Origin of the sequence: Pseudomonas sp. SBB6 (assembly GCF_024213215.1) — a bacterium.
GTDB classification, from domain to species: Bacteria; Pseudomonadota; Gammaproteobacteria; order Pseudomonadales; family Pseudomonadaceae; genus Aquipseudomonas; species Aquipseudomonas donghuensis.
Window position 1 is genome coordinate 1 of record NZ_JANAVH010000015.1, and the last position, 55,344, is coordinate 55,344.

Here is a 55,344-nt window from a genome sequence, read left to right on the forward strand (position 1 = left end):
CTTGAAATGCTCTGAGTACTTGCTCATAACTCCCCCAAGGGTTGGATTGGTGTCCAACTTCTTGGGGGCAGTCCACAGATGGCATGCATTGCCATTGTGGGAGCCGGCGTTGCCGGCGATGGGCCGCGCAGCGGCCCCATCAAGCAATCAGATCAAGGCAACTGATCGTCCAGCGCCTTGTTCTTCCAGCTGTCGTTACCCGGCAGCAGGTTCAGGGCAATAGCCACCACTGCGCACAGGGCGATGCCCTTCAGGCCCCAGTCATCGGGGCCGGTGCCGCTACCGATCAGCACGCCACCGATTCCGAACACCAGGGTCACCGAAACGATCACCAGGTTGCGCGCCTCGCTGAGGTCGATCTTGTGGCGGATCATGGTGTTCATGCCTACCGCCGCGATCGAGCCGAACAGCAGGCAGAGAATGCCGCCCATTACCGGTACCGGAATACTCTGCAGCAGCGCGCCGAACTTGCCGATGAAGGCCAGGGTGATGGCAAAGATTGCCGCCCAGGTCATGATCTTCGGGTTGTAGTTCTTGGTCAGCATCACCGCGCCGGTCACTTCGGCATAGGTGGTGTTGGGTGGCCCGCCGAACAGGCCGGCAGTGGTGGTGGCGATGCCGTCCCCGAGCAGGGTGCGGTGCAGGCCGGGCTTTTTCAGGTAATCGCGGCCGGTCACGCTGCCGACGGCAATCACGCCGCCGATGTGCTCGATCGCCGGCGCCAGGGCCACCGGTACGATGAACAGGATCGCCTGCCAGTTGAACGCTGGTGCGGTGAAGTGCGGCAGCGCCAGCCATGGCGCGGCGGCGATCTTGGCGGTGTCGACCACGCCAAAGTAGAACGACAGGCCAAAGCCCACCAGCACGCCGGCGATGATCGGCACCAGGCGGAAGATGCCTTTGCCGAACACGGCAACGATCAGGGTGGTCAGCAGTGCCGGCATGGAGATCATCATGGCGGTGCTGTAGGGCAGTAGCTCGGTGCCGTCACCGGCCTTGCCCATGGCCATGTTGGCGGCAATCGGCGCCATTGCCAGGCCGATGGAGATGATCACCGGGCCAATCACTACCGGCGGCAGCAGGCGGTCGATAAAGCCGGTGCCTTTGATTTTTACCGCAAGGCCGAGGAAGGTGTAGACGAAACCTGCTGCCATTACCCCGCCCATGGTCTCGGCCAGGCCGAACTGGCCCTTGGCAAGGATGATCGGGGTAATGAACGCGAAGCTCGAAGCCAGGAACACCGGCACCTGGCGACCGGTAACCACCTGAAACAGCAGAGTTCCCAGACCCGCAGTGAACAGCGCGACGTTGGGGTCAAGGCCGGTAATCAGCGGCATCAGTACCAGCGCGCCGAAGGCGACGAAGAGCATCTGCGCGCCAGAGACAGCCTGGCGCCAGAGCGGGTCGTTGAACTCATCCTGCATGCTCAGGCGTCCTTCTGCTTGGTGCCGAAAATCTTGTCACCGGCATCGCCCAGGCCAGGGATGATGTAACCGTGTTCGTTCAGGCGCTGGTCGATCGAGGCGGTGTAGATCTGCACGTCCGGGTGGGCTTTCTCCACCACGGCGATGCCTTCGGGCGCGGCGACCAGAACCATGGCGCGGATGTCCTTGCACCCGGCTTTCTTCAGCAGGTCGATGGTGGCGACCATCGAGCCGCCGGTGGCCAGCATCGGGTCGATGATCAGTGCCAGGCGTTCGTTGATTTCCGGGGCGAGTTTTTCCAGGTAGGTGTGCGCTTCGAGGGTTTCCTCGTTGCGGGCCACGCCAACGGCGCTGACCTTGGCGCCCGGAATCAGGCTGAGCACGCCATCGAGCATGCCGATGCCGGCGCGCAGGATCGGTACTACAGTGATCTTCTTGCCAGCGATTTTCTCGACCTGGACCTTGCCGCACCAGCCATCGATTTCATAGCTTTCCAGGGGCAGGTCTTTGGTGGCTTCGTAGGTCAGGAGCGTACCGACTTCCTGGGCGAGCTCGCGAAAATTCTTGGTGCTGATGTCGGCGCGGCGCATCAGGCCGAGCTTGTGGCGGATCAGCGGGTGACGGATCTCACGGGTAGGCATAGGGAAAGGCTCCGGGGGGGGGGCGGGCAAAAAAACCGCGCTAGATTAATCTATTCAGCCATGCATGTCCTCAGGCTTACTGGACGTTAGTCCAGAAATGCTTGATCTGATGCGACGGGATGCGTACCTTTGCCCGCTTTTCTCAATTGCCGCCCCTTGGAGAGCGCCATGTCCGCCGATCTCGAGCACATCCGTCAAGTCATGCGCGAGGCTGACTGCCTGCACACCGAAGCCGAAGTCGAGGCAGCCATCGCCCGCGTGGGCGCGCAGATCACCGAAGTGCTGGCCGATAGCAACCCGGTAGTGTTCTGCGTGATGAACGGCGGCCTGATCTTCGCCGGCAAGCTGCTGACCCATCTGCAGTTCCCGCTGGAAGCGTCCTACTTGCACGCCACCCGCTACCGCAACCAGACCAGCGGCGGTGACCTGTTCTGGAAGGCCAAGCCGGAAGTTTCGTTCATTGATCGTGATGTGCTGATCATCGACGACATCCTTGATGAAGGTCATACCCTTAGCGCTATTATCGACTTCTGCAAGCACGCCGGTGCCCGCGCCGTGCATACTGCCGTATTGATCGACAAGGACCATGATCGCAAGGCCAGCGCCGACCTCAAGGCCGACTTCTGCGGCTTGAGCTGCGTCGACCGCTACGTGTTCGGTTATGGTATGGACTACAAAGGTTACTGGCGTAACGCCAACGGTATCTACGCGGTTAAAGGACTCTGACTTCCAATCGCGGGGCAAGCCGAGGCGCCGCTGCGCCGCTCCCACATAACCTGTGAGAGCGGCTTGCCCCGCGATCATCGGCCCATGCTAGAGTGCCAGGCTGCCCCCAAGGAGCCTGACATGCGTGCGATCTTCCCCCTGTTGTTCCTGCTGAGCATGCCGCTGGCCGCGGCGCCCCTGCATAGCCAGTTCCTGCCGCCCGATGATCTTGGGCTGCGCAAGGAAGCTGCTGAGTCACAGCAGCTGTTGCAGGTCACCAGCTACTCCGTAGTGGTCGGCAACCAGCGCCAGTCCAACCAGCAGCCTATCCCGGTGACCTCACCGTTGATCCTGCGCCTCAAAGGCAAGCCGCTGAGCAAGGGCGCGACCGTCAGCCAGGTGTTGATCAGCTTCGATGCCGAAAGCAAAAGCCTGAAAAAGCCGGTGTTCGATGACAAGAGCAAGACCTTGACGCTGAACTACCCGCTGGCCCAGTACCGGGTCATCCTCGATCTGCTGCGCAACGATATTGTCTATGTGCAGTTCCTCAGCTACCCCAATGGTCACATCTGGGCCGATCTGCACACCGGTAGCGTACGCGCGCGTTGAGTGCCGGCGCCGCCCGGGGGTAAACTGCCGACCCGTGAAAATGTCCGTGATGGTTCAGTTGGAGTCGGCAATGCGTAAAGACAAGAAGCAAGTGATTGGTGATGAGATCAGCGACGACTACGTCAAGTCGTTCCTCCAGTACGAGCCGGCTGATAACGTCACTTCGCCGTCGCTGCACAAGCTGATCAAGGGCTACCGCGGCCTGCGCATCGATGACTTCGAGCGCTATGTCGGCTTCTTCGTCGAGGCTGGCTTTGACCTGGACGGCAAAGACGAGCACGGCCAGACTTTTGTCGAGATCATCAAGGATCAGCGCAACGCCGCCGACTACATCGAGATCATCGACAAGGCCCGCAGCTGAAAACAGCGTCCATAAAAAAACGCCCCGAAGGGCGTTTTTTTATGCCGGCAGGTTACGCGTAGCTCTGCGCCGGGCTGTTCTCGACCAGGCCCAGGGCCTCGTCGTTGTACGCACTGATCTTGTGGTACAGGGCAGCGTCGGTGGCCAGGACCTTTTCCCGGGCCGGGAAAATTTCCTTGAGCTTGGCAGCCCAGGCGCCTTTGGCTTGCTCGGGGAAGCAGCGCTCGATCAGTTCCAGCATGATCGACACGGTCACCGAAGCACCTGGCGAAGCACCGAGCAGGGCGGCCAGGGAGCCGTCCTTGGCCGCAACCAGTTCGGTACCGAACTGCAGGATGCCGCCTTTTTTCGGGTCTTTCTTGATGATCTGCACGCGTTGGCCAGCCACTTCCAGGCGCCAGTCCTCGGCTTTGGCTTCGGGGTAGAAGCGGCGCAGGGACTCCAGGCGCTGCTCCATCGACTGCATCACTTCGCTGACCAGGTACTTGGTCAGGTCCATGTTGTCGCGGGCCACGGCCAGCATCGGGCCAATGTTGCCCATGCGTACCGACAGCGGCAGGTCGAGGAACGAGCCGTGCTTGAGGAACTTGGTGGTGAAGCCGGCATACGGGCCGAACAGCAGCGAGGTCTTGCCGTCAACTACACGGGTATCCAGGTGCGGTACCGACATGGGTGGCGAACCGACCGCGGCCTGGCTGTAGACCTTGGCCTGGTGGCGCTTGACCACTTCAGGGTTGTCGCAACGCAACCACTGGCCGCTGACCGGGAAACCGCCAAAACCCTTGCTCTCTTCGATACCCGACAGTTGCAGCAGCGGCAAGGCCGCGCCACCGGCGCCGAGGAACACGAAGCGGGCGTCGACTTCACGGCTGCTGCCGCTGTTGACGTCCTTGATGCTGACGGTCCAGCCGCTGCCGTTACGGCGCAGACCGGTGACCTTCTTGCAGTACTTGACCTGCGCCTGGGGCGCGTTGGCCAGGTGCTTGAGCAACTTGTTGGTCAGCGCGCCGAAGTTGACGTCGGTGCCTTTCATGACGCGGGTGGCGGCGATCTGCTGGTCGGCGGGGCGACCTGGCATCATCAGCGGCATCCACTCGTTCATCAGCGCCTTGTCTTCGGTGTATTCCATCTCGGCGAAGGCATGATGCTGCTTGAGCATCTCGAAGCGCTTCTTGAGGAAGCTGATGCCCTTTTCGCCCTCGACGTAGCTCAGGTGCGGCACGGGGTTGATGAACGCCCGTGGCGAGCTGAACGCGCCTTTTTTGCTCAGGTAAGCCCAGAACTGCCGGGAAACCTCGAACTGGGTGTTGATATGCACCGCTTTCTTGATATCGATGCTGCCGTCGGCGGCCTGTGGCGTGTAGTTCAGTTCACACAGCCCGGCATGGCCGGTCCCGGCGTTGTTCCACGGGTTGGAACTTTCCGCGGCACCCGAATCCATCAACTCGACGACTTCCAGCTTGATCGCCGGGTCGAGTTCCTTGAGCAGTACGGCCAGGGTGGCACTCATGATGCCTGCCCCTACCAGTACTACATCGACTGCTTCGTTCTGCGCCATTAACGCGTCTCCAAAATCTTCAGCACCAAATTGACAGCATAGGATCCCTGGCTTGCCAGGATCGCCATGTCCGATTCTTCGCAGTTTTTGCAACTTCAGCGGACACCACCAACCGGGCTTTGCGTTGCCTATGAACGCATTTTACAGCCGGTGCGGCAATTCGACTTATGGTCAAGGTATCCGTCGTGCGTTATGGACCGGTTTCAGGCACCCATTGCAAATGAGCGCTGTTGCCAGCTGTTCAGGGCTGTTCGGGACACTTTAGGTGCTTTTGCACATGCCAGACTGTTCATTGCTCGCCACACTCTCGTGAAGTTGTGAAAACCCGTTTTTTCACGCTCTTTTGGAGACGTGAACCTCAAAATGGACTGCGCGATGGCAGACCCGGCAGGTTCAGGCAGAGCAGAGGGCCGAATGACGCAGGCACACTGGCTGGTGCAAGACCTGTGTGGAAGGCTCTCTGTGGGCGGTGCGGGGGATGCGCAATGCTGGGCATTGGCGGTACTGCGAGGCCCGATCAGGAGACGTCCTTATAATCGGGGGGAGATTATAGCGATGTCGCGGGCAGAAAAGCTCTTTATTAGCGACTTTTATTGAGGCAAAACTCAGGCGGCGAGGCTGCGTTGCAGCCAGTTTCCGCTGACACGCTTTGAAACACGGGCGCTGGCGGGCAGCGGGCGGTTAAGCCAGGCCAGGCGAATTTCGTTGATTTCCACCCAGCCGCTGGTCGAAGGAGCCTGCGCACACTGCTTGAAGGCCTGGCAATGGCCCAAGGCGTCGAGGCGGGCGAAGCAGCGTTGCGGATTGCGTTTGAACAGCAAGGCCAGGAGCGAGGACATGGCGAGGTATCCCTGTGAAGAACTGAGGCAAGGATAACCGTGCAGTGATGAAACGATTGTGACAGCGAACCGGGGCTGGGCACGCCTGTCTTATTCACTAATGGCACGCCGATAGCTGGGCTGCCTTGTGCTGGTTATACTAGCGGCCTTTGCTGCCTATTCTGGAGAGATGAGCATGTTGCAACGTTTGTTGTTCGGTTTGATCGCGGTGACCAGTCTGACCCTGGCCGGTTGTGCCCACAGCCCGCAACAACTCAGCCCGCAACCGAAACTCACCGCTCAGCTGGCGCCGGTCGGTCATGGCCAGCCGGTGGTGGTCAAGGTAGTCGATGGCCGCGCCTCGCAAACCCTGGGCACTCGTGGCGGCCTGTACCCGGAAACCAGTGCCATCACGGTGGCCAGCAACGATATCCTGCCAAAACTGCAGGCCCAGGCCGAAGCGGCTGTGCGGCTGCTGGGCTTCACGCCGACGCCGAATGCCTACAACGCGCCGCAACTGACCGTGACCCTGACCGAGCTCAAGTACCAGTCGCCAAAAGAAGGCATGTACGTGACCGAAGCCACCATCGGTGCGACTTTCAAGGCTGACGTGGCCAATGCCAACCGTCGCTACAGCGGCCGTTACGGCGCCTCGCTCGATCAGCGCTTCGGCATGGCGCCGAACCAGGAAACCAACACCAAGCTGGTGGGTGATGTGCTGAGCGACGCCCTGACCCGTCTGTTCAAGGACCAGGCCGTCGGCCAGATCCTCGGCGAATAAGCCCGACAGTAAAAAGCCCGATGCCTGCAGGGTAGGCATCGGGCTTTTGCGTTTCTGGACGCTCAGGCGGCTTCGACGTAGAAATCCAGCACGCTGATGCCGGTAGGGCCGTCGACTTCGGGCAGGTCATCATGGGCATGTCCGCCCAGGGCGCAGTACACCAGCCATTGGCGGTCCTGGACGTTGAACGCCAGGCCGTCGATCAGCGCCTGCTGCTCGTCGCTCTGGGCGATCAGGTAGAGGCGGTCCTGGTTTTCGGCGTGCAGCATGACAAGCTCCGGTGGGTGGCGACGGCCGATAGAGTGGCGTGTCCAGATGACGAGCGTGTGACGCTGCGAATTAATCGTCGTTGGTCGCAAAGGGCAGGCACGGGTGCGGCGCTTGGGTAGAATGCCCGCCGTGTCGAAAGTATCGATGTACTTCTTTTTGAGGTTTTGCGATGTCGTTGCAAGTGATCTGGGGGCTGTTTGCCGCCCATCCGGCCAAGCTGATCAACCTGCTGGCCCTGCTGCTGACCTGCCCGGGCGGCCTGCTGCTGCACAGTGCCCGGCGCCGCGCGGCGCAAACCCTGGCGGGCATGGCCGCCGATGAGGCGGTGGTCGATGGCATGAGCCTGCGCATCAACCGTTTTTACTACATCCTCGGTTTCGCCTTCCTGGCACTGGCCTTGTTGCTGTCCTGGTTCAGTACCTGGGTGTGAGCCATTCGCGGGGCAAGCCCGCTCCTACATAGCCTGTAGGAGCGGGCTTGCCCCGCGATTAATTTACAGCGCCAACCCCGCCTTGACCCGGTACTGATTGCGTACCGGCGTCGCATACTGCTGCACCAGGAACGGCCGATGCTCGGCCGGGCAGGCGTCCAGGCGGCGCTGCCATTCGGCCTGGGCACGGGCCAGTTCATCGGCCGGGAACACCTTGGCCGCCACCGGTACTGCCAGCGCCGGGTCGGCATCGGTCCACTGCGCATACGCCAGATAATGCACCGGGAACAACCGGTAACCGGCCAGAATCTGCCGGTCGATCTCGGCTGCCAGTTGCTTGGTGTCCTCGACGAATTCGCTCACCGGCGGGGCAAAGTTGATGTGCACGCGGCCTTTGTAGCCGGTAATGCCCTGGGCAATGCTGACGTCATCTTCACCTGGCGCCTTGCTGTAAGTGCCGGTGGTGGCGCGAATGTACAGCTCGCGGGCCTTGGCCTGGTCGCACGGGTCGTACTCGTAACTGATCGACACCGGGCTCAGGTTCAGCGACTGGATCACTGCGCCGAACGGCTCGTCCTTGCGGCTCATATGGAACATTTTCAGGATTGCCGAATCGGTACGGTCATCACCATCCTTGGCCCGGCCTTCGGCCTGGGCGATCCAGATCGACTGGCAGTCATTGCGGATCGAATGGTTGATGTAGGCCGACAGCAACTGGTAAGCGGCAAGCTTTTCCCGGCGGCCACTGATCGAGCGATGCACGATAAAGCTCTTGTTCAGGCGCATCATGTCGCTGACGAACGGCTTTTGCAGCAGGTTGTCGCCGATGGCGATGCGCGGGGTCGGCAGGCCTGCGTGGTACACGGCATAGTTGACGAACGCCGGGTCCATGACGATATCGCGATGGTTGGCCAGGAACAGGTAGGCGGTACCGGCCTTGAGCTGCTCGACGCCGGTGTAGGTCACGCCGTCGGTTGCCCGCTCGATGGTGTGGTCGACGTAGTATTCGACCTTGTCCTGCAGCGTCGATACGCAGCTGACCCCGGCAAACTCTTTGCGCAGGCGCCGGGCGATCAGCGGCTTGAGCAGCCAGCCGAAGGCCCCGGCCGTGCGCGGGAAGCGGAAGTGGGTGAGGATATCGAGGAATGCCGGATCGCTGAGCAGCCGTGCCAGAACGGCAGGGACTTCAGCGTCGTCGTACGGTCGGATGGCATCGAATTCGCCCATCATGCTCTCTTGTTGGAAACGGCTAGGGTAATAGGTAGGGCCGGGGTCTGAAAAACGGCTCAGACACACTCAGGGCCTGTAAATAGACCGGCAATTATACGCACAAGTCACTCGGGAGGCCGCGATGCTGGAGACAGCGATCTACGATTGTCCTTATTGTGGTGAAGAAGTCGAGACGACAGTGGACCTGTCCGGTGGCGATCAGGAGTACATCGAGGACTGCCAGGTGTGCTGCAAGCCGATCAGGTTCGTGCTGCAAGTACATGGAGAGGAATGGATGCTGGACGTTTATGGTGAGAATGACTGATGCAGCGAATCTACGATCCTGAAAGCCTGCTGGAAGCGCAAATGCTCATCGGCATGCTCGCCAGTGAAGGCATCACCGTGCACCTGGTCGGCCGCGACCTGATGGGCGCCATGGGCGACCTGCCAATGCACGGCCTGTTGGGTCTGGCGGTGGCCGATGAGCAGGCCGGCTGCGCACGCGAGCTGATCGCCGCGTACAATAGCGCCCAGCCACTTGTGGGCGACGAACCGGAGAACCTCCCCGGAACCCTGATTTGCTAGGTTTTTGCCCCTCATGTGTGGACGTTATGCGCTGTTTCGCTGGTCTCCCGCCTTTGCTGCGTTGCCGGGATTTCCCAGTGACCAGCAGGCGCAATGGAACATCTCCCCCGGCGCCTCGGTGCTGATCCAGCGCCGTCTCGACGATGGCCAGATGGAGTTGGCGCGGGCGCGCTGGGGGCTGACTCCGGCCTGGCTCACCGACTTGTCACGCACCCCGGCCCATGCCCGGGCCGAGACCTTGGCCGAACAGCCGATGTTCCGTGAGGCCTTTCGCCTGCGCCGCTGCCTGTTGCCGGCCAACGGTTTCTACGAATGGCGTGGCACCCAGCGCAAGCGCCCCTACTGGCTGACGCCGGGGGAGGGCTCCTCGTTGTTTTTTGCCGCGATCTGGGAGGCGTATCCGGTGCAGGATCAGGTCTGGCTGAGTACCGCGGTGGTGACCCAGGCGGCGATGACCCAGCGGCGGCCGCTGATTCTTGATGCCGCCGGGCAAGCGGCGTGGCTTGATCCCCAGACCCCGCCGGCGCGTTTGTACGAGTTGCTGGCGGGCGGCCAGGCACCGCTGCGCGAGCGGGTGCTGGCCAATTTCGTCAACGATCCCAAGCTCAATGGGCCGGAGTGTCTGACCCCGGCCTAGAAGCATCGCGGGTCAAGCCCGCTCCCACAGCTGAGCACTGTGTAGGAGCGGGCTTGACCCGCGATAGGCTTCACACCCTGAACTGATTGATCAACCGCCGCTGCTGCTCGGCCAGCTTGGTCAGCTCGGCACTGGCGGTGCTCGACTCATCGGCGCCGCCCGCCACTTCGTTGGCCACCTGGCCGATATTGATCACGTTGCGGTTGATATCCTCGGCTACCGCGCTCTGTTCTTCGGCAGCACTGGCAATCTGCGTGTTCATGTCGTTGATCACCGATACCGCCTGCGTGATGCTCTCCAGGGCTTCGGCGGCGCGCGCCGCTTGCTGCACGCTGTCGTCGGTCTTGCCCTGGCTGTCTTCCATGACGCGCACCACATCGCGGGTACCCTGCTGCAGTTGCTGGATCATCTGCTGGATTTCTTCGGTGGCCTGCTGGGTTTTCTGCGCCAGGTTACGCACCTCGTCGGCCACCACGGCAAAACCACGGCCTTGTTCACCGGCGCGCGCCGCCTCGATCGCGGCGTTGAGCGCCAGCAGGTTGGTCTGTTCGGCAATCGCGCGGATGGCGATAAGGATGGCGTTGATGTTCTCGCTATCACGGGCCAGGGTTTGCACCACGCCGACAGCGCGGCCGATTTCCTCGGCCAGGGCGCTGATCGAATGGGAGGTGTTGCGCACGATTTCCAGGCCCTGGTGGGCGGCCTGATCGGCGTTGCTGGCGGCCTGGGCCGCATGGGTGGCGTTGCGCGCGACGTCCTGGGCGGTGGCGGTCATCTCGTGCACGGCGGTGGCCACCAGGTCGATTTCGGCCATTTGCTTGTGCACGCCCTGGTTGGTACGGATGGCGATGTCGGCGGTGTGCTCCGAGGAGTCGCTGACCTTTTGCACCGAGGCCACCACCTGGCTGATCATCGCCTGCAGCTTGCTCAGGAAGGTGTTGAAGCCCTTGGCGATCGAGCCCAGTTCGTCGGCGCGGTCGCTGCTCAGGCGGCGGGTCAGGTCGCCTTCGCCCTGGGCGATGTCATCGAGCATCGCCACCATCTGCCGCAGTGGCCGGGCGATGCCGTGGGCCAGCAGCCAGATCACCAGTAGGCCAAGCGCGGCGATGCCCAGGCCTACCAGGGTCATGCCGGTGATGTCGGTGTTGCGCTGGGCGCTGAGGTCGCCTTGCAGTTTTTCCACATCGGCCATCACTGCGCTGATCGGCAGCTCCAGCAGCAGGGTCCAGCGGGCGTCGGTATTGGCAATCTTGAATGGCAGGTACAGCTCGATGCGGCCAGCGCTCTTGTCGACTTCGTAGTGCAGGTTTTCGCCGCTCAGTTGCGCCAGGGTGCCGGCGGCATTGGCGTCGAGAACGTCGCTGGCTTTTTCGCCGAACTTGCCCGGGTCCTTGGTAAAGGCCACCAGGCGGCCGTTGCCGGACACCAGAGCCAGTTCGCCGGCACCGTCATAGAGCTGGCGGTCGGCGGTATTGAGCAGTTCCTGGATGAAGTTCACCGACAGGTCGGCGCCGGCAATGCCTTGGAACTTGCCGTCGATCATGATCGGCTCGACGAACGAGGCGAGCATCACCACCTTGTCGCCTACCTTGTAAGGCGCCGGGTCGATAACGCAGGCTTTCTTCGACTCCCGTGGGCACAGGTAGTACTCACTGGTGCGCACGCCGGTGGCGAGGACAGTCTGGTCATTGACGTCGGCCAGCTTGTCCAGGCCCAGGCTGCCGTCTTCGTTGCGGAACCACCAGGGCAGGAAGCGCCCGGTGGCGCTGTCGATACCGGTGACCGAGGTACCGACGAAGCGCGCGTCATCATGGTCCAGGGCATTGCTCTCCCAGCCCAGGTAAGTCCCCAGGATCAGCGGGTTGGTCAGCGCCGTTTGCTTGAGCAGGGCAATCATTTGCTCACGTTCGATCTTCAGCAGGGCATTGCCGTTGCTGTCCTGCATGCCAAGCATGGCGTTGCTGGTAGCCAGGCCGCGGGCGATCAGCAGGGGCGCTTCCAGGCCGCGCTGGATTTCGCTGACCTGGGTCCGCGCCAGGGCGGTCAGGCGCTGCTCGATCACCGCCTCGAACTGCTGCTGAGTGCGGGTTTGCACCAGTTCCTGGGTGCGTTCGCCGGCATACACGGCGTAGAGCACCAGAGCGGCAACAATGCTCAGGACAATGGCACCAGCCAGGGCGGCGACGGAAAACTGGATCGACCGGAACTTCATGAGGGGGCTCCAAGCGCAAGGAAAGGCGTCTGCCTTGCGTTATCGGCCCGGCGGGGCGAAAGCATGAGCACCGTCTGGAGAAATCTTCATCAGGGATATGGCGGGCTCAACCGAGTCGGCCTAGGATACGCGGCATGTTCGAAGGGAGTGTTTTCATGCGTAAGTCATTTGTAATCGGTGCATTGAGCGCCAGCGTCCTGCTTGCTGGCTGCCAGGCGGTGAACACCACCAGCGGCGGCGCCGTGGGTGTCGAGCGTAAGCAATACATGTTCAGCATGCTGTCGACCGATGAAGTCAACCAGATGTACGCCCAGTCCTACCAGCAAACCCTGGGTGAGGCTTCGAGCAAGGGTGTGCTCGACAAGAGCAGCGCCAATGCCAAGCGCGTGCAGGCCATCGCCAATCGCCTGATTGCCCAGGCACCGCAATTCCGCCCGGATTCGGCGCAGTGGAACTGGGAAGTGAACCTGATCAAGAGCGACGAGCTCAACGCCAACTGCGGGCCTGGCGGCAAGATCTTCGTGTACAACGGCCTGATCGACAAACTCAAGCTGACCGATGACGAGCTGGCCGCGGTGATGGGCCATGAAATCGCCCACGCCTTGCGCGAGCATGGCCGTGAAGCGATGTCCAAGGCCTATGGTGTGCAGATGGCCCGCCAGGGCGCGGGAGCCTTGCTGGGCCTGGGCCAGGACAGCCTGGCAATTGCCGACACCGTGGTGCAATACAGCCTGACCCTGCCCAACAGCCGGGCTAACGAGAACGAAGCCGACCTGATCGGCCTGGAGCTGGCCGCCCGTGCCGGTTACAACCCGAATGCGGCCATCAGCCTGTGGGACAAGATGGCCCAGGCCTCGGGCGGTTCGCAGCCGGAGTTCATGAGCACTCACCCGGCCTCGGCGAGCCGCCAGGCGTCGTTGCAGGCGGCGATTCCGAAGGTGATGCCGTTGTACGAGCAGGCCCGCAAGTAAGCGATAGCCGGGGCCGCGCTGCGGCCCATCGCCGGCAAGACCGGCTCCCACAGAGGGCGGTGTACGCCAGCACTGTGGGAGCTGGCTTGCCAGCGATGAAGTCACCACCGATCAGCCTATCCAGCCACTGACCTGCATTGCCGAATACACCGCTACAGCGGCCAGGACGAAGAACGCGGCCGAAGCCAGGCGGCGGATCAGGGTCAGTGGCAGTTTCTCGGCGGCGAAGTTGCCCGCCAGCACCACCGGTACGTTGGCAATCAACATACCCAAGGTGGTACCGATAATTACCATGATCAGGTGCGGATACTGTGCCGCCAGCATCACCGTGGCGACCTGGGTCTTGTCGCCGATTTCAGCGATGAAGAACGCGATCAGGGTGGTCAGGAACGGGCCGAAGCGCCGGGCGGTGCTGGCTTCGTCATCGTCCATCTTGTCCGGGATCAGCGTCCACAGCGCCGTGGCGGCAAAGCTGGCCGCGAGAATCCAGTGCAAGGTGGCGGCGCTGAAGAAGGTGCTGACCCAGGCGCCGACCGCGCCTGCAGCCGCATGGTTAGCCAGGGTCGCAGCAATGATGCCGGCGATGATCGGCCAGGGTTTGCGAAAGCGGGCGGCAAGGATGAGCGCGAGCAATTGGGTCTTGTCGCCAATTTCGGCGAGGGCCACGATCGCGGTGGGGACGAGCAATGATTCCAGCATCAGGATTCCTACGGGGGCGGGTCGACACGGCTATGACACGTACAGCCTTCCCGCCCCGGGTAAGGTGTTCGTGTCATAGGTCTTGTCAAACCCTGGGTCCGTCTGTGCGGACCGTGGGTCGCACGCGCCATGGTCTGTGGACCAAGTATGTTGACGCGTACCGGGCGAGCTGGGTGCTCGCGGGAGACTACTCCCCTAGGACGGAGCGGATTCTGCCTAGGCAAATCCGTTTCGGCAAGCGCTGATTTTAACCGCGTGTTGCCTGGTAGATGCGAAAGCCTTGCCCTTCGTCGCGGATCCGGCAGTTGCCCAGGGCCTCTTCGATCAGCGGTTGGTAGCGCAGGAAGCTATTGGCCACTAGGCGCATTTCTCCGCCTTTTTTCAGATGATCGGCTGATTTTCGCAGCAGGTTTTCTGAAGCCTGGTAATTGGTGTGCACCCCGGTATGAAACGGCGGGTTGCTGATGATCACGTCAAGCTCGCGCGGTGCGGCATCGATGCCGTCGCCGCTGATCACCTCGCCGTCCAGACCATTGGCGGCCAGGGTCAGGCGGCTGCTGGCGACGGCGAAGGCATCGACATCGAGCAAGGTGATGCGGCTTTGCGGGTAGCGGCGTTTGATGGCCGCGCCGAGCACGCCTGCGCCACAACCGAAATCAAGCACATCACCGACCGGCAACTGATCGAGATTGTCTAGCAGCAGGGCGCTGCCGCGATCCAGGCGGCCGTGGCTGAATACACCCGGCAGGCTGACGATCTGCAGCGGGCCATCGGCCAGCGCCAGTTCGAAATGCTCGGCCAGGCTTTGCAGCGATCTGGCTTGCGGTGCGTGCTCCACGGTGACCTGCCACAACTGGCAATGGCGGGCGCTGTCGAGCTTGCGTGGCTTGCCGAAGGCGTGCAGCTGCTTGGCCGCGCCCTCGATGCCGCCGCGTTTCTCGCCGACCAGGTACAGCTCGCGGCCGGCCAGGCGCGAAGCGAGGGCGTTGAGCAGGTAATTGGCCAGGTCACGGGACTTGGGCAAAAACACAACGGCGGCGTCGAAGGCCTGGGCCGGTGCTTCTACGCCGAAGTGGCTGCGCCCGGCGAAGCGCGCATCGAGCGCCGCATGATCGCCGGCATGCCAGCTCCAGCCATGGGCCGCTGGCAGCTTGCCGAGCAGGTCGTCGGCAGGCAAACCGGCTAGCAACAGCGAGCCCTGGAAAAGATCAGCCTGACGAAGCAACACTTCACTGCGCGGGTCCATGGACGGCGACTCCTGAAAAAAGTGGCGCAGTTTACCAGAGCCGGGCCTGGCTTAGACCTGGCGACGCGGGCTGCCGGCGAAAAACGCCTCGGCGTTTTCGCTCAACTGCTCGACGATACGCTGGCGTGATTCGACCGCGCCCCAGGCGCTGTGCGGGGTAATGATCAGGCGCGGGATGTCTGTCGCCAGCAGCGGGTTGCCATTGACTGGCGGCTCGACACTCAGCACATCGGTGGCTGCACCGCCCAGGTGGCCGGCACGCAAGGCATCGGCCAGGGCCTGCTCGTCGATCAGCCCGCCGCGGGCGGTGTTGATCACAAAAGCGCCCGGCTTGAGCAGGGCCAGTTGGCGGGCGCCGATCAGGTTGTGGGTGTGCTCGTTGAGCGGGCAGTGCAGGGTCAGGGCGTCGACTTGCGGCAGCAGTTCATCCAGCGCCAGGCGGTCTTCGCGCGGCGGACGGCCGGGCAATTGGCCGAGCAGCACGCGCATGCCGAAAGCTTCGGCCAGGCGCGCCACGGCGCCACCCAGCTCGCCATGGCCGAGCAGGCCGAGGGTCTTGCCTTCCAGCTCGACGATCGGGAAGTCCAGCAGGCAGAACTGCTTGGCCTGGCCCCAGCGGCCATCGGCGACGGCCTTTTGATAGTCGCTCAGGCGGGTGGCCAGGGCCAGCAGCAGGGCCAGGGTGTGCTGCGCCACTGACGGGGTCCCGTAACCCTGGCAGTTGCTGACGACGATACCTTGAGCGCGCGCCGCCTGCAGGTCGACATTGTTGGTGCCGGTGGCGGCTACCAGAATCAGCTTCAGTTCGGGGCAGGCCGCCAGGGTGGCGGCGTCGATCATGACCTTGTTGCTGATCGCCACGGTTGCGCCCTGCAGGCGTTCGGCGACCTGCTCGGGAGCGGTTGCCGGATACAGCTGCAAATCATCGAAACAGGCCTTGAGGCGATCCAGCGCCAGGTCACCCAGGTCCAGGGAACTATGGTCGAGAAACACGGCGCGACGGGTGGTGGACATTAGGATGACTCCTGTGAGGGCTCAGGCGTTTTAGACGAAGCAATCGTAATGGCTGTGCTCAACGCTGCTTTCCAGTTCGAGCAGGCCTTGATGTTGTTGCTGCAGCGCCTGGATCTGCGCCTGCAGCTGGGCTTTCTTGCCGGCAATCGCTTGGCGCACGCGCTCCATCGGCAGTCCGGCCTGCTCATTGCCGACCAGCGCCTGCATTTCCTTGAGGCTGAAACCGAGCTTTTGCGCGCACTTGATCAGGCTCAGCAGGGCGACGCTCTGCTGGTCATACAGGCGATAGCTCCCCTGGCGCCTGGGCGCCGGCAACAGGCCGATGCGCTCATAGTGGCGAATGCTCTTGATGGTCGCCCCGGACAACTGCGCGGCTTTGCCAATGTACATCGAACGTCCTTTTAATGCCGGCGAGCCAGTGCGCGCGCCTGTTGCAGCCAGGTTTCGCGTTGCCGTTCGCTCGAACTGATGACAGGACCAAACGTTAACGTCTTTTTGGCCCTGATTCCACAGAAGCCAAGGGTGGTGCGGCGCATTTGCTCAAGGGCCGGCATGCGATAGACCCAGCGGTAATACCAGGGCGGCGTGTCCATGCTCACCAGCAGGTCGGCGCTGCGACCCTTGAGCAGTTGTTCGGGGAAGGGCGAGCCGCTGCGGTATTTGAAGGCAAAGCCGGGCAGCAGGATGCGGTCGAGAAAGCCCTTGAGCAACGCCGGAATGCCGCCCCACCAGACCGGGAAGATGAACACCAGGTGCTCGGCCCAACTGATCAGTTGTTGGGCGTGCAGCAGGTCGGGCTCCAGGGGTTGTACCTGTTGATAACCGTCATGCAGGATCGGGTCGAAGGCCAGGTTGCCGAGCGCCAGCAGGCAGACGTTATGGCCTTCATCTCGGGCGCTATTGATGTAGCTGTCGCTTAACGCGGCGCAGAAACTGTTGTGCGCAGGGTGGCCGAGTATCACCAGGATTCGTTTACTCATCGAAGGCAGGTCCAGGGGCAAAAGCGCTGAGGCTAACCCCTGCCCTCAGGAGGAGAGTCAAGCCCGCTCCTACCAGAGACTGTTGCCCGAAAGGACGAAAGCGTAATGTAGCGCCCCCGATTGCCTTCTTTGCCGCAAGGAGCCCCCATGTACTGGGCTGAATTTCTGACTGTCGCGTTGATTCATCTGCTGGCGGTGGCCAGCCCCGGCCCGGACTTTGCCGTGGTGGTACGCGAGAGTGTTACCCACGGCCGGCGCGCCGGCACCTGGACGGCCTGCGGTGTCGGTACGGCGATTTTCCTGCATGTGGGCTATTCGCTGTTGGGTATCGGCTTGATCGTGTCGCAGTCGATCATGCTGTTCAACGCGCTGAAATGGCTGGCAGCAGGCTATCTGCTGTATATCGGTTTCAAGGCCCTGCGCGCCCGCCCTGGGGCGCCTGGCAGTGACGCCGTGCAGGCCTCGACGGTCGAGCGCACGCCGCGTGCCGCCTTTGTCGCAGGCTTCATGACCAACGGCCTGAACCCCAAGGCGACGCTGTTTTTCCTGTCACTGTTCACCGTGGTGATCAACCCGCAAACACCGCTGGCCGTTCAGGCCGGCTACGGCGTCTACCTGGCACTGGCCACCGGCCTGTGGTTCTGCCTGGTGGCCAGGCTGTTCAGCCAGCAGCGGGTGCGCGCCGCCTTTGCGCGCATGGGCCACTGGTTCGACCGCAGCATGGGGGCGGTGCTGATTGCCCTGGGCGTGAAGATTGCCTTCACCGAGATGCACTGACAGTGATGGTTAAACGCCGCTGGTCCCTGCGCCGGTCAAATCATTCCTTTGGCTGATTTGGCCGCTGCTGTGGCGTTCTAGAGTAGGACATGTCTTGTTTAGCTTGTGCACTCTAGAAAAGGGACTCCTATGTTGCAGACTCGCGTCATTCCTCCCGCCGAGGGCGCCTATCAGTTTCCGCTGTTGATCAAGCGTTTGCTGCTGTCGGGCAGTCGCTACGAGAAAACCCGCGAAATCGTCTACCGCGATCAACTGCGCTACAGCTACCTGACCCTCAACGAACGCATCGCGCGGCTGGCCAACGTGCTCACCGCGGCGGGAGTCAAGGCCGGTGACACCGTGGCGGTGATGGACTGGGACAGCCATCGCTACCTCGAATGCATGTTTGCCATCCCGATGATCGGCGCGGTGGTGCACACCATCAACGTGCGCCTGTCGCCGGAGCAGATCCTCTACACCATGAATCACGCCGACGACCGTTTCGTGCTGGTCAACAGCGATTTTGTCGGCCTCTACCAGGCTATCGCCGGGCAACTGACCACGGTCGAGAAAACCCTGCTGCTGACCGATGGCGAGCAAAAAACCGCCGACCTGCCCAACCTGGTCGGTGAGTATGAGCAACTCCTGGCGGCGGCCAGCCCGGTGTACGAGTTCCCCGATTTCGACGAGAACTCGGTGGCCACCACGTTCTACACCACCGGCACCACCGGTAACCCCAAGGGGGTGTACTTCACCCACCGGCAACTGGTGCTGCACACCCTGGCGGCGGCGTCGGTCACCGGCAGTATCGACAGCGTGCGCCTGCTCGGCAGCAACGATGTGTACATGCCCATTACCCCGATGTTCCATGTCCACGCCTGGGGTATTCCCTACGTGGCGACCATGCTTGGCATCAAGCAGGTTTACCCGGGGCGTTACGAGCCGGAGATGCTGTGCGAGCTGTGGCGCAAGGAGCAGGTGACGTTCTCGCACTGCGTACCGACCATCCTGCAGATGCTGCTCAACGCCAAGGGCGCCCAGCAGCAGGACTTTGGCGGTTGGAAGATCATCATCGGCGGCAGTGCGCTGAACCGCGCCCTGTATGAGGCGGCCAAGGCCCATGGCATCCAGTTGACCGCAGCCTACGGCATGTCCGAGACCTGCCCGCTGGTGGCCTGTGCCCACCTCAACGACGAATTGCTGGCCGGTAGCGAAGATGAATGCATCACCTACCGGATCAAGGCCGGGGTGCCGGTACCGTTGGTGGAGGCGGCGATCGTCGACGGTACTGGCAAGTTCCTCCCGGCCGATGGCGAAACCCAGGGCGAACTGGTATTGCGGGCGCCGTGGCTGACCATGGGCTACTTCCGCGAGGCCGAGAAGGGCGCCGAACTCTGGCACGGCGGCTGGCTGCACACCGGCGACGTCGCCACCCTCGACAGCATGGGCGTGATCGATATCCGCGACCGCATCAAGGATGTGATCAAGACTGGCGGTGAGTGGATCTCTTCACTGGAGCTCGAAGACCTGATCAGCCGTCATCCGGCGATCCGCGAAGTGGCAGTGGTCGGTGTCGCCGATCCGCAGTGGGGCGAGCGGCCGTTTGCCCTGCTGGTGATCCACGAAGGCCAGAGCATCGATGCCAAGGCGCTCAAGGCGCACCTCAAGCCGTTCGTGGAACTGGGGCACATCAACAAGTGGGCAATCCCCAGTCAGATCGCCCTTGTTACTGAAATTCCCAAGACCAGCGTCGGCAAGCTCGACAAGAAGCGAATCCGCGTGGATATCAGCCAATGGCAAGCCAGTAACAGCACCTTCCTCTCGACCCTGTAAAATCTGGCAGGTCGTGCCCATTCGGGCGCGACCCGCACGCCAGACGCATGGCTGCCTTGTCAAATAACGAAATTCAGCCATTCTTCCCCCTGTCAGCGTAGTGGCCGGTCATGCAGACCACGTCAGAGGGGTTGGGATGCAAATCACACTTTAGAGGGATCAAGCAGTTCAACCTGCTGGCTATAGTCGGCTCAGGGGATTTTCAGGAACGGGGGTCGCACATGCATGTGCCCAGCCACTCGCTCGAGCAAAAGGTGCGCTCACACCGCTCGACCGATGCGTTTCTGCAAAGGACTCACTGCCATAAAAATAAAGTACATGGAGTAGCGTCGATGACATCAGCAAATCTGTTCTGGCGCCGGGCGAAACTGCCCCTGGCCGTCAGCCTCGCTTCTACGCTCGCCGGTCCTGCATTCGGCGTCAGTTTCAACATCGGTGAAATCGAAGGCTCGTTCGACTCGTCGCTGTCGGTGGGGGCGAGCTGGTCGACAGCCAACCCGAACAAGAACCTGATCGGCGTCAACAACGGCGGCAAGGGCCTGTCGCAAACCTCCGATGACGGCCACCTGAACTTCAAGCGCGGTGAAACCTTCTCGAAGATCTTCAAGGGCATCCATGACCTGGAGCTCAAGTACGGCGATACCGGGGTATTCGTCCGTGGCAAGTACTGGTACGACTTCGAACTCAAGGACGAGCATCGCGAGTTCAAGGACATCAGCGATTCCAACCGCAAAGAGGGCGCGCAATCGTCCGGTGGGCAGATCCTCGACGCCTTCGTCTATCACAACTATTCCATCGCCGATCAGCCGGGCTCGGTGCGCTTGGGTAAGCAGGTGGTCAGTTGGGGTGAAAGTACCTTCATCGGTGGCGGCATCAACTCGATCAACCCGATCGACGTCGCCGCGTTCCGTCGCCCGGGCGCCGAGGTGAAGGAAGGCCTGATCCCGGTCAACATGTTCTATGTGTCCCAGAGCCTGACCGACAACCTCTCGGCCGAAGCGTTCTACCAGATCGAATGGGACCAGACCGTCGTCGACAACTGCGGCACCTTCTTCTCCCAGCCGGACATCATTGCCGACGGCTGTACCGACAACCTGCGCGTGCTCAACAGCAGCCGCACGGTGCCGGGCGCTGCCCAGCAGTTCCTCGCCACCCGCGGGGTGGACATCAACGAAGAAGGCGTGATGGTACGCCGTGGCCCGGACCGCGATGCGCGCGACAGCGGCCAGTTCGGTGTGGCCTTCCGTTACATGTACGACCCGCTGGGCACCGAATTCGGCGCCTACTTCATGAACTACCACAGCCGTGCGCCGATCTTCAGCGCCACCGGCGCCCCGGCTTCGGTCTTCGGCGGGCTGGCCGGCCTGCCTGCATCCCTGCGGCCACTGGCGCCGCTGATCGTTGCGGGTAACTCGCAGTACTTCGTCGAGTACCCTGAAGACATCCGCCTGTATGGCCTGAGCTTCTCCACCACCCTGCCTACCGGTACCGCGTGGAGCGGTGAGATCAGCTACCGGCCGAACGCGCCGGTGCAATTGAACACCACCGACATCCTGTTTGCAGGTGTGCGTCCAATTGGCGGGACCCTGGCTAACGCCTCTTTGCTCAATGGTACCCCTGGCCAGGACCTGCACGGTTACCGGCGCAAGGAAATCACCCAGTTCCAGACCACCCTGACGCACTTCTTCGACCAGGTCATGGGCGCCAGCCGTCTGACGGTGGTGGGTGAACTGGGCGTGACCCATGTCGGTGGCCTGGAAAGCGCTCACGAAGTGCGTTATGGCCGTGACCCGGTCTACGGTCCTGGTCCATTGCCGGCAACCGGCGGTTTCGATACCTGCTCGCAGATCCTCAACAGTGGCACCATCACTGGCGCAGGCCCCGGCACCTCGAGCGACAACCGCAGCCGCAAGTGCGAAAACGACGGTTACACCACCAGCACCTCCTGGGGCTACCGCGCCCGGGCGATCTGGGACTACAACGACGTGTTCGCCGGGGTCAACCTCAAGCCGAACATCGCCTGGTCCCATGACGTCTCCGGTTACTCGCCAGGCCCTGGCGGCAACTTCGAGGAAGGGCGCAAGGCGATCAGCCTGGGCCTGGACGCCGAGTACCAGAACACCTACACCACCAGCCTGTCGTACACCAACTTCTTCGACGGCAAGTACACCACCGTGGATGACCGCGATTTCATCGCCCTCAGCTTCGGCGTGAACTTCTAAGAATTCGGATTCAGGACGACCATGAAGATGAAAACAACCAAGACTCTGCTGCAAGCCGGTGTACTGGGCCTGTCCCTGTTGGCGACCAGTGTCATGGCGGCGGTTTCCGCCGACGAGGCGGCCAAGCTGGGCACGAGCCTGACGCCGATGGGCGCGGAAAAAGCCGGTAATGCCGACGGTTCGATCACCGCCTGGAAGCCGCTGTCCACTGATGTCGGCAGCGTCGATGGCAGGGGCTTCCTTGCCGACCCGTACGGCACCGAGCAACCGAAGTTCACCATCACCGCGCAGAACGTCGACCAGTACAAGGACAAACTGTCCCCAGGCCAGGTCGCCATGCTCAAGCGCTACCCGGACACCTTCAAGATTCCGGTGTACCCGACCCACCGCGGCTCTACCGTGCCGGATGCGGTGTTTGCCGCGATCAAGAAAAACGCCACCAGCACCAACCTGGTCGGTGGCGGCAACGGCCTGGAGAACTTCGACAACGCCGTGCCGTTCCCGATTCCGAAAAGCGGCGTGGAAGTGATCTGGAACCACATCACCCGCTACCGTGGCGGCAGCGTGACCCGCTTGGTAACCCAGGCCACGCCGCAGCAAAACGGCTCGTACAGCCTGGTGTACTTCCAGGACCAGTTCGTCTTCCGTGACCGGATGAAAGACTACGATCCGGCCAACCCGGGCAACGTACTGTTCTACTTCAAGCAGAAGGTGACGGCGCCAGCGCGTCTGGCCGGTACCGTACTGCTGGTGCATGAAACCCTGGACCAGGTCAAAGAGCCTCGCAAAGCGTGGGTCTACAACGCCGGCCAGCGTCGGGTACGGGCTGCGCCACAGGTTTCCTATGACGGCCCGGGTACTGCTGCCGACGGCCTGCGCACCTCCGATAACCTGGACATGTACAACGGTGCGCCGGATCGCTACGACTGGAAGCTGGAAGGCAAGAAAGAGCTGTACATTGCCTCCAACAGCTACAAGCTTGACGATCCAAAGCTCAAGTACGCCGACATCATCAAGGCCGGGCACATCAACCAGGACCTCGCCCGTTACGAGCTGCGCCGGGTATGGCATGTGGTTGCGACCCTGAAACCGGGCCAGCGCCATATCTACGCCAAGCGTGACTTCTACATCGACGAAGACACCTGGCAAGCCGCGGTGATCGACCAGTACGACGGCCGCAACCAGCTGTGGCGCGTGTCCGAGGCCCACTCCCAGGACTACTACAACGTCCAGGTGCCGTGGTACACCCTGGAAGCCATCTACGACCTGCAATCGGGTCGTTACCTGGCCCTGGGCATGAAGAACGAGGAAAAGAGAGCCTACGACTTTGGCTTCACTGCCTCCAAGGCTGACTTCCAGCCTGCCGCGCTTCGCCAGGAAGGTGTGCGCTAAGCTTTAAAACCTCCGTGTGATCTCCCAGAACGCCCCGGCTTGCCGGGGCGTTTCTGTTTGCGCAGCGTGACCCGCTCAGGTTTGTCGTTTTTTGTTGTAGTCTTTTTTCGGCATAAAGGGGCAATCATCTTCAAATGTGCGGTTTAACCCGCTAGTCTGCCTTGATCCGTACTGCCGAAGATTCCCTAACTAGAACGAGCCGGCCATGACTGATCTGTCCCGTACGCAAGGGTTCGCCAGCCAGGCCATGAGCGTCCTGGAGGGCCGCTTCTTTCGTCCGCCATTGCCCGAGGGCTATGTACCGCGAGCACGCTTGTGCCAGCGTTTGCACGCGGGGCTCGGTGGGCGCTTGTTGCTGGTCAACGCACCGGCAGGCTTCGGTAAAAGTTCATTGGCGGTGGAGTTCTGCCAGGGGCTGCCCAACCATTGGAGCAGCCTGTGGCTGGGGCTGAGCCGGCGCGACAACGACCCCGGGCGCTTTCTTGAGCGCTTGCTCGAAGGCTTGCAGCAGTACTGCCCGGCGCTTGGCGGCCAGGCCCTGGGCCTGCTGAAAATGCGCCAGCGGCATCAGCCGTTTGCCTTCGAGGAATGGCTCGACGGCCTGCTCGATGAGCTGGCCCGGCACCTGCAGCCGCACAACCCCTTGCTGCTGGTGCTGGATGATTACCACTTGGCCCAGGGCCCGGTGCTCGATCGCTGCCTGCAGTTTTTCCTCAATCACCTGCCGCCTGGCCTGGTGCTGCTGGTGACCAGCCGGCAGCGGCCAGACTGGCACCTGGCGCGCCTGCGCCTGTCGCGCCAGTTGCTCGAACTCAATGAGCAGGACTTGCGCCTGACCACCGATGAATCCCTCGCCGTGCTCGGCCAGCAACCCAGCGTGCTGCGCGGACAGGCGCTGGACAACCTGATCCAGCGCAGCGATGGCTGGGTCGCCGGTTTGCGTTTCTGGTTGCTGGCCGCCAACGAGGCGGGGGCCGACAGTGCCTTGCCTCAGGCCCTGCACGGCGGCGAGGGGCTGATTCGCGACTACCTGCTTGAAGAAGTGATCGAGATGCTGCCCGCCGAAGTGCAGGGGTTTCTCTACGACACCGCCTGCCAGGAGCGCTTTTGCGCCGAGCTCTGTGATGCCCTGCGCGAAAGCCATGACAGTGCCGAGATCCTCCGTTACCTGCAGGCACACCAGGTGTTCCTGGTGCCGCTGGACGAGCACGGGCGCTGGTTCCGTTATCATCACTTGTTCTCCGACCTGCTGCGCACCCGCCAGGCCAGCCTGCCGCTGTCGAGCCTGCACCTGCGCGCTTGTCGCTGGTTCCATGGCCAGGGCCTGCTCGACGAAGCCGTCGAGCAAGCCTTGCGTGCCGGGCACCTGGATGTGGCCGCCAACCTGGTGCAGAACCTGTCCGAAGAGCAGCTGCTGGCCGAGCAGAACGTTGGCATGCTCCTGCGCTGGAAGATGGACCTGCCCGACAGCCTGCTGATCAGCACGCCGCGGCTGATCGTGCTGTACAGCTGGGCCCTGGGCCTGGCCGGGCAACTGGATGCCGCCGAAGAGCTGGCCAGCCACCTGAGCCGTTTTTTGCCGGCGCCTTCAGCCACCGCACAGAAATCCATGCTGGCCCAGTGGCTGGCGTTGAGCGGGGTGATTGCCCGTGGTCGCGGCGACCGCCAGCGCACCCTCGAATACTGCTCCGAAGCGCTGCACAGCTTGCCGTTCAAGCGCTATGGGCAGCGTCTGGTATGCCTGTCGACCTTGTCCAACCTGGCCATCGCCGATGCCGATTTCTGGCGTGCCCGCGGCTGGAACCGCGAAGCGCTGGAGCTGGCCCAGCGGGTCGGCAATCCCTTGTTCGAAGCCCTGGCCCATTACGACCGCGCGCGGGTACTGCATGCCCGTGGTGAGGTGCTGCGCGCCCTGGATGAAGTGCGCCAGGGTCTGCAGCGCCTGCAGGGTTTGTCGGCGCAACGGCTGTACGCGGCACGAGCGCGGTTGACCCTGTACGAGGGCTACCTGCTGGCGGCACGGCTACAACCGGAAACCGGCCGTAGCCGCCTGCGCGCCGGGCTGATCGAGGCGCGCGCCTGTCGCGACATCAGCGTACTGATCGGCCATTGCGTGATCGCTTCGCTGGATGGCCGCGAAGGGCGTTTCGCCGAAGCCTTTGCCGAGCTTGCCGAAGCCGAGCGGCTGATGCATATCTGGGACGTGCCGCCGATTTTCTATCTGGCGATGATCACCCTGGTCAAGTGCGAGCTGTGGCTGGCCCAGGGCCGCACCGACCTGGCCGAGTCCTGGCTGTTGCGCCTGGGCCAGACCTACGGTGGCGAACAAGCGGCGGCTGCTCCCGAGTTCCACCCGTTGTTGCCGCTGCATATCGAACTGCAGCAGGCCTTGCTCGAACGCACCCAAGGTCGTCTGGAACAGGCCGGGCGCCGCTTGCAGGCACTGGTGGAGCGCGGCCAGGCCAGCGGCGGGCAGATGCTCTGCGTCACTGCGCTGTGCCAGTGGATGGTTCTGCTGCTGGCCAGCAATAACGAGGCGCAGGCGCGAGACCTGCTGGGCCTGGCCCTGGAGTCCGCGCGCGGCGGTGTTCTGCAACCTTTCCAGCGCCTGCTGCAGGATCACCCGAAATGGCTGCGTGAGCAGTTGCTGCAACACCCTCAGGGGGCCGCCCAAAGCAGCTTGCTGGGGTTGCTGCCGACGCCTGAATCGGTCGAATCGATGGCTGGCAACGAATCGTTGAGTAGCCGCGAGATGGCAGTGCTAGAGCTGATTGCCCAAGGCTGCTCGAACCAGGAAATCAGCGAGCGCCTGTTCATTTCCCTGCACACGGTGAAAACCCACGCCAGCCACATCAACAGCAAGCTTGGCGTCGAGCGCCGTACCCAGGCGGTGGCCCGGGCCAAGGCCCTGGGGATGCTGCAATAGTGACACCGGGTGATTGCAGCGCAACCGTCCTTGACGTAAAAGGATGGGAGCCGCTTGCCCCGACGACCATTGCTGGCGTGGGACTTGCTTGAATCGGGATACCGATCCGGAGCAGCCGATGAGCCCGCAACAAACAACAACGATCGCACTCCCTCCCAGTACACGCCGAGCCCGGGAAATACTCGCGGTGGACGGCCAGGTGCCGGAAGGCGTGTTGCGTGCCGAAATCGACGCCTCCTGGCGCCGCAGCCTTGATCATGGCGTCGGTGTGCACAGTCACCACGACCTCGGCCTGGCCCCGGTGGCCAACCTCGATCTGTTACTCGCCAACAACCGCCTGCTGCTCGATGCCGCCACTGCGGAACTCGATTACTTGAGCGGGCATCAGGGCCAGGACGCCCTGATCATCCTGGCCAACGCCGATGCGACCATCCTGGCCGTTGAAGGCCCGGCCGACGTTGTGCGCCACAGCACCGAGGCGGGGATTGCCCCGGGTACCCGCTGGAGTGAAGCCGAACGCGGCACCAATGCCCTGGGGACGGCGCTGGTGGAGGCGCGCACGGTGCAGATCGATTGTGGTGAACATTTTCTCGAACGGCTCAGCGATTACTCCTGTACCTCAGTGCCGATCCACTGCCCGCAAGGTGATTTGTTCGGCGTGCTCGACCTGACCCGCCAAGGGCCCTTGGGCCGCTTGCAGGACCGCACTGCCTTGCTCGCCCTGGCGGTCAGCCAGATTGAGGGCAAGCTGTTCAACAACAGTTACCCACAGCAGATCGTGCTGGCGTTTCACAGCCGCCGGCAATACCTCGGCTCCCCTTGGCAAGGCCTGCTGGCACTGGGCCTGGACGGGCGTATCCTGGCCGCCAGCAACCAGGCCTGCCAACTGCTCGGCAGCCGCCGCGAGGCGCTGCTCGGCCAGCGTTGCGACAGCCTGCTCGGCATGCGTCTGGAGCAATGGCTGGCACGCGTGCAACCAGGCAACGTCGAAAGCATCGAGACAGCCAAGGGTGGTTTTTTCTACAAGACCCTGCAAGTGCCGCAGCGGTCATTGAGCGTTGCCGTGCCAGCTGCGCGGGCGCCTCGGCAAAGCACTCAACAGCCGGACCTGGAGCGCCTTGGCGCCGGCAACAGCCGCCACGCCAGGGCCCTGCGCATGGCGCGTCAGGGCTTGGCCAACGGCCTGCCGGTGGTGCTGCTGGGCGAGACCGGCAGCGGCAAGGAAGTGGTAGCGCGCGCCCTGCATCAGGACAGCGCGCGCGCCGACAAACCCTTTGTGGCGGTGAACTGCGCGGCGATCCCTGAAGGCCTGATCGAGTCGGAACTGTTCGGCTACCGTGAAGGGGCGTTCACCGGCTCGCGTCGCGGCGGCATGATCGGGCGCCTGCAGCAGGCCCATGGCGGTACGCTGTTTCTTGACGAAGTTGGCGATATGCCGCTGGCCTTGCAGGCCCGCCTGCTGCGGGTGTTGCAGGAACGCAAGGTTGCGCCGTTGGGTGCAGGCCAGGAGCAAGACCTGGATATCGCGCTGATCTGCGCCACCCACCGCGACCTCAAGGCCCAAGTGCAAAGCCAGCAGTTTCGTGAAGACCTTTATTACCGTATCCACGGCATCAGCGTGCAGTTGCCCGCGCTGCGAGAGCGCGAAGACCTGCCGGCGCTGGTGCGCAGCCTGCTTGATCGCCTCGGAGGCCAGAGCGTCAAGCTTTCGAGCGAACTGAGTGCATTGTTCGCCGACTATCACTGGCCGGGCAACATCCGTCAGCTGGAGATGACCTTGCGCTTGCTGTTGGCCATGCGTGAAGCCGGTGAACAGGAACTGGGCCTGGATCATCTGCCCGACAACCTGCTCGACGAATTGCGCGACAGCGCCCAGCCGCCCAGCACACGCATGCGCGACAGTCAGAGCGTGCTGATTCGCCAGGCCCTGGAGCGCCATGGTGGCAATGTCACTGCGGCAGCCGAGGCCTTGGGCATCAGCCGTGCAACCCTGTACCGCAAGCTCAAGCAGACGCGGCCTTGATCCAGCGCCTGCTGGCCTCGACCGCCCGTTGGGCGAGCGCGGCCAGCAACAGCGCATTGCCACTCTGAGGGTTACAGCTTGATCAGCACCGACTTGAGCTCGGTGTAGTGCTCGATGGCCGCTGCGCCCATTTCCCGGCCGACCCCCGACATCTTGTAGCCGCCGAACGGCAACGCCGGGTCGAGGGCGCTGTGGCAGTTGACCCATACCGAGCCCGAGCGGATCTGCGGGATCATCCGGTGCACCGCGCCCAGGTTGTTGGACCAGATGCTCGCACCCAGGCCGTAGGGGCTGTCGTTGGCCATGCGCACCGCGTCAGCTTCGTCATCGAACGGAATGGCCACCAGCACCGGGCCGAAGATTTCTTCCTGCACCAGCGGGTGACGCTGGTCGACATCGACAATCACCGTTGGCTTGACGAAGTAACCGGGGCCGAATTGCTCGCCACCGCAGGCGATGGTCGCACCGCTGCTGCGGCCTTGCTCGATGTAGTCGTAGACGCGCTTTTGCTGGCGCGCGGAAATCAGCGGTCCCATCTCCACGCTGGGGTCCAGGCCATTGCCGAGTTTCATGGCATTGGCGATGCCAGCAATATCGGCCACCACATTGTCGAAATGCTTGCGCTGCACGTACAGGCGGGAACCGGCACAGCACACCTGACCCTGGTTGAAGAAGATCGCGCTGGCGGCGCCGGCGGCGGCGCTGGCCAGATCGGCGTCGGCCATGACGATGGTCGGTGATTTGCCGCCCAGTTCCAGGGTGACCCGGGTCATGGAGTCCATGGCGATCTTACCGATGGTCTTGCCCACGGCGGTGGAGCCGGTGAAGGTCAGTTTGTCGACCAGCGGGTTGCGGGTCAGGGCATCGCCGGCGACCAGGCCGGTGCCGGTCACGACGTTGAGGACACCCGCCGGGTAACCCGCTTCCAGTACCAGTTCGGCCAGTTTCAGAGCACTCAGCGGGGTCTCATCGGCAGGCTTGAGGACCATGGTGCAGCCGGTGGCCAGGGCCGGGCCGAGCTTCCAGCAGGCCAGCAGCAGCGGGAAGTTCCAGGCGACGATGGCGCCGACCACGCCGACCGCTTCACGGCGCACGAACCCGTGGAACTGATCGGCGGGCATCAACGGCATCGACACCTCGACGGTGCTGCCTTCGATCTTGGTGGCCCAGCCGGCCATATAGCGCAGAAAGTCGATCGACAGCTGCACGTCCATGGCCCGGGCTACCACGGCACTCTTGCCGTTGTTCAGGCATTCGAGCTGGGCGAGGATTTCGCCGTCGCGTTCAAGCAGGTCGGCCAGGCGCCACAGCAGGTTCTGCCGCTCGCGTGGGCGGGTGCGGCTCCAGGCGGAGTCATCGAACGCCTGGCGGGCGGCGTGTACCGCGCGGTCGACATCGGCCGGGGTGGCGGCGGGCACCTCGCAGAGGTTCTCGCCGTTGGCCGGGTTGCGCAGGGTCAGGCGGGCGCCATCGCTGGAGTCGACCCAGTCGGCGCCAATCAGCATGCGTGGGGCGCGGCGAATGAAGGCTTCGACGTCGGGGTGCAGGGGGGCAGTGGTGGACATGGCAAACCTCATTGTTGTGAGTGAGTGCCGGGTGTTCGCAACGCTTGTGCCAAAGTGGCGAAGTCCCTGTTTTCAGGCGCTGTCGGGCAAGGTTGGCAGTGTGTCGCCGGGATGCTCCGTCTCATTTTGAGACAGTGGTGAGACGGGGCGGTATGTATCGTCACCTCAAGCACCGTTGCCCGCAACAGGGCTGCGGCGCTTTACTCTGCGTCTGGCATAAATGATGATGGCTTAATGCTATTAACTGCGTCATTACTGGTACGATCGTGCGCCAAATATGCGCAGCACAAGCCTCAAGCTATCGCCCTGTGTGGCCGATACTCTGCGAGTGCGGCCCGATTCATTGCCGCAGCGAATCTACCCGCGAAGCCGAGCCTGTCCGTGAAGGTGCCTCTGCGTCTATTTTTTTATTTGCCATGACAGGTTTCGTGGATGCAGGTCTACAGCCAAAAAAGCTTTCTGATTGTCGATGACTTCTCCGATTTTCGCAGCTCGGCCCGCTCGATGTTGCGCGAACTGGGCGTGCGCGATGTCGACACCGCCGACAGTGGCGAGCAGGCACTGCGCATGTGCGCGCAGAAACGTTACGACTTTATCCTTCAAGACTTCCACTTGGGCGATGGCAAGAAGAACGGCCAGCAGGTGCTCGAGGACCTGATCCTCGACAAACTGATCAGTCATGAGTGCGTGTTCCTCATGGTCACCGCCGAAAGCAGCCAGGCGATTGTCCTCAGCGCCCTGGAGCACGAGCCCGACGCCTACCTGACCAAGCCGTTCAACCGCATCGGCCTGGCTCAGCGCCTGGAAAAACTGGTGCAGCGCAAGACCTTGCTCAAGCCGATCCTCCAGGCCCTGGACCGCGGCCGTCCGGCCGAGGTGCTGGCGGCCTGCGCCGAGCTGTGCAAGAAGGACCCGCGCTTCGCGCCGCTGTGCCTGCGTTATCGCGCCGATGCCTTGCGCGACCTCAACCGCGTCGATGAGCTGGAGAAGTTCCTCACCACCATCATCGCCAGCCGCGCCACGCCCTGGGCCTATGCCGCCCTGGGCAACCTGTTGTACAAGCGCAACCAGTTGGCCCAGGCCCAGGGCGTATACGAACAAGCGCTCAAGGCTTTCCCAATGATGCCCGGGCTGTACGATGGCCTGGCCGAGGTGCTGGTGGCCCTGGGTGAAAGCAAGCGCGCCCAGGGTGTGCTGGAGGAGGCCGTGCGCCTCTCGCCGCTGGCCGTACGCCGGCAGATGATGCTGGGCAAGCTGGCCCTGAGCAACGACGACTACGACACCTCGTCCAAGGCCTACCGGCACGCCGTCAACCAGGGCCAGAGCTCGCGTTACAAAGACCCGGAGAGCAACCTCGGGCTGGTTCAGGCGCTGATGAACAAGAACGCCGGCAACGGCCTGGATGCACGTACCCGGGTCGAGATCAATACCGTGCTCAGCGAAGTGGCCAAAGAGAACGTCGAAGACCAGGGGCTGCAGGTGCGCGCACGGTTGATGAAAGCCGCCAGCCTGCAGCAGGCCGGCGACGCCGAAACCGCCGCCAAGCTGACCGAACAGGCCATGGCCCGGCTGGAGAAAATGGACCAGTTTTTCTCGGTGGAAGCCGCGTTGGTGGTGGCCACGCAGTTGCAACAGCTCGGTCAGGAGGCTGCCGGCACCTCGATTCTCAAGGGTTGCGTGGAGACCTACGGTGACGACCCCAAGGTCATGCAGAGCGTGGCACAGCTGACCGATGATCCGAACGTGTTGGGCGCGGTGACCGAAGCGGTCGACCTCAACCGCCAGGGCGTACGCAGTTACCAGGCCGGCCAGCTCAGCGAAGCGCTGGCGCAGTTCCGCCGGGCCCTGACGCTGCAGCCGAAGAACATCAGCATCGCCCTCAACAGCGCGCAGGCGCTGCTGCGTATCGGTGGCGAGACACCACCGCCGGCGATCATGGAAGAGTGCCGCGCCTGCCTGAGCAGCGTGACCGGCATCCCGAAAAGCGACAACCGTTACGATCGCTACCGCAAACTGCACATCCGGGCCTTTGGCGCATGAACCAGGACAACCAGGGGCTGGATTTCTCCACGGTGATCGCCTCCACCGTACACGACATGAAGAACTCCCTGGCAGCCCTGACCCAGGCCCACAGCCAGTGGCTGACGCGCCTGCCCGAAGCGTTGCGCAGCGGCAGCGAACAGGGGGTGATGGAGCACGAATTCAGCCACCTCAACGGCATGCTGGTGCAGTTGCTGGGCTTGTACAAGCTGGGCGTCAACCAACTGCCCATGTGCCCCGATTATCACGAGCTCGACGATTTCATCGAAGCCCAGCTGGCCGCCCAGCAGAACCTGCTGCAGCACCGCGACATCCTCGCCAGCTGGCGCATTGAAACCGCAAGCCCGCTGGGTTTCTTCGACCGCGAACTGGTCGGCTCGGTAGTGGCCAACATCCTCAACAACGCCATTCGTTATGCCGGGCATACCTTGTTGATCAGCGTCAGCGACGAAGGCGAACAACTGCTGCTGAGCATCAACGATGACGGCCCGGGCTTCCCGGCGCGCATGCTCGAGCGTCAGCAGGAGTATGTGCAGGGTATCGACGGCAAGAGCGGCAGCACCGGCCTGGGGTTGTACTTCGCGGCGCGGATTGCCGCTCTGCACGAGCGCAACGGCGTCAAGGGGCGAATCGAGATTGCCAACGGCGGGGTGTTGGGCGGGGGGCTTTTCAGGCTCTATTTGCCGTGAAATGGTTATCCCGCGGGCTGTTGGCCGGGCTGTTGCTGCCATTGAGTGGATGCCAGATTGCCCTGTACCCGATTACCCTGATCAGCTGCGCTTTGCGTGCGCAGCCGACGCTCTCCCCTGAAGCCTTGCCGCTGGCGAGGGTGGGGCAGCCCTATCATGCGCAGATCACGCTCATCGCTAGCAGTTCGCCGGTGAGTGGCTTCTATGCCGCACCCTTACCGCCAGGGCTGACACTGCAGCACCAGGGCCGCAGGCCTGACGCGACATTGGTCGGCACACCGCAACGTGCGGGGGTCTATCGCTTCGTGGTGTCGGTGGGGACGTTTGGTACGCAGTGTGCTGGCTTGAGTGCGGATCGCGAGTATCGCCTTGAGGTGAAGTGACGAGCGCCGTCGCCGGAGGTGGAAGGCTGTGCGACACTCCACCCTTTGCTCCACAGGATTGCACCCATGAACCCGGCTAAACCCGCCCTGATCCGCGAAACCTTCCCCGTCGGCCCGTTGCAGTGCAACTGCACCATCATCGGTGACCCGATCAGCAAAAAGGCCATCGTCGTCGATCCGGGTGGCAATCACGAGCAGATCCTCGCCCGCCTGGATGCCCATGGCCTGAAGGTGGTGAGCATCATCCATACCCACGCGCATCTGGATCATTTCCTCGCCTCCGGGCAGTTGAAGGAGAAGACCGGCGCCACCCTGCACCTGCATAAGGACGACCAGTTCCTCTGGGACAACCTGGAAATGCAGTGCCAGATGTTCGGCGTGCCCTACACTCCGGTGCCGGCGCCGGACCGCTGGCTGGCCGATGATGAAGAGCTGGCCTGCGGCTGTGGCGTGGCCTTGCACACCCCGGGGCACACGCCGGGCTCGATGAGTTTCTGGTTCGCCGAGGCCAAGCTGCTGATTGCAGGCGATACGCTTTTTCGTCGTGGGATTGGTCGCACCGATTTGTGGGGTGGTGATCAGGCGACTATCGTTCGTTCCATCAAGCAGCGCTTGTACAGCCTGGATGAAGAGGCGACGGTGGTGACCGGACACGGGCCGGATACCCGCCTGGGTGATGAGATGCGCCAGAACCCGTTCGTGCGCGCGTGAAGTTTCAGGGAATTTTTCTGCTTTGCTGCAATCCAAGGCTGGCATAGATCCGAATCAGATCCGCTGCACTTTCGAATTACAGTAGGAGCTTGTCCATGTTCACCATGCGTCGTTTGATTATCGTCGCTACCGCTGCCGCGCTGATGTCCGGTTGTGCCAGCCCCAACCCGTATGACAGCCAGGGTCAGGCGCAGCAGGGCTCCACAGGGATGAGCAAAACTGCCAAGTACGGCGGCCTGGGCGCGCTGGCCGGTGCCATTGCCGGTGCTGCCATCGACCATAACAACCGCGGCAAAGGTGCGCTGATCGGCGCTGCCGCCGTGGGTGCTGCTGCCGCAGGTTATGGTTATTACGCCGACAAGCAGGAAGCCGCGCTGCGTGAAAGCATGGCCAACACCGGTGTCGAGGTTCAACGCCAGGGCGACCAGATCAAACTGATCATGCCGGGCAACATCACCTTTGCCACCGACTCGGCCAACATCGCCCCAAGCTTCTACTCGCCGCTGAACAACCTGGCCAACTCCTTCAAGCAGTTCAACCAGAACACCATTGAAGTGGTCGGCTATACCGACAGCACCGGCAGCCGCCAGCACAACATGGACCTGTCCCAGCGTCGTGCACAATCGGTGGTCACCTACCTGACCTCCCAGGGTGTCGATGGCAGCCGCGTCAGTGCTCGTGGCCTGGGCCCGGACCAGCCGATCGCCAGCAACGCCGACGCCAACGGCCGCGCGCAGAACCGTCGGGTAGAGGTCAACCTCAAGCCGATTCCCGGGCAGCAGTATCAGTAAGTTGCAAGATGTAAGAAGGGGAGCCTGGCTCCCCTTTTTTGTGCCTGCAGTGGCCTCATCGCTGGCAAGCCAGCTCCCGCAGAGGCCTGGTTAGCATCCTGCAACAGCCTTGGGCTGGTAGTTTGAGCGTCCTAGGACCTATCCTACGAATTCTGTCGCCCTGCAGATGATTGCTCCGGGGGAAGTACGCCACTAGGCTCACCGGGTCGCTGATGTATCAGCGATCGGGTTTGGCGACCCGAGTACATCATCCTGCTTCCATGACGTCAGTCGTTATGGCAGTTGTGCGCGGGAGGGCTTCGGCCCTGCCGGGTTGTCCTGATGTCTCGGTTCGCCAACCTGCGTACAGCTGCCACCATTTCTGTTTGGCGACAGAGGTGGTGCAGCTCCCTTAACATCAGGAGCTTCATCATGAAAAGATCGTTCCAGACCCACCTGAATTCCACCTTCTCGAAACCACAGAAACCCCATTCGGCCTCTGCGATGCCGGTCATCCACAGTTATTCGCCGTGCGCGCCGGGGTCAATGTCGAAGATGCGCTGGTGCATGCGTCGCTGTATTTGAAATGCGCGAGCCTGACTGGACCGCTGGCGGTCGAGCATACCCGTGAGCCGGGGCGAGGGTTTCTTCAGGCGACCCTGCATTCCCATGAAATGGCCAAGGCATTGGTTGATGCGTTGCTTGATGGGCTGGAGAGCCGTGTGATCAGGATGCCAGGCGGCGCCTGAGTTGCGAGCGCGTTGCGCTCGATCGCTGGCAAGGCCAGCTCCCACAGGTCCGGAGTGTGCCCAGATTAACTGTGGGAGCCGGCTTTGCCGGCGATACGGTAGGTCAGGCGACTCAGCTTGGGCTTCTGGTAGTGATTGTCAGCACATCGGTATAAACGATGACCACAGACTGACCGACTTTGAGGTTCTTCATGCGCTCCTGAAGTTCAGGATCTTCGACCTTCACGACTTTTTGCGGGCCTTCAGGTGGCATCAGCGTGACTTCGTGGGTTTTCAGGTCGATCTTGGTGATCTTCGAGGTGACCTTGATCTGCCGGAATGCCTCGCCACCGGGGTTAGGGTTGTCCTTGGTGGCACGGATCACCCCGGCTTCCTTGCTCACGCCCGGTGCACCGCCAACGGTGGTATCGAGCACGGTAGCAACCGAGCGGTTGACCGTGATGTTGACCAGGTCACCGACCTTGAGATTATGCAGGTCCTTGGCCTTGTCGCTCAGCTGGATCGGCACCTCAGAGTTCTCAGGCCCTGCCACCGTAACGATGCGCTTATCGAGGTCAATGGCAAGGACTTTGGTATCCACCACATCCTCAGTGGCGACAGCGTCGATCAGCTTCTCTTCTGCCTGCACCGTGAAACTGGCTGCAGACAGAAGCGAAACAACAGCAAAAGCATGGGCAAAGCGGCGCAGTGGTTTCATAGGCTTACGTTCCGTGTGATGGCTAATGAAAAACATCGTAGGAAGTGAGCATAGATGCTGTCTGGCAAATCACCTGTCGGCGTTTTGTCGCAGCCGTTCCAGCAAGGCGTCCTTGTCGCTCCACAGCTGGTTGATCCATTGCTGGAAGGCCAGGCGGTAGGTTTCATCCTGGTCGTAGTTCTTGCCCAGAAACTCGGCCGGAATCGCCAGTTTCTCGAAGTGCACGACGATGTGCCTGACCCGCCCGCAGAGCAAGTCCCAGAAGCCTGGCGCACCGTTCGGATAATGAATGGTGACGTTGACGATCGACTGCAGTTGCTCGCCCATGGCATCCAGTACAAAGGCAATGCCGCCGGCCTTGGGCTTGAGCAGGTGCTTGAACCGTGACTGCTGCTGGCGATGCTTGGCCTCGGTGAAGCGCGTGCCTTCGGCGAAGTTGAAGATTGCCGTCGGCTTGCCGCGAAACTTGGCGCAGGTGCGGCGGGTGGTTTCCAGGTCCTTGCCGGCCTTTTCCGGGTGCTTGGCCAGGTACGCCTTGGAGTAGCGCTTCATGAACGGGAAGCCCAGCGCCCACCAGGCCAGGCCGATCACCGGCACCCAGATCAGTACCTGCTTGAGGAAGAACTTCAGCGGGCGGATACGGCGGTTGAGCACGTACTGCAGTACCAGGATATCGACCCAGCTCTGGTGGTTGCTGGTGACCAGGTAGCTGTGTTGGTAATCCAGCCCGGCCAGGCCTTCGACCTGCCAGCGGGCCTTGCCCAGCAGGTTGATCCAGGCGTTGTTGTTGCTGATCCAGGCTTCGTGGATGTGGCGCATCAGTTCATCGGTGAGCCGCTGCGCCGCGGCAAACGGCAGCAGCAGCTTGAACAGGCTGACGATAAACAACGGGGTGCAGCAGACGATGGTATTGAGCCCCAGCAGCAACGAGGCGATAACCCCGCGCAGTGGCGCGGGTAGCAATCCGAGCATGTTCAGCTATCCAGTGAGCGGTTGGCCTGAATGGCGGTCAGGGCGATGGTGTAGACGATGTCGTCGACCTGGGCGCCGCGTGGCAGGTCGTTGACCGGCTTGCGCAGGCCTTGCAGCATCGGCCCGAGGCTTACGCAATCGGCGCTGCGCTGCACAGCCTTGTGGGTGGTGTTGCCGGTGTTCAGGTCGGGGAACACGAACACCGTGGCGCGGCCGGCCACTTGACTGTTGGGCGCCAGTTGCCGGGCGATGTCCAGGTTGGCCGCAGCGTCGTACTGCAAGGGGCCGTCGATCAGCAGGCCGCGCTGGGTTTCCTGGGCCAGCAGGGTGGCTTCGCGAACCTTCTCGACCTCTTCGCCACTGGCCGAATCACCGCTGGAGTAGCTGATCATCGCCACCCGCGGGGCAATACCGAAGGCTTCGGCGGAGTCGGCGCTCTGCAGGGCGATTTCCGCCAGCTCATGGGCCGTTGGGTGCGGGTTCATCACGCAGTCGCCGTACACCAGCACCTGCTCGGGGAACAGCATGAAGAACACTGACGACACCAGGCTGCAGCCCGGCGCGGTCTTGATCAGTTGCAGGGCCGGGCGGATGGTGTTGGCGGTGGAGTGCACCAGGCCCGACACCAGGCCGTCGACCTCGTCCAGGGCCAGCATCATGGTGCCGATCACCACCGGGTCTTCGAGTTGCTGTTCGGCCATCGGCGCATTGAGGCTCTTGCTCTTGCGCAGGCTGACCATCGGCTCGACATAGCGCTCGCGGATCAGGTCCGGGTCAAGAATCTCCAGGCCCTCGGGCAGGCTGATGCCCTGGGCGCGGGCCACGGCCTGAACGTCGTCGGGCTTGGCCAGCAGCACACAGCGGGCAATACCGCGGGCCTGGCAGATGGCGGCGGCCTGAACGGTCATCGGCTCGGCGCCTTCGGGCAGGACAATACGCTTGTTGGCCTGCTGGGCGCGCTGGATCAACTGGTAGCGGAACACGGCTGGCGACAGGCGCAGCTCGCGCGGGGTGCCGCAGCGCTGGTGCAGCCAGTCGGCGTCCAGGTAGCTGGCGACGAAATCGGTGATGAGTTCCGCGCGCTCGCGGTCATCCACCGGGATTTCCTTGTTCAGGCCGTTGAGCTGGTTGGCGGTGTCGTACGAGCCGGTGCTTACCGACAGGACCGGCAAGCCGGCCAGCAGCGCGCCCTGGCACAGTTCGAGGATGCGCGGGTCGGGCTTGCTGTCGCTGGTCAGCAGCAGGCCCGCCAGTGGTACACCGTTGATCGCCGCCAGGCTCACGGCGAGGATGATGTCGTCGCGATCCCCCGGGGTCACCACCAACGTGCCGGGCTTGAGCAGCGGCACGGTATTGGCCACGGTGCGGGCGCAGATGATGATCTTGTTCATCCGCCGGGTTTCGTAGTCGCCGGCATTGAGTACCTGGGCACCGAGCAGTTCGGCCACATCGCGGGTGCGCGGGTCGTTGAGGCCGGCCTGGAAGGGGATGCAGCCGAGCAGGCGGAAGTCGCCGCCGCGCAGCAGCGGCGAATGCTCGACCAGGCGCGCGGCGAAGGCGCTCATGTCCTCGTCGGTGCGCACCTTGTTGAGGATTACCCCGAGCACTTTCGGGTCGCGTGGCCCACCAAACAGCTGGGCCTGCAGTTCGACGCGCCCGGACAGCTCGGTGAGCACCTCGTTTTCCGGTGCCGACACCAGGATCACTTCGGCATCCAGGCTCTTGGCCAGGTGCAGGTTGACCCGCGCGGCGTAGCTGGCGTGGCGGGTCGGGACCATGCCTTCGACCACCACCACGTCCTTGCCGATGCAGGCCTGCTGGTAGAGGGTAATGATTTCCTCGAGCAGTTCATCCAGCTGGCCGTCGCCCAGCATACGCTCGACATGGGCCAGGCTCAGCGGCTGCGGTGGCTTGAGGCCATGGGTGCGGGCAACCAGTTCGGTGGAGCGTTCCGGGCCGGTATCGCCCGGGTGCGGCTGGGCAATCGGCTTGAAGAAGCCAACCTTCAACCCGGCACGCTCCAGGGTGCGCACCAGGCCCAGGCTGATGGAGGTCAGGCCGACGCCAAAGTCGGTCGGCGCGATAAAAAATGTCTGCATGCGAGCTTCTCGAAATGAGCTGTGCAAAAGAATCAATTGCCAAGGGTATCGCTATCGACCCCCCGAGCGCACCCGTCGCAAATATCCGGCAACCCGTTTGTCCGGGTTGCGTTCGCTTTCAGGCGAGGCCTTGGTTACACTTGTTCGTTCTACATTCTTATGCAAAAGGTCTCGCCCCATGCTGATCGCCGCCAAAAAGGCTGTCTCCATCGACTATACCCTGACCAACGACGCTGGTGAGGTCATCGACAGCTCCGCCGGCGGCGCTCCGCTGGTCTACCTGCATGGCGCAGGCAACATCATTCCGGGCCTGGAAAAAGCCCTGGAAGGTAAAACCACCGGTGACGAGCTGGACGTTGCCGTCGAGCCGGAAGACGCCTACGGCGAATACCTGGCCGAGCTGGTCAGCACCCTGAACCGCAGCATGTTCGAAGGTGTCGACGAGCTGGAAGTGGGCATGCAGTTCCACGCTTCGGCGCCGGATGGCCAGATGCAGATCGTTACCATTCGCGACCTGGACGGCGACGACGTCACCGTCGACGGCAACCACCCACTGGCTGGCCAGCGCCTGAACTTCAAGGTCAAGGTCGTCAACGTGCGTGACGCCAGCGAAGAAGAAGTAGCCCATGGCCACGTCCATGGCGAAGGTGGCCATCACCACTGATTTTCTGCGCTAAGCTCAGAGAGTCGCGAAGGCGCCCGGGCAAGTCCGTCGCTCCAGCAGGGGAAGACGGCTTGGCAGGGGCGCCTTTTTAATGGGCTGGTTTTACTGATTGCAGCCCGCAGCGGCAACCGGGATCTGGAAAGGGGAGTACGTCATGAGTGCATTTCACGACCTGAAGTTGCAGGCACTGGATGGCCAGGAGTTGCCTCTGGCGCCGTTCAAGGGCCAGGTGGTGCTGGTGGTCAATGTCGCCTCCAAGTGTGGCCTGACCCCGCAGTATGCGGCGCTGGAAAACCTCTATCAGCAGTACAAGGGCAAAGGCTTCAGCGTATTGGGCCTGCCGTGCAACCAGTTTGCCGGGCAGGAGCCGGGCAGTGAAGAAGAAATCCAGAAGTTCTGCAGCCTGAACTACGGCGTGAGCTTTCCGTTGGGCAGCAAGCTTGAAGTCAACGGTCACGACCGTCATCAGCTGTATCGCTTGCTGGCGGGCGAAGGCGCCGAGTTTCCGGGCGATATCACCTGGAACTTCGAGAAGTTTCTGGTCGGTAAGGACGGCCGCGTGCTGGCGCGCTTCTCGCCACGTACCGCACCGGATGATCCGACAGTGGTGCAGGCGATCGAGAAGGCTCTGGCCTAACCCCATCGCGGGGCAAGCCCGCTTCTACACCCTTGTAGGAGCGGGCTTGCCCCGCGATGCTGTTCAATCACCCAGATCAATAGTACTGGGCCACCCGAACGGCTCACCCTATCCTCAGGCGCATTCCCTATCCTCTGGAGCGCCCCATGTCCGCCAACGCACTCTTTACTCCCTTCCAACTGGGCACCCTCGAGCTGCCAAGCCGGGTGGTCATGGCACCGATGACCCGTACCTTCTGCCCTGGCGGCGTACCGCACGCGCAAGTGGTGGAATACTACCGCCGCCGCGCCGCCGCAGGCGTCGGCCTGATCATCACTGAAGGCACCACGGTCGGCCACAAAGCCGCCAATGGCTACCCGAATGTGCCGCGCTTTTACGGGGAAGACGCCCTGGCCGGCTGGAAAAACGTCGTCGACGCCGTGCACGCCGAAGGCGGGCGCATCGTGCCACAGCTCTGGCACGTGGGTAGCGTGCGCCGCCTGGGCACCGAGCCGGATGCCAGCGTACCGGGCTATGGCCCGAGCGAGAAGCTCAAGGACGGCCAGGTCGTGGTGCACGGCATGACCCAGGCAGATATCCGTGAGGTGATCGAGGCTTTCGCCCAGGCCGCTCGTGATGCCCAGGCCATTGGCATGGATGGCGTCGAGATCCACGGCGCCCACGGCTATCTGATCGACCAGTTCTTCTGGGAGGCGAGCAACCAGCGCACGGACGAATACGGCGGCGACCTGGCCGGCCGTTCGCGTTTTGCCATCGAGCTGATCCAGGCGGTGCGTGCGGCGGTGGGTCCGGACTTCCCGATCATTTTCCGTTTTTCGCAATGGAAGCAGCAGGACTACAGCGCCCGCCTGGTACAGAGCGCCGACGCCCTCGGCGCGTTCCTGCAGCCATTGGTGGACGCCGGCGTGGATATCTTCCACTGCTCGACCCGGCGCTTCTGGGAGCCGGAGTTCGAAGGCTCGGACCTCAACCTGGCCGGCTGGACTCGCCAGTTCACCGGCAAGCCGACCATCACCGTCGGCAGCGTCGGCCTGGATGGCGAGTTCCTGCAGTTCATGGTCGCCACCGACAAAGTGGCACAGCCGGCTAGCCTTGAGAACCTGCTCAAGCGCCTGAACAACGACGAGTTCGACCTGGTGGCGGTCGGCCGCGCGCTGCTGGTGGACCCAGACTGGGCAGCCAAAGTGCGTGATGGCCGCGAGCAGGACATCCTGCCGTTCAGCCGTGAGGCGTTGACGACTCTGGTTTGATTGCAAGTGCTGCCGGGCTCGGGCGCGCAACGTTGCCCTGGCCCTGGCGGCAGGCTGCCTGCAAGTGCGCTTCGAACTGCTCGACAATCGCCGGCCAGCCCTGGCGGCTGGCGTGCTGGCGGGCATTGAGGCGCACCCGGCGCAGGGTTTCCGGCTCTTCCAGCAACCAGGCGGCGGCATCGATAAAGGCCGCTTCGTCACCCGGCATGGCCAGTGCGCCGCTGTGCCCGTGGCGGATGTGCTGGGCTGCTGCCGCTTCATCGTAGGCGACCACGCCCAGGCCTGAAGCCAGGGCTTCAAGCACCACATTGCCGAAGGTTTCGGTCAGGCTGGGAAACAGGAACACATCCCCCGAGGCATAGTGCTCGGCCAGCGTTTCGCCACGCTGGGCGCCGCAGAACACTGCGCCCGGCAGGCGTTGTTCAAGCATGCTGCGCTGTGGCCCGTCACCCACTACGATCAGCTTGATGCGCCGCTGTGGATACTGCTGCTGCAGGGCCTCCAGGCACGGCTGGAGCAAACCGAGGTTCTTCTCGGCGGCCAGGCGCCCGACATGCAGCAAGGCGATATCGTCATCGCCCAGGCCCCATTGTTCACGCAACGCCTGATTGCGCCGTGCCGGGTTGAACAGCTGGCTGTCGACCCCGCGGGCCATCAGGCTGAGGTTATCGAAGCCGCGCCGTTCCAGCTCCAGGCGCTGGCTGAGGCTGGGCACCAGGGTGGTGTGGGTGCGCCGGTGGAACCAGCGCAGGTAGTGGGTCAGCAGGCGCGCCAGCAGGCCCAGGCCGTACTCGCTGGAGTATTGCTGGAAGTTGGTGTGAAAACCGCTGACCACAGCAATCCCCAGGCGCCGTGCCGCACGCAGGGCGCTCAGGCCCAGCGGGCCTTCGGTGGCGATGTACAGCACGTCGGGGCGTTGCCGGCGCCAGCGGCGGATCAACTTGTGCATCGACACCTGGCCCCACTGCAAACCCGGATACCCCGGCAACGGCCAGCCCCGGCACAGCAGCAGGTTTTCATCGCTGGCAGAGGGCTGTTCGGCCAGTTGCCGCGGGCGCACCAGCTCGACCCGGTGACCGCGCGAGCGCAAGCCATCGCTGAGGCGGCCAAGGGTATTGGCCACGCCGTTGATTTCCGGTGGAAAGGTTTCACTGATCAGGGTGACATGCAGGGACGGTGTGCTCATGAAGCCAGTGTCGACCGCCCGGATTGCCGCTCTGTGACCAATAAATGACAGATCGATGACGCCTGATTACCGGCGGTTTTCAGCGCTTAAATATTTCCCAGCAAGTGACTCAAGATTGCCTGGCAAGCAGCCGATGCAGAGGCATTCGAATGACTGGTTTCGCTCCGGGAGAGCGTCATGTTCAACAGCAAACTCAAGAAAGAAATCCTCCAGCTGCGTGAAGACCTGCAGTCCATGGAACAGGTCAAAAGCAGCCTCGACAGCGAGATGCTGGTGTTACAACTCGACCCTCTAGGGCGCATCGAATCGGTCAACAGCAACTTCGAAAAAGAGATGCTCTATAGCGGCCATCAACTGATTGGTCGCAACATCGAGGAAATCGTTCCCCCGCACGTCAAACAGCTCGACTTCTACCAGCGCATGAAGCACGCCATCACCCGTGGCGAGCACCTCAATGGCGCCTTCCGCCTGCTGCGCGGCAATGGTCAGGAAGCCTGGTTGCGCTCGATCCTGCAGCCAGTGAAAAACAGCGAAGGGCGGCTCAAGCACTTCTCCCTGCATTCGAGCGACCTGACCCGCACCATCGAAACCTCCCGCGAGCACGAAAGCCTGATCAAGGCGCTGATGCGCTCCACGGCGGTGATCGAGTTCAACCTCAACGGCGAAGTGCTGGCCGCCAACGACCGCTTCCTGCAGACCATGGGCTACAAACTCGATCAGGTCGTGGGCAAGCACCACCGCTTGTTCTGCGAGCCTGAGGAGTACAACTCGGTGGCCTATCAGGCCTTCTGGGACAAACTGCGCCGTGGTGAATTCGTCGCCGAGCGCTTCAAACGGATTGATGCCCATGGTCGCGTGGTATGGCTGGAGGCGTCCTACAACCCGATCATCGATGCCCACGACGTGCTCTACAAAGTGGTCAAGTTCGCCACGGTGATCACCGATCAGGTCAACCAGGAAACAGCCGTAGCCCTGGCAGCCGACATCGCCTACAACACCTCGCTGGAAACCGACGCCTGTGCACGCAAGGCCACCGAGGTGGTGACCCAGACCGTGGACGTCATGCGCGGCCTGGAAACCTACATGCAGGAAGCCGCCGAAGGCATCGAGGCGCTGGACAAGCAGTCGCAGGTGATCGGTTCGATCATCAAGACCATCAGCGACATCGCCGGGCAGACCAACTTGCTGGCCCTCAACGCCGCCATCGAAGCCGCGCGTGCCGGCGAGCAGGGGCGCGGCTTTGCCGTGGTTGCCGATGAGGTCCGGCAACTGGCCTCGCGCACCAGCACCGCCACCGAAGAGATCGCTCGCGTGGTGCAGCAGAATGAGCAATTGGCCAAGGCGGCGGTGGATATCATCGACAGCAGCAAGCGCCAGGCCGAGCAGGGCCTGTCCCTGGCCGGGCAGACCGGTACGGTGATCGTCGAGATTCAGGACGGTGCGCAGAAGGTGGTCAATGCGGTAGGGCAGTTCTCCAACCAGCTGTCGAACTGATCAAGGCACCGCGTAGCCGGGCGGCTACGCGGCCAGGGTTCAGGTGCGTTCGCGCACCCAGAACAGCGTGGCGCCAGCCACTGCGGCCGGCATCATCAGGATGTTGAGGAAGGGCACCAGCAACACCAGGTACACCGAACCGCCAAAGCCCAGGCTCTGCCAGCGTTTTTCGCGCAGCCAGGCGAGCATGTCCTGCCAGCTCATCTTGTGGTTGTCCGCCGGGTAGTCGATGTACTGGATAGCCATCATCCAGATACCGAACAGCAGCCACAGCGGGGCGGCGATGATGTTCACCACCGGGATCAGCGAGAGGATGAACAGACCGATCGCCCGTGGCAGGAAGTAGCCGAGCTTGCGCGCCTCGCGGCCGAGGGTGCGTGGCACCATGGCCATGAGCTCCGCCCAGCTGAAGGCCGGGAAGTCATCGGTGCCGCGCACCACCACTTCGACCTTTTCCGCCAGGAAACCATTGAACGGCGCGGCAATGACGTTGGCCAGCATGGTAAAGGTGAAGAACACCATCAGCCCGACCAAAACCACGAACAGCGGCCACAGCACGTAGTTGAGAAAGCTCAGCCAGCTCGGCAGGCTGGGCATCAGCGAGTCGACCCAGAGGCTGAACTGATGGCCGGCAAAGTAGATCAGGCCGACGAACAGCAGCAGATTGACCGCCAGCGGCAGCAACACGAACAGGCGCAGGCTCGGGCTCAGGACCAGTTTCAGCCCTTCGCGCAGGTACTGTGGGCCAGAGAGGACAGGGGCTTGCATAAAGGGGAAGGCTCCGGGAAAAGGCAAACGCGCTGACCTTACCGAGTTTGCGCGTCTGGCGAAAGCGCGGTGCAGAGCGAGAAACGGGCTGTAACAAAACCTCGGCAGCATCCCGGGCAGGGCTTCATAGATAAACCGCGAGCGCTTTTGTTGATAAATAGAGCAGGCCTATAAGGTGGATTGTCTAAGGATATTTCCTTAATCTCTGCCACCTCGCTAAAGTGCGCACATCTTTTCAACGCCTTCGAATTCTGATTTTCAAGGAGTTTCCATGAGCATTCTAGTCAACAAGCAAGCCCCTGATTTCGATGCGGCGGCAGTGTTGGGCGACGGTTCGATCGTCGACAGCTTCAAGCTTTCTTCCCTGCGCGGCAAATACGTCGTGCTGTTCTTCTGGCCGCTGGACTTCACCTTTGTCTGCCCGTCGGAAATCATTGCCCACAACAATCGCATGGACAAGTTCCGCGAGTTGGGTGTGGAAGTGGTCGGTGTTTCCATTGACTCGCAGTTCACCCACCACGCCTGGCGCAGCACCCCGGTCGAGAAGGGCGGTATCGGCGCGGTCGAGTTCACCATGGTGGCCGACGTCAAGCACGAGATTACCCGTGCCTACGGTATCGAGCACGATGACGGCGTGGCCCTGCGTGCCTCGTTCCTGATCGACCAGCAAGGCGTTGTCCAGCACCAGGTGGTCAACAACCTGCCGCTGGGCCGCGAAGTCGACGAGATGATCCGCCTGGTCGAAGCCCTGCAGTTCACTGAACAGTACGGTGAAGTCTGCCCGGCCGGCTGGCGCCCTGGCCAGAAAGGCATGAAGGCTGACGCCAAGGGCGTTGCCGACTACCTGGCCGAGAACGCCGCCAGCCTGTAAGGCTGCGATTCAACGTTTTTCAGGACCTGCGGCCAAAAGCCTTCCCCAAGTGCTTCGCAGGTTCTTTTTTATTCCAGCCGGTGATCCCGGCGATACGATGCGGGCAATTGAACGCCCGCTCGACAGGAGTGTGACATGTCTGAAGTACGTCATTCGCGAGTGATTATTCTCGGTTCCGGCCCTGCCGGTTACAGCGCTGCCGTGTACGCCGCGCGCGCCAACCTCAAGCCGCTGCTGATCACCGGCATGCAGGCCGGCGGCCAGCTGACCACCACCACCGAAGTCGACAACTGGCCGGGCGACGCCCACGGCCTGACCGGCCCGGCGCTGATGCAACGCATGCAGGAACACGCCGAGCGCTTCGAGACCGAAGTGGTGTTCGACCACATCAATGCCGTTGACCTGGCCAGCAAGCCGTTCACCCTCAAGGGCGACAGCGCCACCTACACCTGCGATGCACTGATCATCGCCACCGGTGCCAGCGCTCGCTACCTGGGCCTGCCATCGGAAGAAGCGTTCATGGGCAAGGGCGTTTCCGCCTGTGCGACCTGCGACGGTTTCTTCTACCGCAACAAGCCGGTGGCCGTGGTCGGTGGGGGTAACACCGCTGTTGAGGAAGCCCTGTACCTGGCCAACATCGCCAGCAAGGTCACCCTGGTTCACCGCCGCGAGACCTTCCGCGCCGAGAAGATCCTGGTCGACAAGCTCAACGCCCGCGTGGCCGAAGGCAAGATCGAGCTGAAGCTCAATGCCACCCTGGACGAAGTGCTTGGCGACAACATGGGCGTCACCGGTGCGCGCCTGAAGAACAACGACGGCAGCTTCGACGAAATCAAGGTCGATGGCGTGTTCATCGCTATCGGTCACACCCCGAACACCTCGCTGTTCGAAGGCCAGCTGACCCTCAAAGACGGCTATCTGGTGGTCAATGGCGGCCGTGACGGCAACGCCACCGCGACCAACGTTGAAGGTGTGTTCGCTGCCGGTGACGTAGCCGACCACGTTTACCGCCAGGCCATCACCTCGGCCGGTGCCGGGTGCATGGCAGCGCTGGATGTCGAGCGCTACCTGGACGGCCTGCAGAACGCGGCGCTCTGAGGATTTTGCGAGCGTTTCACGCTCGATCGCTGGCCAGGCCAGCTCCCACAGGGTCGATGTATGCAGCCCTGCTGTGATCCAACAAAAAACCGGCCTGATGGCCGGTTTTTTTGTGCCTGCAGTCAGCCTCAGAGGCTCAGTCGCATGGACAGGTCCACTGCTTTGACATCCTTGGTCATCGCCCCGATCGAGATGTAGTCCACACCCGTTTCAGCGATTACCCGCAGGGTGCTTTCAGTCACGCCGCCACTGGCTTCAAGCTTGGCCTTGCCCGCATTCAGGCGCACCGCTTCGCGCATGTCGTCCAGGCTCAGCTCATCGAGCATGATGATGTCGGCGCCCGCATCCAGGGCCTCTTTGAGCTCGTCCAGGCTTTCCACCTCGATCTCCACCGGTTTGCCTGGGGCAATGCGGTGCGCGGCGGTGATTGCCTCGGCGATACCGCCACTGGCGGCGATGTGGTTTTCCTTGATCAGGAACGCGTCGTACAGGCCGATGCGGTGGTTGTGGCAACCGCCGCAGGTGACCGCGTATTTCTGCGCCAGACGCAAGCCGGGCAGGGTCTTGCGGGTGTCGAGCAACTTGACCTGGGTGTCGGCGACCTTGTCGGCGAGAAATTGCGCGTGCGTGGCAACGCCCGACAGCATCTGCAGGAAGTTCAGCGCCGAGCGCTCGCCACTGAGCAGCGAACGCGCCGGGCCTTCAAGGTTGAACAGCACCTGGTTGGCGCTGGCGCGGTCGCCATCCTTGACCTGCCAGTGCACCGCCACCCGCGGGTCGAGCTGACGGAACACCGCATCGACCCAGGCAGTGCCGGCAATCACGCAGTCGTCGCGGGTAATGATGGTGGCCTTGGCCAGGCGCTCGGCCGGGATCAACTGGGCGGTGATGTCGCCGCTGCCGATGTCTTCGAGTAACGCACGGCGCACGTTGGCTTCGATTTCGGCGGTCAGGTCGGCGAGGCGTAAATTCGGCATGGCGGGCTCCACAAGCTAAGTGCCCGGGATTATAGGGCAGGGCAGCCTGCGCTTGCAGCAATCACTGCAGGGGTGGCCAATGCTTGACCTTTGGTCAGGCCGAATGAGCTTTTTATCTGGGCCTGGGTCTATCAGCAGCGGCGTGCCGTGCACTGGCGAGTGAAGGGCTTTTACTCGATAATGCGCCTTGTATTTGGCGTCATAGCTTTGACGAACGTTTAAACGCTCAAAATCGAACCGGCAAGGAGACCAGGATGCACAACGACGGGAAGGTGGTGCCGATCAAGGCCATCACCGAACAGGCGCACAATGCGCCCCTCGCTCGTCTGCCCGTGGTGCTTCTTCAGGTACGTGACAAGGCCGCGCTGCAACTGCGCCAAAGCCTGCAGGCGTTATTCGACAACGCTGACGATACGCTGTTCGAGATGGCCGACAAGGCCGCCAACAATGTCGAACAGAACATTTTTTTCGAAGCCATGCGCGACCTGCGCCTCAAGCGCAAGAACATCGAGCGCGGCTATCTCGACCACTTCTACGAAGCCTTCGTGCAGATCGGCCAGTCCGGTGCACTGCCGGCCCTGCGTAGCGATGCCTACGACCCTCTGACCCTGGTGGCCAACGATGAGCTGGAGCGCAACGTGGCCCTGGATGCCATGGTCGCGCGGGTACTGGCGCGCGACGGCATCGCCCTGAACCAGTTGACCTTGCGCTTCGGCGCCCTGGTAGGCCAGACGCTGGACGATGCGCGCAACCCGCTGGGCCCGGCGATGCTCTGTGATTATTTTTTGCGCGCCGGGCGCAGCCTGGGAGTAGGGATCAAGGTCAAGCTGATCATTCTCAAGCTGTTCGAGCGTTATGTGCTGCAGGATGCCGACCCGTTGTACGGCGAAGCCAACCAGTTGTTGATCGCCACCGGCGTGCTGCCCGAGCTCAAAGCCGTGCCGCGGCGCCGGGCTCAGGACCGGCCACTGGCCGAACGCGAGCCGTCGGCCAGCCAGGGCGATAGCAAACCGCACAGCAACCCGCTGGATGCCAACGGCCAGGCGGTGTTCGCCTCGCTGCAGGCCTTGCTCTCGCCGGTACGCGGGCGTGTTGCCCCGCGCCTTGAGGCCTGCGAGCAGGTGCAGGCGATCAGCACCCGTGACCTGTTGCGCCTGCTCTCGCACCTGCAGCACTACGTGCCGCCTACGTCTGAGAGCGACGATTTCGACCTGCACCAACAGCTGCAACAACTGCTGACCCGGGTCAGCGTCAAAAGCGGCACCTACCGCAAGATCGAGGTGGTCGACGAGGATGTCATCAACCTCATTGCCATGCTCTTCGAGTTCATCCTTGGCGATCGCAACCTACCGCACTCGCTGCGTGCCCTGATCGGTCGCCTGCAGATCCCGATGCTCAAGGTGGCGGTGCTCGACAAGAGCTTCTTCAGCCGCAGCAACCACCCGGCCCGGCGCTTGCTCAACGAGATTGCCACGGCGGCCATGGGCTGGGGAGCCAGCGATGATTGCCAGCGTGACAGCCTGTACCTGCGGGTGGAAAAAATCGTTCAGCGCCTGCTCAGCGACTTTGTCGACGACCCGGCGATCTTCTCGGCGCTGCTCGCCGAGTTTCTTGCCTTCAGCAGTGACGAGCGGCGCCGCAATGAGTTGCTTGAGCAGCGCACCCGCGATGCCGAGGAAGGCCGCGCACGTACTGCGCTGGCGCGTCAGCGGGTGCAGCAGGAACTCAATCGGCGCCTGCTTGGCCGTTCGTTGCCGCGGGTGGTGGTGCGCTTTCTCGAACAGGCCTGGAGCCAGGTGCTGTTGCTCGCCTGCCTCAAACACGGCGACACCTCCCGCCAATGGCTTGAAGCGCTGGAAACCATGGATGAACTGATCTGGAGCGTGCAGCCGCACAGTGAAGAGCAGGCACGCCTGCGCCTGCTGGAACTGGTGCCGGGGCTACTCAAGGCGTTGCGCGATGGCCTGGCCGGCGCCGCGTTCGATCCCTTTGCCACCAGCGAGTTCTTCGCCCAGCTCGAATCCCTGCATGTGCAGCTGTTCGATACCCCGGTGGTGGGCGGGCGCGTTATCCCTGTCAATGCCGGCGAACGGGTGCTGGTGCTCGATGAAATCGTCTTGCGTGCCCCCGAAGGCGGCGAGCCGGAAACTTCCCAGGTGCGCCTGGCCGATGACGACCCGGTGTTGTTGCAGGTCGAGCGTCTGCGTATTGGCGCCTGGGTCGAGTTGATCGGCGACGATGAAGTGCAGCGTTGCAAGCTGATTGCCCAGATCGACAGCACCGACCGTTTCATTTTCGTCAACCGTACCGGGCTCAAAGTCCGCGAATGGTCGCGCATGGCCCTGGCCGTGGCCTTGCGCCGCGGCCATGTACGCTTGCTGGACGACACCCTGTTGTTCGACCGGGCACTGGACTCGGTGCTCAGCCAGTTGCGCCAGGCGCAGGCACGTTAGATTCCTACGCGTTTTAACGATGCAACTATAGCCACCACGGGGCATACTGAGCCGGTGCCCCCGTGTCTCAGGATTTTCTATGCAACTGGACCGCGCTACTGGCTGGTTCGCCGGCGTCTGCCATTGTCCTTCGCCCAATTGCAATGCCCGCGCCGAAGGCGAAGTCATCTCCCTGCTGGTTATCCACAACATCAGCCTGCCGCCGGCGCAATTTGGTACCGGTAAGGTCCAGGAGTTCTTCCAGAACCGGCTGGATGCCAGCGAGCACCCCTATTTCGAAGGCATCAAGCACCTGCGCGTGTCGGCGCATTTTCTCATCGAACGTGACGGCAAGGTCACGCAGTTTGTCTCCTGTCTGGACCGTGCCTGGCATGCCGGGGTGTCCTGTTTCGAGGGGCGCGAGGCGTGCAACGACTTTTCCATCGGCATCGAGCTTGAAGGTACTGACGAGTTGCCCTTCACCGATGCCCAGTACCAGGCACTGCACGCATTGACCCGGCAGATCCAGGACGCCTGGCCGGCCATTGGCACTGAACGGATTCAGGGCCACAGCGACATTGCTCCGGGACGCAAGACCGACCCCGGTGGCGCTTTTGACTGGCTGCGCTACCGCGCAGGCCTCAAGGACAAGGAGGACGAAGCATGAGTTTTCTGGTGTTGTTGCTGGTGTTGTGGTTCGAGAAGTTTTCGGCCCTGCGCCAGCGTCTGCAACGCGACGGTTTTTATGTCATCGAGCTTACGCGCCTGGAGCGTGACGGCAGGCGCCATCCCTGGTGGGTGCTGACCATCCTGGTGTTGTTGCCGGTGGCCTTGCTGGCCTTGCTGCTGCACGTGCTGGAACCGGTGGCCTATGGCTTGCTGGCCTTGCCGGTGCACCTGCTGGTGCTGATCTACAGCCTCGGCCGGGGCGACATCAAGGCCGCCCAAGGGCCGTTTCGCGATGCCTGGCGGCGCGGTGACGAGCAAGCAGCGGTGCATGTGGCCGAGCGCGACCTGGGTTTGACCGCCGACAATGCCCAGGCCCTGTTGGAGCGGGTGCAGGGCAACCTGTTGTGGCAGGCCTACCAGAGCTTTTTTGCGGTGATTTTCTGGTACTTCCTCCTCGGCCCGGCCGCAGCCCTGGCGTATCGGCTGTTGGCACTGACCGCCGAGCATGGGCGTACCCCTGTGCTGCGCGACCATGCCTTGCAATTGCGCCACGCCTTTGACTGGGCACCGGTGCGCGTGCTGGGCGTAAGCTTCGCCCTGGTCGGCAACTTCGTTGCAGTCAGCCGGGTGATGTTGCACGAACTGCTGAACTGGCACATCAGCGCGGCCGGCTTGATCGACTCGCTCGGCCGCGTCGCCGCTGAACTGCCCGGCAACGCGTCGGCAGGCCCCGATGGCCTGCTCTGCCTCGACAACCTGTGGGAGCTGCTGCTGCGCTCGGCAGTGCTCTGGTACGCCTGTTTCGCCCTGTGGACCGTGCTCGGCTAAAGCCCTTCGCGGAGCGGCCGTTGGTCGCTCCGCCGCCGGTTAACCTTAAGTTACAAACCCCCGATCCGATATGCGCTATACAGGTGTTGCTGAATACGTTCGGTGGCCTTGTGCCACTGTGGGGGCAAGCCCGCTCCTACAGAGGATGGTGCAAAGGCAGGAACCGTAAAAACAATAAGAATTCGGAGGGCACCACCCTTGAAGAGCCTGTTGTATCCGGCCATCGCGCTGATGAACCGCCTGAGCTTCGGGATGAAGTTCAGCCTGATCAGTATTCTGTTTTTCCTGCCCATGCTGGTCACCAACTACTACCTGGTCCGCGATTCCTATGCGCAGTTCCATGCCACCCGTACCGAGTTGCAGAGCCTGGAACTGCTCGGCAGCAGCCTGGCCTTGCGCGGTGACGTGGAAACCCTCGGCAACCTGGTGCAGATCAACGCCGTGCTCGGTCAGTCGGGCAAGGCCGAGGATGTCGAGGCGCAGATCGCCAGCGTCGAGCAACAGGTGCAGAGCCGCTTGTCCGGTTTGATTGCAATGAGCGGTGACGAGGCTCAGGCCAAGGCCTTCGATGACAAGCGCACCGAGATGCTCGAGACCCTCAAAGCCGCCCAAAGCGAGACCTCGCTGTTGAGCAAGGTGGCGCTGTTCGACAAGCTGCTGGGCCAAGCCCAGGTACTGAGCAAAGTGATTGCCAGCCAGGCCGGGCTCAGCCAGGACAGCGACTCGGCGATCCGCCAGCTGAGCGAACTGATGACCACGGTGACCCCGCAAGTTACCCAGACGCTCGGCGAAGGGCGGGCCATCGGCTCGTATTCGCTAGGCCAGGGCTTTGTCAATTCGGCCTCCAGCGCGCGCTTCGATGACCTGTTGTTGAAGCTGGAAAAACTCGGCGCCGACTATGCCATCCGCCTGGATGAGGCGCTGGCCACCGAGCCCGGCGCGCAAGCCAGGCTTGGTAGCCTGGGCAACAGCAGCCAAGCGTCGCTCAAGCAGGCCAGCGAGCTGATCGAAGAACAGGTCGTGGTGGCCGACACCCTCGATGCACCGTGGCCGGGGTTCTACAAGCAGATGAGCGGCTTGATGGAGCAGACCTACACGCTCAATACCGCCATTGGCGAGTTTCTCGGCCAGCAGCTCGAACAGCGTCTGGCCGAGCACCGGTTGCACATGATTTTGCTGGTGTCGGCGCTGGCGGCCGTATTCCTGCTGATCGTCTACCTCTATAGCGGTTTTTACGCCTCGACCCGCAATACCCTGAAAAGCCTGGGTGCGGTGATGGACAAGGTAGCCGCCGGCGACATGACAGTGAACTTTCAGGCCAGCAGCCGCGATGAACTGGGTGAGTTGGGCCAGGTGTTCAACGGTACGGTGCGGCGCATCCATGACCTGATCGAGCAGGTCGGCCATACCGTCGCCGAGGTCGAGCGCCAGGCCGAACAGGTGCATACGGTATCGGCGCGCAGCAACCAGGCGGTCAGTGGCCAGCGCGGGCAGATCGAGCAGGTGGCCACGGCCATGAACCAGATGTCGGCGACTGCCCAGGAGGTGGCGCGCAGCGCTGCGGCGGCAGTCAGCAGCGCCCATAGCGTCAACCAGGAAACCGTCAGCGGGCGTGGCCTGGTGGAAACCCAGCAAGGCAATATCGCCCGCCTGGCCGGCGAGATCGATCAGTCGGTGGCGGTGATCAACCAGTTGGCCAGCGACAGCCAGGCCATCAGTCGGGTGCTGGAAGTGATCAAGAGCATCGCCGAGCAGACCAACCTGCTGGCCCTCAATGCCGCCATTGAGGCGGCCCGGGCGGGCGAGCAGGGCCGCGGTTTTGCCGTGGTTGCCGATGAGGTGCGCACCCTGGCCAAGCGCACCCAGCAGTCCACCGAAGAGATCGAGCAGATGATCTCGCGTCTGCAGGGTGGGGTAGGGGCCGCAGTCAAGGCCATGGACAGCAGCCATCAGATGGCTTCGGGCACGGTTGGCGAATCGCAGCAGGTACAGCAGGCGCTGGAGAACATCCTTGGCGCCATTGGCAGCATCGTCGACCAGAACCAGCAGATCGCCGCGGCGGTGGAGCAGCAGACGGCGGTGGCCCACGACATCGACCAGAACATCGTCGAGATCAACCGGGCGGCGGAAAACACCACCCAGGGCGCGCACCAGACCGAGGACGCCAGCCGCCAGCTGTCGACCCAGGTGCTGGAGCTCAAGCGCCTGATCGGTGCGTTCCGGGTCTGAGATCAGCGGTTGCTGAAGTTTTCCGCGCTGTGACAAAGTAGCGCCCTGAAGGATTCCAGGGGGCCGGATGTGTCGGCAACGCTGCGGGTGTAGTCTCACCCTCACAGCAAACGGAACCTCGAGTCCACGCGATTCGGCTCCCTCAGCAAATTCACTGACGAGGTACAGACATTGGCCATCATCCATCCCAAAGTCCGCGGTTTTATCTGCACCACTACGCACCCGACCGGTTGCGAGCTGAACGTACGTGATCAGATCGAAGCCACCCGCAAGCAGGGCGTGCGCGAGGATGGTCCGAAAAAGGTCCTGGTGATCGGTGCTTCCAGCGGTTACGGCCTGGCGGCGCGCATCACCGCCGCCTTCGGTTTCAAGGCCGATACCCTGGGCGTGTTCTTTGAAAAGCCGGGCACCGAGACCAAGGCCGGTACTGCGGGCTGGTACAACGCTGCCGCTTTCGACAAGTTCGCCAAGGCCGAAGGCCTGTACAGCAAGTCGATCAACGGCGACGCCTTCTCTGACGAAGCGCGGGCCAAGGTCATCGAGCTGATCAAGAACGAAATGGGCGGCCAGGTTGACCTGGTGGTCTACTCCCTGGCGTCGCCGGTGCGCAAGCTGCCACAGACTGGCGAGCTGGTACGCTCGGCCCTCAAGCCAATTGGCCAGCCGTACAAGTCGACCGCCATCGACACCAACAAGGACACCATCATCGAGGCGTCCATCGAGCCTGCCAGCGAGCAGGAAATTGCCGACACCGTCACCGTCATGGGTGGTCAGGACTGGCAGTTGTGGATCGACGCCCTGGACGCTGCCGGTGTTCTGGCGCCGCAAGCGCGCACCGTGGCCTTCAGCTACATCGGCACTGAAATCACCTGGCCGATCTACTGGCACGGCGCCTTGGGCAAGGCCAAGATGGACCTGGACGAAACCGCCAAGCGCCTGGAGAAGAAGGTCGGTGGTGGCGCCAACGTTGCGGTACTGAAATCCGTGGTCACCCAGGCCAGCTCGGCCATCCCGGTGATGCCGCTGTACCTGTCGATGGTCTTCAAGATCATGAAAGAGAAGAACGTTCACGAAGGTACCCAGGATCAGCTCGACCGCCTGTTCCGTGACCGTCTGTACCGTGCCGATGGCGCGCCAGCGGCACTGGACGAAGAAGGCCGCCTGCGTCTGGACGACTGGGAGCTGCGCGACGACGTACAGGATGCCTGCAAGGCCCTGTGGCCGCAGGTGACCACCGAGAACCTGTTCGAAATTACCGACTACG

The 55,344-nt window shown here is 62.6% G+C and carries 51 protein-coding genes, 1 pseudogene and 1 riboswitch (1 of these 53 only partly in view); of the genes and pseudogenes, 32 read left to right on the forward strand and 20 right to left on the reverse strand.

The window, feature by feature from the left end:
• Positions 1 to 152: 152 nt before the first annotated feature.
• Together NLX68_RS23050 and upp are read right to left on the reverse strand one after the other, a co-directional pair.
• Entirely contained in the window at positions 153 to 1,424 is a 1,272-nt protein-coding gene (locus tag NLX68_RS23050; RefSeq protein WP_254285960.1) for a uracil-xanthine permease family protein, read from the reverse strand.
• 2 nt (positions 1,425 to 1,426) lie between these two features.
• A complete protein-coding gene (upp, locus tag NLX68_RS23055) occupies positions 1,427 to 2,065 on the reverse strand; it encodes a uracil phosphoribosyltransferase (RefSeq protein WP_010225757.1) in 639 nt (212 codons plus the stop codon).
• Positions 2,066 to 2,233: 168 nt separating this feature from the next.
• On the opposite strand from upp, the gene NLX68_RS23060 reads away from it, so the two are divergent.
• From NLX68_RS23060 to NLX68_RS23070, 3 genes are all read left to right on the forward strand, one after another.
• Positions 2,234 to 2,791 (forward strand): hypoxanthine-guanine phosphoribosyltransferase, encoded by a 558-nt coding sequence (locus NLX68_RS23060; protein ID WP_254285961.1) that lies wholly within the window; start codon positions 2,234 to 2,236, stop codon positions 2,789 to 2,791.
• Positions 2,792 to 2,911: 120 nt separating this feature from the next.
• Entirely contained in the window at positions 2,912 to 3,379 is a 468-nt protein-coding gene (locus tag NLX68_RS23065) for a hypothetical protein (protein WP_254285962.1), read from the forward strand.
• 70 nt (positions 3,380 to 3,449) lie between these two features.
• A complete protein-coding gene (locus NLX68_RS23070) occupies positions 3,450 to 3,740 on the forward strand; it encodes a PA4642 family protein (RefSeq protein WP_010225761.1) in 291 nt (96 codons plus the stop codon).
• Positions 3,741 to 3,792: 52 nt separating this feature from the next.
• Here the strand turns inward: NLX68_RS23070 and mqo are convergent, their stop codons facing one another.
• Together mqo and NLX68_RS23080 are read right to left on the reverse strand one after the other, a co-directional pair.
• Positions 3,793 to 5,298, reverse strand: a complete 1,506-nt coding sequence (gene mqo / locus NLX68_RS23075; protein ID WP_254285963.1) for a malate dehydrogenase (quinone) — start codon at positions 5,296 to 5,298, stop codon at positions 3,793 to 3,795.
• Between the two features lie 605 nt (positions 5,299 to 5,903).
• Positions 5,904 to 6,137 (reverse strand): hypothetical protein, encoded by a 234-nt coding sequence (locus NLX68_RS23080; RefSeq protein WP_115088736.1) that lies wholly within the window; start codon positions 6,135 to 6,137, stop codon positions 5,904 to 5,906.
• Positions 6,138 to 6,312: 175 nt separating this feature from the next.
• Between NLX68_RS23080 and NLX68_RS23085 the strand changes: the two genes are divergently transcribed.
• The gene (locus tag NLX68_RS23085; protein ID WP_254285964.1) at positions 6,313 to 6,897 is read left to right on the forward strand and encodes a YajG family lipoprotein; all 585 of its coding nucleotides are present in this window, start codon (positions 6,313 to 6,315) and stop codon (positions 6,895 to 6,897) included.
• 62 nt (positions 6,898 to 6,959) lie between these two features.
• Here the strand turns inward: NLX68_RS23085 and NLX68_RS23090 are convergent, their stop codons facing one another.
• A complete protein-coding gene (locus NLX68_RS23090; RefSeq protein ID WP_010225766.1) occupies positions 6,960 to 7,166 on the reverse strand; it encodes a hypothetical protein in 207 nt (68 codons plus the stop codon).
• Positions 7,167 to 7,336: 170 nt separating this feature from the next.
• On the opposite strand from NLX68_RS23090, the gene NLX68_RS23095 reads away from it, so the two are divergent.
• A complete protein-coding gene (locus NLX68_RS23095) occupies positions 7,337 to 7,597 on the forward strand; it encodes a hypothetical protein (RefSeq protein ID WP_036993845.1) in 261 nt (86 codons plus the stop codon).
• A gap of 63 nt (positions 7,598 to 7,660) precedes the next feature.
• Here NLX68_RS23095 and NLX68_RS23100 read toward each other — a convergent pair whose 3' ends face one another.
• The gene (locus tag NLX68_RS23100; protein ID WP_254285965.1) at positions 7,661 to 8,827 is read right to left on the reverse strand and encodes a 1-acyl-sn-glycerol-3-phosphate acyltransferase; all 1,167 of its coding nucleotides are present in this window, start codon (positions 8,825 to 8,827) and stop codon (positions 7,661 to 7,663) included.
• A gap of 121 nt (positions 8,828 to 8,948) precedes the next feature.
• Here NLX68_RS23100 and NLX68_RS23105 point away from each other — a divergent pair, with 121 nt between their 5' ends.
• Genes NLX68_RS23105 through NLX68_RS23115 form a run of 3 tightly spaced genes read left to right on the forward strand, consistent with a single transcriptional unit; the run spans position 8,949 to position 10,028 of the window.
• The gene (locus NLX68_RS23105) at positions 8,949 to 9,131 is read left to right on the forward strand and encodes a CPXCG motif-containing cysteine-rich protein (protein ID WP_010225771.1); all 183 of its coding nucleotides are present in this window, start codon (positions 8,949 to 8,951) and stop codon (positions 9,129 to 9,131) included.
• Entirely contained in the window at positions 9,131 to 9,391 is a 261-nt protein-coding gene (locus NLX68_RS23110) for a DUF2007 domain-containing protein (RefSeq protein WP_254285966.1), read from the forward strand. Before NLX68_RS23105 ends, NLX68_RS23110 begins: the two co-directional genes overlap by 1 nt.
• Before the next feature lie 13 nt (positions 9,392 to 9,404).
• Positions 9,405 to 10,028 (forward strand): SOS response-associated peptidase, encoded by a 624-nt coding sequence (locus NLX68_RS23115; protein ID WP_010225773.1) that lies wholly within the window; start codon positions 9,405 to 9,407, stop codon positions 10,026 to 10,028.
• A 70-nt stretch (positions 10,029 to 10,098) separates the two neighbouring features.
• Here the strand turns inward: NLX68_RS23115 and NLX68_RS23120 are convergent, their stop codons facing one another.
• Complete coding sequence (locus tag NLX68_RS23120) at positions 10,099 to 12,240, reverse strand: methyl-accepting chemotaxis protein (protein ID WP_254285967.1); 2,142 nt, start codon at positions 12,238 to 12,240, stop codon at positions 10,099 to 10,101.
• 155 nt (positions 12,241 to 12,395) lie between these two features.
• On the opposite strand from NLX68_RS23120, the gene NLX68_RS23125 reads away from it, so the two are divergent.
• The gene (locus NLX68_RS23125) at positions 12,396 to 13,211 is read left to right on the forward strand and encodes a M48 family metallopeptidase (protein WP_254285969.1); all 816 of its coding nucleotides are present in this window, start codon (positions 12,396 to 12,398) and stop codon (positions 13,209 to 13,211) included.
• A gap of 111 nt (positions 13,212 to 13,322) precedes the next feature.
• On the opposite strand, the gene NLX68_RS23130 is transcribed toward NLX68_RS23125, so the two are convergent.
• The 5 genes from NLX68_RS23130 to NLX68_RS23150 form a co-directional block, all read right to left on the reverse strand.
• Entirely contained in the window at positions 13,323 to 13,910 is a 588-nt protein-coding gene (locus NLX68_RS23130) for a TMEM165/GDT1 family protein (protein ID WP_010225776.1), read from the reverse strand.
• An 88-nt stretch (positions 13,911 to 13,998) separates the two neighbouring features.
• Positions 13,999 to 14,118, reverse strand: a riboswitch (yybP-ykoY riboswitch).
• A 39-nt stretch (positions 14,119 to 14,157) separates the two neighbouring features.
• Positions 14,158 to 15,156: a class I SAM-dependent methyltransferase gene (locus NLX68_RS23135; RefSeq protein WP_254285971.1), complete on the reverse strand. Its 999-nt coding sequence runs from the start codon at positions 15,154 to 15,156 to the stop codon at positions 14,158 to 14,160.
• A 51-nt stretch (positions 15,157 to 15,207) separates the two neighbouring features.
• On the reverse strand, positions 15,208 to 16,170 hold the full coding sequence (locus tag NLX68_RS23140) for a 2-hydroxyacid dehydrogenase (RefSeq protein WP_254285973.1): 963 nt from the start codon (positions 16,168 to 16,170) through the stop codon (positions 15,208 to 15,210).
• 30 nt (positions 16,171 to 16,200) lie between these two features.
• Positions 16,201 to 16,560 carry a MerR family transcriptional regulator gene (locus tag NLX68_RS23145; RefSeq protein ID WP_254285974.1) on the reverse strand — a complete coding sequence of 120 codons (360 nt, stop codon included), beginning with the start codon at positions 16,558 to 16,560 and terminating at the stop codon, positions 16,201 to 16,203.
• An 11-nt stretch (positions 16,561 to 16,571) separates the two neighbouring features.
• The gene (locus NLX68_RS23150) at positions 16,572 to 17,150 is read right to left on the reverse strand and encodes an NAD(P)H-dependent oxidoreductase (RefSeq protein WP_254285975.1); all 579 of its coding nucleotides are present in this window, start codon (positions 17,148 to 17,150) and stop codon (positions 16,572 to 16,574) included.
• A 147-nt stretch (positions 17,151 to 17,297) separates the two neighbouring features.
• On the opposite strand from NLX68_RS23150, the gene NLX68_RS23155 reads away from it, so the two are divergent.
• The 6 genes from NLX68_RS23155 (at position 17,298) to NLX68_RS23180 (ending at position 28,302) form a co-directional block, all read left to right on the forward strand.
• Positions 17,298 to 17,927 (forward strand): LysE family translocator, encoded by a 630-nt coding sequence (locus tag NLX68_RS23155; protein WP_254285977.1) that lies wholly within the window; start codon positions 17,298 to 17,300, stop codon positions 17,925 to 17,927.
• A 129-nt stretch (positions 17,928 to 18,056) separates the two neighbouring features.
• Positions 18,057 to 19,739: a fatty acid--CoA ligase gene (locus NLX68_RS23160; RefSeq protein WP_254285979.1), complete on the forward strand. Its 1,683-nt coding sequence runs from the start codon at positions 18,057 to 18,059 to the stop codon at positions 19,737 to 19,739.
• Between the two features lie 332 nt (positions 19,740 to 20,071).
• Positions 20,072 to 21,961, forward strand: a complete 1,890-nt coding sequence (locus NLX68_RS23165) for a DUF1302 domain-containing protein (RefSeq protein WP_254285980.1) — start codon at positions 20,072 to 20,074, stop codon at positions 21,959 to 21,961.
• 27 nt (positions 21,962 to 21,988) lie between these two features.
• Positions 21,989 to 23,353 (forward strand): DUF1329 domain-containing protein, encoded by a 1,365-nt coding sequence (locus tag NLX68_RS23170; protein ID WP_254286071.1) that lies wholly within the window; start codon positions 21,989 to 21,991, stop codon positions 23,351 to 23,353.
• Positions 23,354 to 23,558: 205 nt separating this feature from the next.
• Complete coding sequence (locus NLX68_RS23175) at positions 23,559 to 26,279, forward strand: LuxR C-terminal-related transcriptional regulator (RefSeq protein ID WP_254285981.1); 2,721 nt, start codon at positions 23,559 to 23,561, stop codon at positions 26,277 to 26,279.
• A 118-nt stretch (positions 26,280 to 26,397) separates the two neighbouring features.
• Positions 26,398 to 28,302, forward strand: coding sequence for a sigma-54-dependent Fis family transcriptional regulator (locus NLX68_RS23180; protein ID WP_254285982.1), 1,905 nt, complete (start codon positions 26,398 to 26,400; stop codon positions 28,300 to 28,302).
• 71 nt (positions 28,303 to 28,373) lie between these two features.
• Here the strand turns inward: NLX68_RS23180 and NLX68_RS23185 are convergent, their stop codons facing one another.
• Positions 28,374 to 29,867 (reverse strand): aldehyde dehydrogenase, encoded by a 1,494-nt coding sequence (locus tag NLX68_RS23185; protein ID WP_254285984.1) that lies wholly within the window; start codon positions 29,865 to 29,867, stop codon positions 28,374 to 28,376.
• Positions 29,868 to 30,299: 432 nt separating this feature from the next.
• Here NLX68_RS23185 and NLX68_RS23190 point away from each other — a divergent pair, with 432 nt between their 5' ends.
• From NLX68_RS23190 to NLX68_RS23215, 6 genes are all read left to right on the forward strand, one after another.
• Positions 30,300 to 31,907: a tetratricopeptide repeat-containing response regulator gene (locus NLX68_RS23190; RefSeq protein ID WP_254285985.1), complete on the forward strand. Its 1,608-nt coding sequence runs from the start codon at positions 30,300 to 30,302 to the stop codon at positions 31,905 to 31,907.
• A complete protein-coding gene (locus NLX68_RS23195; RefSeq protein WP_254285987.1) occupies positions 31,904 to 32,596 on the forward strand; it encodes a sensor histidine kinase KdpD in 693 nt (230 codons plus the stop codon). Before NLX68_RS23190 ends, NLX68_RS23195 begins: the two co-directional genes overlap by 4 nt.
• Positions 32,593 to 32,979, forward strand: a complete 387-nt coding sequence (locus tag NLX68_RS23200) for a hypothetical protein (protein ID WP_254285988.1) — start codon at positions 32,593 to 32,595, stop codon at positions 32,977 to 32,979. Before NLX68_RS23195 ends, NLX68_RS23200 begins: the two co-directional genes overlap by 4 nt.
• 66 nt (positions 32,980 to 33,045) lie before the next feature.
• Positions 33,046 to 33,690: an MBL fold metallo-hydrolase gene (locus tag NLX68_RS23205; RefSeq protein ID WP_010225797.1), complete on the forward strand. Its 645-nt coding sequence runs from the start codon at positions 33,046 to 33,048 to the stop codon at positions 33,688 to 33,690.
• A 95-nt stretch (positions 33,691 to 33,785) separates the two neighbouring features.
• Complete coding sequence (locus NLX68_RS23210; protein WP_038997115.1) at positions 33,786 to 34,481, forward strand: OmpA family protein; 696 nt, start codon at positions 33,786 to 33,788, stop codon at positions 34,479 to 34,481.
• 419 nt (positions 34,482 to 34,900) lie between these two features.
• On the forward strand, positions 34,901 to 35,209 hold the full coding sequence (locus tag NLX68_RS23215) for a DUF3077 domain-containing protein (protein ID WP_254286072.1): 309 nt from the start codon (positions 34,901 to 34,903) through the stop codon (positions 35,207 to 35,209).
• A gap of 112 nt (positions 35,210 to 35,321) precedes the next feature.
• Here the strand turns inward: NLX68_RS23215 and NLX68_RS23220 are convergent, their stop codons facing one another.
• From NLX68_RS23220 to NLX68_RS23235, 4 genes and pseudogenes are all read right to left on the reverse strand, one after another.
• Positions 35,322 to 35,906 carry a hypothetical protein gene (locus tag NLX68_RS23220; RefSeq protein WP_254285990.1) on the reverse strand — a complete coding sequence of 195 codons (585 nt, stop codon included), beginning with the start codon at positions 35,904 to 35,906 and terminating at the stop codon, positions 35,322 to 35,324.
• Between the two features lie 69 nt (positions 35,907 to 35,975).
• Positions 35,976 to 36,878 (reverse strand): acyltransferase, encoded by a 903-nt coding sequence (locus NLX68_RS23225; protein ID WP_254285991.1) that lies wholly within the window; start codon positions 36,876 to 36,878, stop codon positions 35,976 to 35,978.
• A gap of 2 nt (positions 36,879 to 36,880) precedes the next feature.
• Positions 36,881 to 38,977, reverse strand: coding sequence for a phosphate acetyltransferase (gene pta / locus NLX68_RS23230; RefSeq protein WP_254285993.1), 2,097 nt, complete (start codon positions 38,975 to 38,977; stop codon positions 36,881 to 36,883).
• A gap of 93 nt (positions 38,978 to 39,070) precedes the next feature.
• Positions 39,071 to 39,187 (reverse strand): annotated as a pseudogene (locus NLX68_RS23235) (DUF3565 domain-containing protein); the annotation flags it as partial.
• Between NLX68_RS23235 and NLX68_RS23240 the strand changes: the two are divergent.
• From NLX68_RS23240 to NLX68_RS23250, 3 genes are all read left to right on the forward strand, one after another.
• Positions 39,156 to 39,641 carry a peptidylprolyl isomerase gene (locus tag NLX68_RS23240; RefSeq protein ID WP_010225804.1) on the forward strand — a complete coding sequence of 162 codons (486 nt, stop codon included), beginning with the start codon at positions 39,156 to 39,158 and terminating at the stop codon, positions 39,639 to 39,641. The pseudogene NLX68_RS23235 and the gene NLX68_RS23240 overlap by 32 nt on opposite strands.
• 154 nt (positions 39,642 to 39,795) lie before the next feature.
• Positions 39,796 to 40,278 carry a glutathione peroxidase gene (locus NLX68_RS23245; RefSeq protein WP_254285994.1) on the forward strand — a complete coding sequence of 161 codons (483 nt, stop codon included), beginning with the start codon at positions 39,796 to 39,798 and terminating at the stop codon, positions 40,276 to 40,278.
• 146 nt (positions 40,279 to 40,424) lie between these two features.
• Positions 40,425 to 41,528, forward strand: a complete 1,104-nt coding sequence (locus NLX68_RS23250; RefSeq protein ID WP_254285995.1) for an NADH:flavin oxidoreductase — start codon at positions 40,425 to 40,427, stop codon at positions 41,526 to 41,528.
• Here the strand turns inward: NLX68_RS23250 and NLX68_RS23255 are convergent.
• A complete protein-coding gene (locus NLX68_RS23255; protein WP_254285996.1) occupies positions 41,497 to 42,714 on the reverse strand; it encodes a glycosyltransferase family 1 protein in 1,218 nt (405 codons plus the stop codon). The two genes, NLX68_RS23250 and NLX68_RS23255, sit on opposite strands and share 32 nt — an antisense overlap.
• A gap of 177 nt (positions 42,715 to 42,891) precedes the next feature.
• On the opposite strand from NLX68_RS23255, the gene NLX68_RS23260 reads away from it, so the two are divergent.
• Positions 42,892 to 44,208 (forward strand): PAS domain-containing methyl-accepting chemotaxis protein, encoded by a 1,317-nt coding sequence (locus tag NLX68_RS23260; protein WP_254285998.1) that lies wholly within the window; start codon positions 42,892 to 42,894, stop codon positions 44,206 to 44,208.
• Between the two features lie 39 nt (positions 44,209 to 44,247).
• On the opposite strand, the gene cysZ is transcribed toward NLX68_RS23260, so the two are convergent.
• Entirely contained in the window at positions 44,248 to 44,976 is a 729-nt protein-coding gene (gene cysZ / locus NLX68_RS23265) for a sulfate transporter CysZ (protein ID WP_010223550.1), read from the reverse strand.
• 271 nt (positions 44,977 to 45,247) lie between these two features.
• Here cysZ and NLX68_RS23270 point away from each other — a divergent pair, with 271 nt between their 5' ends.
• Both NLX68_RS23270 and trxB read left to right on the forward strand, forming a co-directional pair.
• Positions 45,248 to 45,847 carry a peroxiredoxin gene (locus NLX68_RS23270; protein WP_254286000.1) on the forward strand — a complete coding sequence of 200 codons (600 nt, stop codon included), beginning with the start codon at positions 45,248 to 45,250 and terminating at the stop codon, positions 45,845 to 45,847.
• Between the two features lie 135 nt (positions 45,848 to 45,982).
• Positions 45,983 to 46,945, forward strand: coding sequence for a thioredoxin-disulfide reductase (gene trxB / locus NLX68_RS23275; RefSeq protein ID WP_134064282.1), 963 nt, complete (start codon positions 45,983 to 45,985; stop codon positions 46,943 to 46,945).
• A gap of 128 nt (positions 46,946 to 47,073) precedes the next feature.
• Here trxB and nadC read toward each other — a convergent pair whose 3' ends face one another.
• Positions 47,074 to 47,922 carry a carboxylating nicotinate-nucleotide diphosphorylase gene (gene nadC, locus NLX68_RS23280; protein ID WP_254286002.1) on the reverse strand — a complete coding sequence of 283 codons (849 nt, stop codon included), beginning with the start codon at positions 47,920 to 47,922 and terminating at the stop codon, positions 47,074 to 47,076.
• Between the two features lie 254 nt (positions 47,923 to 48,176).
• On the opposite strand from nadC, the gene NLX68_RS23285 reads away from it, so the two are divergent.
• The 5 genes from NLX68_RS23285 to fabV all read left to right on the forward strand — a co-directional run.
• Positions 48,177 to 50,375, forward strand: coding sequence for a DUF1631 domain-containing protein (locus NLX68_RS23285; RefSeq protein ID WP_254286003.1), 2,199 nt, complete (start codon positions 48,177 to 48,179; stop codon positions 50,373 to 50,375).
• Between the two features lie 79 nt (positions 50,376 to 50,454).
• Positions 50,455 to 51,021, forward strand: coding sequence for a 1,6-anhydro-N-acetylmuramyl-L-alanine amidase AmpD (gene ampD / locus NLX68_RS23290; RefSeq protein ID WP_254286005.1), 567 nt, complete (start codon positions 50,455 to 50,457; stop codon positions 51,019 to 51,021).
• Positions 51,018 to 51,851, forward strand: a complete 834-nt coding sequence (gene ampE, locus NLX68_RS23295; protein WP_254286006.1) for a regulatory signaling modulator protein AmpE — start codon at positions 51,018 to 51,020, stop codon at positions 51,849 to 51,851. The genes ampD and ampE overlap by 4 nt, the downstream gene beginning before the upstream one ends.
• A 198-nt stretch (positions 51,852 to 52,049) precedes the next feature.
• Positions 52,050 to 54,080, forward strand: a complete 2,031-nt coding sequence (locus NLX68_RS23300; RefSeq protein WP_254286008.1) for a methyl-accepting chemotaxis protein — start codon at positions 52,050 to 52,052, stop codon at positions 54,078 to 54,080.
• Between the two features lie 171 nt (positions 54,081 to 54,251).
• Positions 54,252 to 55,344, forward strand: partial view of an enoyl-ACP reductase FabV gene (fabV, locus tag NLX68_RS23305; protein ID WP_254286009.1) — the 5' portion only. The gene runs 107 nt beyond the window's last position; 1,093 of the gene's 1,200 nt are visible here — the first part of the coding sequence; the start codon lies at positions 54,252 to 54,254; its stop codon lies beyond the right edge, outside the window.

Bases quoted from the DNA above. Each gene is read 5' to 3' on its own strand.
- upp (WP_010225757.1), bottom strand. From the start codon at position 2,065: ATGCCTACCCGTGAGATCCGTCACCCGCTGATCCGCCACAAGCTCGGC.
- NLX68_RS23100 (WP_254285965.1), bottom strand. From the start codon at position 8,827: ATGATGGGCGAATTCGATGCCATCCGACCGTACGACGACGCTGAAGTC.
- NLX68_RS23085 (WP_254285964.1), top strand. From the start codon at position 6,313: ATGTTGCAACGTTTGTTGTTCGGTTTGATCGCGGTGACCAGTCTGACC.
- NLX68_RS23120 (WP_254285967.1), bottom strand. From the start codon at position 12,240: ATGAAGTTCCGGTCGATCCAGTTTTCCGTCGCCGCCCTGGCTGGTGCC.
- NLX68_RS23240 (WP_010225804.1), top strand. From the start codon at position 39,156: ATGCTGATCGCCGCCAAAAAGGCTGTCTCCATCGACTATACCCTGACC.
- NLX68_RS23115 (WP_010225773.1), top strand. From the start codon at position 9,405: ATGTGTGGACGTTATGCGCTGTTTCGCTGGTCTCCCGCCTTTGCTGCG.
- NLX68_RS23285 (WP_254286003.1), top strand. From the start codon at position 48,177: ATGCACAACGACGGGAAGGTGGTGCCGATCAAGGCCATCACCGAACAG.
- NLX68_RS23190 (WP_254285985.1), top strand. From the start codon at position 30,300: ATGCAGGTCTACAGCCAAAAAAGCTTTCTGATTGTCGATGACTTCTCC.
- mqo (WP_254285963.1), bottom strand. From the start codon at position 5,298: ATGGCGCAGAACGAAGCAGTCGATGTAGTACTGGTAGGGGCAGGCATC.
- NLX68_RS23270 (WP_254286000.1), top strand. From the start codon at position 45,248: ATGAGCATTCTAGTCAACAAGCAAGCCCCTGATTTCGATGCGGCGGCA.
- NLX68_RS23260 (WP_254285998.1), top strand. From the start codon at position 42,892: ATGTTCAACAGCAAACTCAAGAAAGAAATCCTCCAGCTGCGTGAAGAC.
- NLX68_RS23205 (WP_010225797.1), top strand. From the start codon at position 33,046: ATGAACCCGGCTAAACCCGCCCTGATCCGCGAAACCTTCCCCGTCGGC.
- NLX68_RS23090 (WP_010225766.1), bottom strand. From the start codon at position 7,166: ATGCTGCACGCCGAAAACCAGGACCGCCTCTACCTGATCGCCCAGAGC.
- NLX68_RS23250 (WP_254285995.1), top strand. From the start codon at position 40,425: ATGTCCGCCAACGCACTCTTTACTCCCTTCCAACTGGGCACCCTCGAG.
- NLX68_RS23105 (WP_010225771.1), top strand. From the start codon at position 8,949: ATGCTGGAGACAGCGATCTACGATTGTCCTTATTGTGGTGAAGAAGTC.
- NLX68_RS23150 (WP_254285975.1), bottom strand. From the start codon at position 17,150: ATGAGTAAACGAATCCTGGTGATACTCGGCCACCCTGCGCACAACAGT.
- pta (WP_254285993.1), bottom strand. From the start codon at position 38,977: ATGCAGACATTTTTTATCGCGCCGACCGACTTTGGCGTCGGCCTGACC.
- NLX68_RS23130 (WP_010225776.1), bottom strand. From the start codon at position 13,910: ATGCTGGAATCATTGCTCGTCCCCACCGCGATCGTGGCCCTCGCCGAA.
- NLX68_RS23245 (WP_254285994.1), top strand. From the start codon at position 39,796: ATGAGTGCATTTCACGACCTGAAGTTGCAGGCACTGGATGGCCAGGAG.
- NLX68_RS23165 (WP_254285980.1), top strand. From the start codon at position 20,072: ATGACATCAGCAAATCTGTTCTGGCGCCGGGCGAAACTGCCCCTGGCC.
- NLX68_RS23180 (WP_254285982.1), top strand. From the start codon at position 26,398: ATGAGCCCGCAACAAACAACAACGATCGCACTCCCTCCCAGTACACGC.
- NLX68_RS23095 (WP_036993845.1), top strand. From the start codon at position 7,337: ATGTCGTTGCAAGTGATCTGGGGGCTGTTTGCCGCCCATCCGGCCAAG.
- NLX68_RS23195 (WP_254285987.1), top strand. From the start codon at position 31,904: ATGAACCAGGACAACCAGGGGCTGGATTTCTCCACGGTGATCGCCTCC.
- NLX68_RS23065 (WP_254285962.1), top strand. From the start codon at position 2,912: ATGCGTGCGATCTTCCCCCTGTTGTTCCTGCTGAGCATGCCGCTGGCC.
- cysZ (WP_010223550.1), bottom strand. From the start codon at position 44,976: ATGCAAGCCCCTGTCCTCTCTGGCCCACAGTACCTGCGCGAAGGGCTG.
- NLX68_RS23145 (WP_254285974.1), bottom strand. From the start codon at position 16,560: ATGTACATTGGCAAAGCCGCGCAGTTGTCCGGGGCGACCATCAAGAGC.
- NLX68_RS23185 (WP_254285984.1), bottom strand. From the start codon at position 29,867: ATGTCCACCACTGCCCCCCTGCACCCCGACGTCGAAGCCTTCATTCGC.
- NLX68_RS23175 (WP_254285981.1), top strand. From the start codon at position 23,559: ATGACTGATCTGTCCCGTACGCAAGGGTTCGCCAGCCAGGCCATGAGC.
- nadC (WP_254286002.1), bottom strand. From the start codon at position 47,922: ATGCCGAATTTACGCCTCGCCGACCTGACCGCCGAAATCGAAGCCAAC.
- ampD (WP_254286005.1), top strand. From the start codon at position 50,455: ATGCAACTGGACCGCGCTACTGGCTGGTTCGCCGGCGTCTGCCATTGT.
- NLX68_RS23060 (WP_254285961.1), top strand. From the start codon at position 2,234: ATGTCCGCCGATCTCGAGCACATCCGTCAAGTCATGCGCGAGGCTGAC.
- NLX68_RS23140 (WP_254285973.1), bottom strand. From the start codon at position 16,170: ATGTCCACCACCCGTCGCGCCGTGTTTCTCGACCATAGTTCCCTGGAC.
- NLX68_RS23110 (WP_254285966.1), top strand. From the start codon at position 9,131: ATGCAGCGAATCTACGATCCTGAAAGCCTGCTGGAAGCGCAAATGCTC.
- NLX68_RS23155 (WP_254285977.1), top strand. From the start codon at position 17,298: ATGTACTGGGCTGAATTTCTGACTGTCGCGTTGATTCATCTGCTGGCG.
- NLX68_RS23135 (WP_254285971.1), bottom strand. From the start codon at position 15,156: ATGGACCCGCGCAGTGAAGTGTTGCTTCGTCAGGCTGATCTTTTCCAG.
- NLX68_RS23125 (WP_254285969.1), top strand. From the start codon at position 12,396: ATGCGTAAGTCATTTGTAATCGGTGCATTGAGCGCCAGCGTCCTGCTT.
- NLX68_RS23210 (WP_038997115.1), top strand. From the start codon at position 33,786: ATGTTCACCATGCGTCGTTTGATTATCGTCGCTACCGCTGCCGCGCTG.
- NLX68_RS23050 (WP_254285960.1), bottom strand. From the start codon at position 1,424: ATGCAGGATGAGTTCAACGACCCGCTCTGGCGCCAGGCTGTCTCTGGC.
- NLX68_RS23220 (WP_254285990.1), bottom strand. From the start codon at position 35,906: ATGAAACCACTGCGCCGCTTTGCCCATGCTTTTGCTGTTGTTTCGCTT.
- NLX68_RS23080 (WP_115088736.1), bottom strand. From the start codon at position 6,137: ATGTCCTCGCTCCTGGCCTTGCTGTTCAAACGCAATCCGCAACGCTGC.
- ampE (WP_254286006.1), top strand. From the start codon at position 51,018: ATGAGTTTTCTGGTGTTGTTGCTGGTGTTGTGGTTCGAGAAGTTTTCG.
- trxB (WP_134064282.1), top strand. From the start codon at position 45,983: ATGTCTGAAGTACGTCATTCGCGAGTGATTATTCTCGGTTCCGGCCCT.
- NLX68_RS23225 (WP_254285991.1), bottom strand. From the start codon at position 36,878: ATGCTCGGATTGCTACCCGCGCCACTGCGCGGGGTTATCGCCTCGTTG.
- NLX68_RS23255 (WP_254285996.1), bottom strand. From the start codon at position 42,714: ATGAGCACACCGTCCCTGCATGTCACCCTGATCAGTGAAACCTTTCCA.
- NLX68_RS23070 (WP_010225761.1), top strand. From the start codon at position 3,450: ATGCGTAAAGACAAGAAGCAAGTGATTGGTGATGAGATCAGCGACGAC.
- NLX68_RS23160 (WP_254285979.1), top strand. From the start codon at position 18,057: ATGTTGCAGACTCGCGTCATTCCTCCCGCCGAGGGCGCCTATCAGTTT.
- NLX68_RS23170 (WP_254286071.1), top strand. From the start codon at position 21,989: ATGAAAACAACCAAGACTCTGCTGCAAGCCGGTGTACTGGGCCTGTCC.